Raw genomic sequence first — 57,046 nt, 5'->3', positions numbered from 1 at the left:
TTCTCCAGTGCCTTGGCGATGACCTGAACCGCAGCCGCGAATTCGTCCGGTTTGCGTGCCAGTGCCAGACGTATGTAACGCTGGCCTTTTTCGGGCTGGCTCCAGTAGAAATATTTGCCCGGCAGCACGTACACGTCCCATTGCAGCAGATAAGCCTGCAACTCATCGGCGTTAATGCCTGGAGGCAGGATCTCGAACCACGCCACGCTGGTGTCGATCATCGGTTCCACATACTGCAAAACCCTGCCCTCAAGACCCGCCCGGGCCATGCGGCGGTTGACGTCCAGCACCGAACGCACTGAGTTGAAGTCATCGTCGTTGCTGTCCTCGATGTAGCGGGTAACCACATTGAGGATGAATGGCGAGACGTTCAAAAGGACGCTGGTGACGATGCTATAGATATCGGCGTTGATATCCTGGCTGGCCATGAGGGTGGCGCATTTGGTGTCTTGTAGCGGCCAGGTCTTGCCAGTGTCTTCCATGACCAGGTATTGCGTGCCGATGTCGTCGAGAATCGCGTAGGCGTCCACGCGTTCCCGACCGGCCGCCTTGAAGAACGAGGCGAAACAGAAATCGAGTATCAGCAGTTTGTTGTAATCGCGGCAGTATCTGGCCACTTCGACGAACGTATCCGGTCCGTCGGCAAACAGGCTGGAACCGGTCGGGTTATTGGGGTCGACCAGAAAGATCGCATCCAGCCCGATGGCCGCTTTCTGCAAGTTTGCGTACACCTCGGTCGATGAGGTGAACAGGCTTTCATCGAGTGCCGACATGGGCACTTCCATGTGTTTCAAGAGATCGTGCAAGTTGTCGAAGCAAGGCTCGATCAGCCCGACACTCATGTTCTGTTTGCGCAGGTAGGTCGCGGTAATATGCATGGCGATGGACGCTGCGTAGACGAGATAGATTTCGTCGTGGCGTTTCAGCGCATGGTGCTGGCCATGGAAGGTGAAAAAGGCATGAATGAAAGCCTGCTCACTCTGGTATTGGGTCTGGTTCTGCGCCTGATACCACAGCTCGGGCAGGCTGGCGACGATCATGCGCTGAGTGTCGCTCTGATCCTGATGAGTGTGCGCATCTGCCAGGTTGAAACGGGTTTTGAGGGCAGAGATTTCGTGTTGGGTAATATCGTCCAGAACAGGAACCGCGTTCAAGGTGTCGATACCGGCATATAGACTGTTCATACCATTATCCCTATGGAGTCATTATTGTTTGGGGCGCAGCCGTCCTGGCTATCCAGAACGCCGAAGCAGATTTCCTTATTTTTGGCTGAAATAACACTGTACCTAAGTGCAAATAACAGAATGTTATATTTCAAGGTGTTGACCTGTTCTTAGGTACAGTAGATTTACCGTTTGAAATACGCGATGCTTCACACTGGTTGTGCAAGGTGGAGTTTATATGTCGAGCGGGTTTGAGTTTCAGTTAGCCAGTTACACGACGATGCCCGTTACGTTGCTGGAAACGCTATATTCCATGCGCAAGAAGATTTTTTCAGATCGGCTTGAGTGGAAAGTTCGTGTGAGTCATGCATTTGAATTTGATGAATACGACAATGCCGCTACCACTTACCTTGTCGGAAGCTGGAACGGGGTTCCGCTGGCCGGACTAAGGCTGATCAACACCTGTGATCCCTACATGCTGGAAGGCCCATTCCGCAGTTTTTTTGACTGCCCTGCGCCCAAAAATGCTGCCATGGCGGAGTCGAGCCGGTTCTTTGTCGACACGGCTCGGGCACGCTCGTTGGGTATTCTGCACGCACCACTGACCGAAATGCTGCTGTTCTCCATGCACAACCATGCTGCGTTGTCCGGTTTGCAATCGATCATCACGGTGGTCAGCAAGGCAATGGCGCGGATCGTGCGCAAGTCCGGATGGGAGCACCATGTGCTGTCGACCGGTGAAGCATCGCCAGGCGAGACAGTGCTGCTGCTGGAGATGCCGGTGACGGCCGACAACCATCAGCGGCTGCTCGGGAATATTGCCCTCAGACAGCCTGTCACGGATGACCTGCTGCGTTGGCCGATAGCGCTTGGCGTATCAGGCTCCGCACCGCAAGCCTGCATGCACAGCGCTGCCTGAATCAGACCATGCCCATGTTGATGGCTTTGTAGACCGCCTGCTTGGCAGTGCGCACTTTGAGCTTGCTGGAGACATTGGACATGTGAAACTTCACAGTGCGTTCCGAGATGGAAAATATTTCAGCGATTTCGCTGTACGACTTGCCCATCGCCACCCATTTCAACACACCTGTTTCGCGGGTGGACAACTTGCACTGGGCGGGCTGCGGAAAGAGTTCATGGGGCGCTCGGGTCTTGATCAAACGGTCATGGAAGCGGATGAGGCTCATCTGGATATCGGCGGCTTTTTCGCGGATTCGCTGATCGAAATCGTTCTGCTGCCGGGCATTGCAAAGACTCAGTGCGGCAAAAAGCCCACTGGCATCGTGCAGGGTGAAAGTGGCCCCCGAGGACAGCTGATATTTGGCTGACCGCTTCAGGAAATCGTCGGTTTCGACGCCCTGAACAGCATTGCGGGCCTCTCTCCAGAAAAATGGCGTAATGCTATGCCAGGCATGTTTGATGATGGGATCAATGAGGTGATAGTTTGAGGCTACATAAGATTTCAGCCAGGAGTCTGGGTAATTGGACAAAATGACGGGTTTGACATTGCGCGTCTTGGGCGTGGAAAAGTAGGCGTAGGTAAAATCGCCAATGTGGTGCAGATCGTTTTCAAAGTCTTCGATCAGTTGACGGAGAGGGGCAGGGGCCCCGTTTATCTTCAACGGTGGGCAGTCAAGTTGGGCTTTCACGGTACGAACCTCCATGTAATACCTTGTTTATTGTTTTGTTCTCGGCCTGGCTGTACTCATTATCCGCATGTGTAATTTAAGTAGTACATGAAAACATGGACTACCTGTGTCTTTTGATTTTGAACACCGGTCAAGGCTGTAAAAAAGTGCGCTCGTCGAAGCATTTGCATACGAGCGCACGCGTGTTTGGGCGTTGGGCCCTGCACTGCGATCACGCACACCGGATGGGATTTTGTTGCGATTGCAATCATATTCTTCGTTCCATTAAGGTGCAAGGACGCTTGTCCGACAGCAAGGAGTAGTGATGAACAGCGCAAATGGCCACCAGTTGGCGCCGCAAACCCGGGTTGCAGCGCTGGCTTGCATGGAAAAGATTCAAGCGGCTGCGGGGCTTGCGCTGCGCGGGTGCTGTTCACCCCTGTTTGCGATGGCCGACATCGTCGAGCGTCTGACCCGAGACCCGTCTACCTCGCGGCGTATATCCGTGGTGCGAGCCAGCAAGCACATGGCCTGCGAACAGGAGGGCGTGCTCGCCAGCGCCTGGCCTTTGCGATTTGCTGCACAGGCCGGCAAGGTCGAATTGCCTCTGATCTACATGATCAGCAGCGAAACCTCGGCCGAACTGAGCGCGCTGGCATCGGAGTCATCCCAACGTGGAATTTTCTGCAACGACATCGAGACGCTGCCATCTCGCTGGCCCAAGGGCGCTCATCCGTGGCTGCCGTTGTGGCTCCTTTCAAACCGCAAGTGTCAGCCTTACGACCCTGCGGATGCCGCGGAGGCGCGGGCGATCACGCTGCACGCCTTGCACAGCCTGTATGTTGAGGGCCGGGCCGGTTTCTATTACATGGCGTTGCATGACGAATCCAATGATCAGGTCAGTGCGTTGAGCGAGACGCAGGCTGCGGCGGCTGCGCAAGGTATGTATCGGGTTGGCGATGCCGTTTCCGGCAATGACGGCCGTCGTGTGCGCCTGCTGGGCGCGGGCCTGGCCCTGCGTTCGGTGCGTCAGGCGGCCAGCCTGCTCAAGGAGCACTGGAATGTCGATTGCGAAATCTGGAGCTGCCCCAGCTATACCCGACTGGCGCGCGATGCCGGCTCGGGCCGACGCTGGAATCGCTTCCATCCCTTGAAGACCCCTCGGTCCTGGCACTTGCGTGATTGCCTCGGCGAAGGGCACGACGCCGTGGTGGCGGTCACCGGTTATCCGCAGGCCGTGGCCGAGCAACTGCGTGAACATGTCCCCGGACGGTTTGTTGCCTTGGGAGCCGATTCCGCTGCGCCGCAAGGTAAGCCTGCAATCAGCCCCGAGTGGATTGTCGTTCAGGCCCTGACCGCGCTTGCGGAGGGCGGGCAACTGAGCTACGAGCCGCTGAAACTCGCCCTGCAACGCTATCGGCTGGTCTGATGTCAGCTTTTACTGCCACTTTGTCGGGCTGCCAGTGCGGCACGCTCCAGCGCATCAGCAAACACGCGGCGCTGTGGGGCGTCGAATTGCGCCAGAAACAGCTCGTCGACCGCCGTTTCGTAGATCTGCCACATCTGTTTGCGCAGTGTCCGGCCCTTGTCGGTGATCGCTGCCACCGCGCCCCGGCCGTCGCTGTCGGATCTGTGACGTTCCACCAGCCCTTCGCTTTCAAGGCGGTCGATGAGGCGGGTCAGGTTGTAGCGTTCGATGGCCATGACATCGGCCAGCTCATGCATGCGGCGCATGCCCTGAGGCCCGCTTTCCACACCCCAGAGCGCGTCATACCAAGCGTATGGGGGCAGCTCGGCCGCCGCCAGACGTCGTTCGATTTCGCGAATAAGACAGCGGTGCGCCCTGACGAATCTGAACCACGTATCCGGTTCGGCTGACGACATGAATCACCTTTGTCTGAAATTCTTGAGGGTTGCAATAGTAACCGAGCACGGGATAAATTCCGGCATGTGATTGCAATTGCAATCAGATTTTTCAAGGCAGACGCCTGTCCGGCGTCCACTGCCGCATCACAGTAGGAGACGACGATGGCACAGCAACCCCGGTTTCTTGACGAGGATCCGCAAGAAACCCGCGAATGGCTCGAATCGATTGAGTCGGTACTCAACAGTGAAGGGCGCCCGCGCGCGCACTACCTGATCGATCAGTTGCTGGACTTCGATGTCGCTCAACACGGCGATTTCTATGGTCGGGTCACGACGCCCTACGTCAACACCATTCCCAGCGACCGTCAGCAGCCTTATCCGGGTGACCTCCAGGTTGAAAAGCGTATCAACGCGTTCATCCGCTGGAACGCCCTGGCGATGGTACTGCGTGCCGGCAAGCATTCCGGTGTGGGCGGCCACATTGCCTCCTATGCGTCTGCCGCCGTGCTCTATGACGTGGGGTTCGATCACTTCTTCCGGGGTCGTACCGAGCAGTTCGCCGGCGATCTGGTCTACATCCAGGGCCATTCTTCGCCGGGCATTTACGGCAGGGCGTACCTGGAAGGTCGCCTGAGCGAAGAGCAACTGGACAACTTCCGTCGTGAAACGGACCGTGATGGCATCTCGTCCTATCCGCACCCGCGCCTGATGCCGGACTTCTGGCAGTTCCCTACTGTTTCAATGGGGCTTGGGCCAATCACGGCGGCGTATCAGGCGCGTTTCATGCGTTACCTGGAAAATCGCGGGCTCAAGGAGCATCAGGGGCGCAAGGTCTGGGCCTTTCTCGGCGATGGCGAAATGGACCAGCCCGAGTCTCAGGCGGCCATTGCGCTGGCCGGGCGCGAAAAGCTCGACAACATCATCTTCGTGGTCAACTGCAACCTGCAGCGTCTCGACGGCCCGGTGCGTGGCAACAGCAAGGTCATTCAGGAATTCGAAAGCCTGTATCGCGCCGCTGGCTGGAACGTAATCAAGGTCATCTGGGGCAGTGGCTGGGATGCTCTGCTGGAGAAGGACAAGAGCGGGCTGCTGCGTCAGCGCATGATGGAGTGCGTGGACGGCGAGTACCAGAACTACAAATCCCAGAACGGCGCCTACGTGCGTGAGCATTTCTTCGGCAAGTACCCGGAGTTGCTGGAGCTGGTCAGCGACATGAGCGACGACGATATCTGGAAGCTCTCGCGGGGCGGGCACGATCCGGAAAAAGTCTACAACGCCTACGCTGCCGCAATGCGTCACAAGGGCGGGCCGACCGTGATTCTGGCCAAGACGGTCAAAGGTTTCGGCATGGGCGAGGCGGGCGAGGGGCAGAACATCAACCACCAGTTGAAGAAACTCGGGGCAGAGGCAATCAAGGCCTTCCGCGACCGTTTCTCTCTGGACATCACCGATGATCAACTGGGCGACATGCCTTATCTGAAACCCGCCGAGGGCAGTACCGAAGCGCTGTACCTCAAGGCCCGCCGGGCTCAGTTGGGCGGTTACATTCCGGCGCGTTTCAGCGACGCGGCCACCTTGCAGGTTCCGCCGCTTTCGGTGCTGGATACCCAGCTGAAAAGCACCGGTGATCGCGGTATATCGACGACCATGGCCTTTGTGCGCATCCTCTCGACGCTGCTCAAGGACCCGAACATCGGCAAGTTGATCGTGCCGATTGTGCCGGACGAGTCGCGAACCTTTGGTATGGAGAACCTGTTCCGCCAGATTGGTATCCATTCCCATGTCGGTCAGTTGTACACGCCACAGGATGCAGGGCAACTGAGCTACTACAAGGAAAGCACCGACGGGCAGATCATGCAGGAAGGGCTGAACGAGTCCGGCGCCATTTCCTCATGGATTGCAGCCAGTACGTCCTACGCCAACCATGGCGTGATGACCGTGCCGTTCTATATCTTCTATTCGATGTTCGGTTTCCAGCGTGTGGGCGATCTGGCCTGGGCGGCGGGTGATGCCCGGGCCAGGGGCTTTCTGCTGGGGGCCACCTCAGGCCGGACCACGCTGATGGGCGAAGGCCTGCAGCATGATGACGGGCACAGCCACGTGATGTCGTCGACGATACCGTGCTGTGTGTCTTACGACCCGACGTTCGCCTTTGAACTGGCGGTGATCATTCAGGACGGCATGCGCCGCATGTTTGCCGAAAATGAGGACATTTATTACTACATCACCTTGCTCAACGAGAACTACCCGCACCCTGATCTGCCTTCGGGCGCCGAAGCCGGCATTATCAAAGGGATGTACCCATTGCAGGCCAGTGCGTCGGTCAACTCCGGCAAACACGTGCAATTGATGGGCTGCGGGTCGATCCTTCTCGAAGTCATTGCGGCCGCCAGATTGCTGGAGGACGACTTTGGTGTGAGCAGTGAAATCTGGAGTGTTACCAGCCTCACCGAGCTGCGCCGTGAAGGCCAGGACGTCGAGCGCTGGAACCTGCTGCACCCTGAGCAGGAGCCGCGCCTGAGCTACGTTGAAAGCTGTCTCGCCGACAGGGAAGGGCCGGTCGTCGTGGCAACGGATTACATGAAGATTTTCGCTGACCAGATCCGTCCATTCGTACCCCTGCGTCGTTTCGTGGCGCTGGGTACGGATGGTTTTGGTCAGTCCGATACCCGTGAATCGCTGCGTCATTTCTTCGAGGTAGACCGTTACTTCGTGGCAGTGGCTGCGCTCAAGGCGCTGGCCGATGACGGCAAGGTCGAGCGTAAAGTCGTTGCTCAGGCCATCGAACGCTACAAGATCGACCCAGGCAAGCAGAACCCTGTGCTGGTCTGAGTCGCGCCCGTCTCTCTGTCACCAAGCCGTGGTCAGGAAACCGTGCACTTCAAGCGAAGTGCACGGTTTTTTGATTACCTGCGTGAGAATATCTGCCGGCTTTAGCCTGTCACGCCGTCAGACGATCTTCCCGGAAATCACGTAACGCCTGGTCAATCTCTTCGCGGGTGTTCATCACGAACGGCCCGTACTGCACGATCGGCTCGCGCAAGGGCTTGCCGGCAATCAACAAGACGCGTGCACCCTTGGTGCTGCTGATCTGCAAATCACCGGTGTCAGACAGGCGCGCAAGATGGCGCTTGCTCACTGGCTGTGCGCTGCCTTCTATTTCGATACTGCCTTCGTAAACGTACAGCAATGCAAGATGCCCGTCGGGCATGCGCGGGCTGATACGACTGCCGGCAGGCATGTCGAAGTCAAAGTACAAGGGCTCGGTATCCGGGCGCTGTACCGCGCCGGCCTGTTGAGCCTGGCCATCGTCGAAATGCCCGGCCAATACCACCACCTGCACACCGGCTTCAGTGGTCAGGCGAGGAACGTTTTCCGGCTGGATGTCCTGATAACTGGCGTCGTTCAGCTTGTTCTTGCCCGGCAGGTTCAGCCATAGCTGAAAACCTCGCATGGTGCCTTCTTCCTGTTCAGGCATTTCGCTGTGAATGATCCCGCGTGCGGCGGTCATCCACTGTACGCCGCCGCCCTGCAGCAGGCCTACATTGCCCATATGGTCTTCGTGACGCATACGGCCTTCAAGCATGTAGGTCACCGTTTCGAAGCCACGGTGCGGATGAGGTGGAAAGCCCGCAATATAGTCATCAGGCACGTCCGACCCGAACTCGTCCAGCATCAGGAATGGATCGAATTGTTCCACGCCCCGTCCGCCGAAAACGCGTGTCAGTTTGACTCCCGCGCCGTCAGAGGCAGGTTGGCCTGCCTGAATCGACAGGACTTTACGAAATTGAGTCATGGAAAGAGAGCACTCCTTATCAGGTGGCCTTTTCAGGCGCAAGGGAGTGTCATGGTATGCCTGTCTATTCGATTAACTGATTCGAATCCCGGAACGGAATGATCGTATTTATCGATGTGTTGCCTGCTGATACGCATTGGCGTGAGTAACAGGCAACCTGCCCGGAACAGACTCCGGGCCAGGCGTTACAACGAGAGGTGATCAGTGTTTGCTGCCCTGTGTCGACATGGCCAGCAGCTGCTTTTCCTGGTTCCAGTCAAATGGTTCATCGTTCTGCTCGGCTTCGTAACGGCGCTCTTCCAGCGCCTGATACAGCTCGATTTCATCATCCGGCATGAAATGCAGGCAGTCACCGGCAAAAAACCACAGCAGGTCGCGAGGCACCAGGTGGGCGATTTGCGGGTAGCGCTGGATGACCTGACACAGGATGTCCTGGCCCAGGTACTGGCTTTCTATCGGGTCCTGTGGCAGTTGCTCGACCAGTTCGTCGAAGCGCTCCATGAACAGCGCGTGGCTTTCTTCCGGAACCTGCTCGGCCTCGCCCAGCGCGACCAGAATGCTGCGCAGGTGTGCCAGCAGGCCAAGTTGGTGATCGAGAGTGGCGTCGGCCATCGGGTAATCCTCAAATGCAAAAACAGGCGCGAGAGTATAAAGCTCTACGCGCCTGCTGTGTGGTGTGACCTTGAACGTCAGCGAATCTTGCCCGCTGCCAGGGTCAGTTCTTCCTTGTCGAAATCATCCACGTCGATCACCTTGCGACGGGCGGCTTCGGCTGTACGCAGTGTCTGTGCCTCTTCTGCCTGCAATACACCGATGCGCAACGCAGCGTCGATGGCATGCTCGCCTGCGGCCGGTTTGATCTGACCACTCTTGAGCGCCGTTTGCAGCTTCTTGTGCAACGGATATGCAGTAGTCAGCAAGTCGATGGCATGTTGCAGCGCGCCGACCGGATCTTCTGCCGATTGCGGGCGATAGCAGCCTGCGAGCAACTCTTCCAGCGTCGGATCGCCCTTGGCGCGGCCCAGCACCTGTGCAACTTCGGCGTCCAGCTTGTCCGAAGGGCCCTTGTGGCGACGACCGAACGGGAACACCACTGCACGCAACAGCCCACCCAGCACACGGTTAGGGAAGTTGCCGAGGATTTCGTCCATGGCACGTTCCGAATGGCCCAGACTTTCTTCCATGGCCCAGCGAAACAGCGGGCTCATGTGATCTGGCGAGCCAAGATCGTGGTAGCGCTTGAGTGCCGCCGAAGCCAGATACATATGACTGAGCACATCCCCCAGACGCGCCGACAGGCGTTCGCGGCGTTTCAACTCGCCGCCCAGCAGCATCATGCTCAAGTCCGCCAACATCGCGAAAGCTGCTGCCTGACGGTTCAACGCGCGGAAGTAGCCTTGGCTCAGGCTGTTGCCCGGTGCTCTTTCAAAATGGCCAAAGCCCAGATTAAGAATCAGGGTGCTGGCGGCGTTGCTCACCGCAAAACCGATGTGCTTGAGCAGGAGCGCGTCAAACTCGAGCAGCGCCTGCTGCTTGTCTTCGCGACCGGCCAAGGCCATTTCCTTGAGCACGAATGGATGGCAGCGAATGGCACCCTGGCCGAAGATCATCAGGTTACGTGAAAGGATATTCGCCCCTTCAACGGTGATGAAAATCGGCGCGCCTTGCCAGTTGCGGCCCAGGTAGTTGTTTGGGCCCATGATGATGCCCTTGCCGCCATGCACATCCATGGCGTGACCGATACATTCGCGGCCACGCTCGGTCAGGTGGTATTTGAGGATCGCGGAGAGCACCGAGGGTTTTTCTCCCAGATCGACCGCATTGGCGGTCAGCATGCGCGCGCTGTCCATCAACCAGGCGTTGCCGCCGATGCGCGCCAGCGCTTCCTGAATACCTTCGAACGCCGACAGCGGCACATTGAATTGCTCGCGTACCTTGGCGTACTGGCCGGTGACCAGGCTGGTGTACTTGGCAGCGCCGGTGCCGACCGCGGGCAGCGAAATCGAACGTCCCACCGACAGGCAGTTCATCAGCATCATCCAGCCTTTGCCGAGCATTGGCTGGCCGCCGATCAGGTAGCTCAGCGGAACAAAGACGTCCTTGCCTGAATTCGGGCCGTTCATGAACGCTGCGCCCAGCGGCAAGTGGCGACGGCCGATTTCAACGCCTGGCGTGTCGGTCGGAATCAATGCAAGGCTGATGCCGAGATCTTCCTCTTCGCCGAGCAAGTGCTCAGGGTCGTAAGCCTTGAAAGCCAAGCCGAGCAGGGTGGCGACCGGGCCAAGGGTGATGTAGCGCTTTTCCCAGGTCAGGCGCAGGCCGATGACTTCCTCGCCTTGCCACTGACCTTTGCAGATAACCCCGGTGTCGGGCATCGCGCCGGCATCGGAACCTGCCAATGGACCCGTCAGCGCGAAGCAGGGGATATCTTCGCCACGTGCCAGACGTGGCAGGTAATGGTTGCGCTGTTCGTCGGTGCCGTAATGCAGCAGCAATTCAGCAGGGCCGAGGGAGTTGGGCACCATCACGGTGGAGGCCAGGTCGCCGCTGCGGGTGGCCAGTTTCATGGCCACCTGAGAGTGGGCGTAGGCCGAGAAGCCCTTGCCACCGAATTCTTTCGGAATGATCAGGGCAAAGAACCCGTGCTCTTTCATGTGCGCCCAGGCTTCAGGCGGCAGGTCCATGGCCTGACCGATTTCCCAGTCGCTGACCATCGCGCAGAGTTCTTCGGTCGGCCCGTCGATAAAGGCCTGTTCTTCTTCGGTGAGCTGGACTTTTGGATAGGCCAGCAGCTTGTCCCAGTCCGGGCGACCGCTGAACAGCTCGCCATCCCACCAGACCGTACCGGCGTCAATCGCATCGCGCTCGGTTTCCGACATGGGCGGCAGCACTTTCTGAAACCAGCTGAACATGGGCGCAGTGAAGTGCTTGCGGCGCAGGTCGGGCAGCACAACAGGTACGAACACTGCCAGCCACAGCACCCAGAAAACAGTCAGCAGCCATCCTGGCGCGTGGCTGAAAATGCCCATGGCCAGCAGGTAGACGGCTACCACGCCAAGCGCCGGGAGCGGGGCGGTACGCCGATGGGCCAGCCAGGCAATGCCGACGACCAGCACTACAATCCACAACAACAGCATAGGTATTCCTCCGTGATGACCGCCGCCGTGGCAGCGATCAAGAACTGGTCGCCGGGCAGTGGTGAGGCGACATCGATAGTGACCCCTGGTTGACGAGGAAGTTGCCGCCGCTTCGGGGTAGACTGTGAGCCTTTATTTATCAGCGACTGCGAGGGGAACGCAATGCTCAAGATATGGGGACGGAAGAATTCCAGCAATGTGCGCAAGGCACTCTGGATTGCCGAAGAAGTGGGCGTGCCCTACGAGACGCAGGACGCCGGTGGGGCATTCGGGCTGGTCAATGAAGCAGCTTACCGCGCGAAAAACCCCAATGGCCGGATTCCCATGATTGAAGACGGCGACTTCGTGCTTTGGGAGTCGAACGCGATCGTACGCTATCTGGCCGCCCGCCATGCCCCGGACTCGGACTTATACCCCACTGACCTTCAGGCTCGCGCCAACGCAGACAAGTGGATGGACTGGACCTCCTCGACCATCGCGGCCCCGTTCAGCCCGGTATTCTGGGGCGTGGTACGCACCCCGCCCGAGAAACAGGACTGGCCGTCCATCGAGCAAGGCATCAAGACCCTGCACAGTCTGCTGCTGGTCGCCGATGAGGCCCTGTCTCGCCAGCCTTACCTGTCCGGCGAAGCTTTTGGCATGGGCGACATTCCCTTGGGGTGCTTCGCTTACGGCTGGTTCGAAATGCCGATTGAACGTCCGCCGCTGCCCCACCTCCAAGCCTGGTATGAACGCCTCAAGACGCGTCCGGCGTATCGCAAGGCCGTCATGAGTCCGCTGACCTGAGCATGCAGTCTGAGCATTTAAAACAGTTGATCGGGCTCATGTCCGGCTCTTGATATTTACTATTAACAGATGTGTCTGTACTTGAATGACCCAGCCGAGCACCATTGCACGCCTGGGTCGTCATGACAGGCGTGTGTTCCCGGTCAGCTTCATTCCTTTTTCCTGATGAGTACTCTTTCCGATATGTCTTCCGCTCTGTCCATTCGGCAGCTAACCAAAACCTACGGCAACGGTTTCCAGGCCTTGAGTGGCATTGATCTGGACGTGGCCGAGGGTGATTTCTTCGCTTTGCTTGGCCCTAATGGTGCAGGCAAGTCCACCACCATCGGTATCATCTCGACGCTGGTCAACAAGACCAGCGGAACGGTGAACATCTTCGGTCACGATCTGGATCGCGAGCCCGCTGCGCTCAAGCGTTCCATTGGCGTGGTGCCGCAGGAGTTCAACTTCAACCAGTTCGAGAAGACCTTCGACATCGTCGTCACCCAGGCGGGTTACTACGGCATCCCGGCAAAGATCGCCAAGGAGCGCGCCGAGCAGTACCTGACTCAACTGGGCCTTTGGGACAAGCGCGACGTGCCTTCACGGTCGCTGTCAGGTGGTATGAAACGGCGCTTGATGATCGCCCGTGCGCTGATTCATGAGCCGCGTCTGCTGATCCTCGATGAGCCCACTGCTGGTGTGGACATCGAGTTGCGCCGTTCGATGTGGACGTTCCTGACCGAACTGAATCAAAAAGGCATCACCATCATCCTCACCACGCACTACCTGGAAGAGGCCGAGCAGCTGTGCCGCAACATCGGCATTATCGACCACGGGGTGATCGTGCAGAACACCGGCATGAAGCAATTGCTCAGCACCCTGACTGTCGAAACCTTCGTGCTGGATCTGAAGGCGTCCTGGCAGACCGCGCCGCAGCTGCCCGGTTTCCCTTGTCGTTTGCTCGACAGCCACACCCTGGAAGTTCAGGTCGACAAGAATGTCGGCATCACCGCGCTCTTTAGCCAGCTCGCTTTCCAGAACATCGAAGTCTTGAGCCTGCGCAATAAATCCAATCGCCTTGAGGAGTTGTTTGTGTCCCTGGTGGAAAAAAACCTTGCGAAGGTGGCGCTATGACCGTGCAGAGCGGCGAGTTGCGCCCCAACCTGATTGCCCTGAAGACCATCGTTTACCGCGAGGTCCATCGCTTCATGCGGATCTGGCCGCAGACCCTGCTGCCGCCTGCGATCACCATGGTTCTGTACTTCGTGATCTTCGGTAACCTGATCGGTCGTCAGATCGGCGACATGGGCGGCTTTACCTACATGCAGTACATCGTGCCGGGGCTGATCATGATGTCGGTGATCACCAACTCCTACGGCAACGTGGTCTCGAGCTTCTTCGGTGCCAAGTTTCAGCACTCCATCGAAGAACTGATGGTCTCGCCGGTCTCGCCGCACACCATTCTGGTCGGTTACACCCTGGGCGGTGTGTTGCGTGGTCTGATGGTCGGTTTCATCGTCACCATGCTGTCGATGTTTTTCACCGACCTGCAAGTGCATCACTTGGGTGTAACCATCCTAGTGGTGGTGTTGACCGCCACCATCTTCTCGCTGCTGGGCTTCATCAACGCAGTGTTCGCGCGCAACTTCGATGACATCTCGATCATCCCGACCTTCGTCCTGACCCCGCTGACCTATCTGGGTGGCGTGTTCTACTCGATCAACCTGTTGCCGCCGTTCTGGCAGACCGTGTCGCTGGCCAACCCGGTCCTGCACATGGTCAATGCCTTCCGCTACGGCATTCTGGGCGTCTCCGACATCAAGATCAGCATCGCCCTGGCGTTCATGATCGTGGCAACGTTTGTGCTGTACTTCGGCTGCGCACGGTTGCTGGTGAGCGGGCGCGGTATGCGTCAGTAACACATGCTTTGCGACCCGCCAGCCTGGCGGGTCGCCTGTCTGCCGAGACCGGCTGTTCAGGTTTTGCAACACACCATCACTTCCGACATTTCCATATTGCGCTGATCCTTGAAGCTTTCCGCTTCAAGGAATCACCATGCGCACAGGGATGATCGCGCTCGCGTCGGGGCTTGTGGCCTTACGCTTTCTGCCTGCTTTGCCGCCGACCTGGCTGTTGCTGCTGATGCCGATACTGGCGTTGATGCTGCTACCGTTTCGTACCTATCCACTGGCGCTGTTCCTGCTCGGTTTTACCTGGGCGTGTGTTTCTGCGCAGTGGGCGTTGAATGACCGTCTGGTTCATCGTCTGGACGGTCAGACGCTGTGGCTGCAAGGCAAGGTGGTCGGTTTGCCCAGTGTCGCCGAGGGCGTGGTGCGTTTCGAACTGGAGGGGGCAAGGTCGCGCAGGGCGATATTGCCTGCACGCATCCGGGTGGCGTGGTACGGCGGTCCGCAGGTCAACAGCGGTGAGCGCTGGCGCATGGCGGTCAAACTCAAGCGGCCGGCCGGGCTGGTCAATCCTGATGCTTTTGATTACGAAGCCTGGCTGTTGGCGCAGCGCATCGGTGCCACCGGTACGGTGGTGGATGGTCAACTGCTGACACCTGCGCGCGGGGCGTGGCGCGACCTTATTCGTCAGCGCTTGCTGGCGGTCGATGCGCAGGGCAGAGAGGGCGGCTTGGCGGCGCTGGTGCTGGGCGATGGCTCCGGATTGTCGAGCACCGATTGGCAGGTGCTGCAGGACACCGGCACGGTGCATCTGCTGGTGATTTCCGGCCAGCATATCGGTTTGCTGGCCGGGGTGATTTACGCGCTGGTCGCAGGCCTTGCACGCTGGGGGCTGTGGCCACGGGCTTTACCCTGGCTGCCTTGTGCCTGTGCGCTGGCGTTCATCGCTGCGCTGGGTTACGGGCTGCTGGCCGGTTTCGAGGTGCCGGTACGGCGTGCCTGTGTGATGGTCGCGATGGTGCTGCTGTGGCGTTTGCGCTTTCGGCACCTGGGCGTTGTCTGGCCGTTGTTACTGTCATTCAACGCGGTGCTGATTTTCGAGCCGCTGGTGACACTGCAGCCGGGGTTCTGGCTGTCTTTCGCGGCGGTTGGCATTCTGGTGCTGATTTTCAGTGGACGTCTCGGTGCCTGGAATTGGTGGCAAAGCTGGACGCGTGCGCAGTGGCTGATCGCAATTGGCTTGCTGCCTATTCTGCTGGCGCTGAACCTGCCGATCAGCCTCAGCGGTCCGTTTGCCAATTTGCTGGCTGTGCCTTGGGTCAGCTTGATCGTCCTGCCGCCTGCGTTGCTTGGAACACTGCTGCTGCCGGTGCCTGTTGTGGGCGAAGGCTTGCTCTGGCTGGCCGGAGGAGCGCTGGAGTGGCTGTTTATGTTTCTCGGCTGGGTTGCCGCAGTCTTGCCCGCCTGGTTGCCCAGTGCAATGCCGGGCTGGGCGTGGCTGCTTAGTCTGCTCGGGGCCTTCATTTTATTACTGCCCAAAGGCGTGCCGATGCGTCCGCTGGGTTGGCCATTGCTGTTGTTGTGCGTTTTTCCGCCGCTCGACTCAGTGCCTGCAGGCCAGGTAGAAGTATTGCAGCTGGACGTGGGGCAGGGCCTGGCCATTCTCCTGCGCACTCGAAATCACACGCTCTTGTACGACGCAGGTCCACGTTTCGGTGAGTTCGATATCGGTCAGCGTGTGGTCGTGCCCGCCATGCGCAAGGCCGGTGTGCGTCATCTGGACCTGATGTTGATCAGTCACGCCGACTCCGATCATGCCGGGGGCGCAGCGGCGGTTCATCAGGCATTTCCGGTTGACCGTGTACTGGGCGGTGAGCTGGCCAGGCTCGCGCCGCAACTCGACGCGCGCTTGTGTGAGAGCGATGCGCGCTGGGAGTGGGATGGGGTGGTGTTCTCCACCTGGCGCTGGGAGCAGGGGCCTGATGGCAATCCCGCATCCTGCATGTTGAGTGTCGACGCCGGGGGCGAGCGTCTGCTGCTGACGGGTGATATCGACGTCGACGCGGAACGTGCGGCAATCGCCAGCGGTTTCGACCTTCGCGCCCATTGGTTGCAGTCCCCGCATCACGGCAGCCGGACCTCGTCATCCAAAGTATTTCTTCAGGCCGTCGGAGCGGTTGGCGTGCTGATCTCCCGTGGCCGTAACAATGCCTTCGGCCACCCGCATCCGTTGGTTATGGCGCGTTATCGATGGCTGGGTATGGCCAGTTATGACAGCGCTGAGCTGGGCGCTGTCAGTCTGCGGCTGGGTACGTTCGGCACGCCGCAGGCAGAGCGCGCGCAACGGCGTTTCTGGCGTGACTGAGTGAAGGGATATCGATCTCGGCGTTCGGCACTTGGCGACCCTATGATAGAGTGGCGCCAATTTTTCGAGGGAGTGATCACTGTGTGGGAACTGGTCAAATCTGGCGGCTGGATGATGCTGCCGATTATTTTGAGCTCCATCGCCGCTGCCGGCATTATCATCGAGCGTCTGTGGACGCTGCGTGCCAGCCGTATCACGCCGCCGCATCTGCTCGGACAGGTCTGGCAGTGGATTCAGGAAAAGAAGCTCGACGGCGAAAAGCTCAAGCAACTGCGTGCCGACTCGCCTCTGGGTGAAATTCTCGCCGCAGGTCTGGCCAATTCCAGGCACGGTCGCGAGATCATGAAGGAATGCATCGAAGAAGCCGCCGCCCGGGTTATCCATGAACTGGAGCGCTACCTGAGCGCGCTGGGTTCGATTGCCGCCATGGCACCGCTGCTTGGCTTGCTGGGTACGGTGCTGGGCATGATCGATATTTTCGGCTCGTTCAACAGTTCGGGGGCCACGGCCAATGCCGGTGTACTCGCCGGTGGTATCTCCAAGGCGCTGATCTGTACCGCGTCGGGCCTTATCGTGGCTATTCCGGCAATCTTCTTTCATCGCTTTCTGCAAAGTCGCGTCGATGAGCTGGTGGTCGGCATGGAGCAGCAGGCCATTCGTCTGGTTGAAGTGGTGCAGGGCGACCGCGATGTCGATCTGATCGACGCCAAAATCGATCTCAAGTCGCTGGCCAGAGCGGGCGGGGGCAAGAAGAAGTGAAATTTCGCCGTCGCAGACCCCGGGAAAACATCGACATCAATCTGGTCTCTCTGATTGATGTGGTGTTCATCCTGCTGCTGTTTTTCATCGTGACGACCACGTTCACCCGTGAAACCCAGTTGCGGGTGGATCTGCCACAGGCGGTCACCGGTACGCCGGAGGTGGACGCCAGCGCTAAGCATCTGGACATCGCCATCAACGCCGACGGGATCTTCTCGCTGAACAACCAACTGTTGCCCAAGAACGATCTGGCAACCCTGATCGAAGCGCTGCAACGCGAGTCGGCGGGCGATACCAGCCTGCCGTTGTCGATCAGTGCCGACGGCAAGACCCCGCACCAATCGGTGATTACGGCCATGGATGCGGCGGGTAAACTGGGTTTCAGCCATTTGCGCATGACCACTGTCGAGGCCACACCGGCTAACTGATGGCATTTACCGACCGTTTGCTTGATGCCTGGTACAAGGGCCACCCTGCGCTGGCGCTTTTGCGTCCGCTCGAAGGCCTTTATCGGCGCGTCGTAGAGGGCAAGCGCGCGCGTTTTCTGGCGGGTGAGGGCACTATCTACCGCGCTCCGGTGCCGGTTATTGTGGTGGGTAATATCACCATCGGCGGCACTGGCAAGACGCCACTGATCCTATGGATGATCGAGCACTGCCGTCGTCGTGGCCTGCGTGTCGGTGTCGTCAGTCGCGGTTATGGTGCCAAGCCTCCCAGCCTGCCGTGGCGCGTCAAGGCCGACCAGAGTGCCAGCGAGGCGGGCGATGAGCCTTTGCTCATCGTCAAACGCAGTGGCGTGCCGCTGATGATCGATCCGGATCGCAGTCGCGCCGTGCAGGCCCTGCTCGCTGCCGAGCCTCTGGATCTGATTCTTTCCGACGATGGCCTGCAACATTATCGTCTGGCCCGCGATCTGGAGCTGGTGCTGATCGATGCCGCCCGCGGGCTGGGCAACCGTCGTTGTCTGCCTGCCGGGCCATTGCGCGAGCCGGTTGAGCGCCTAGGCAGTGTCGACGCCTTGCTTTACAACGGCGCAACGGCTGATCGCGACGATGGCTACGCCTTTATGCTCAAACCGTCAGCCCTGATCAATCTGCGCAGTGACGAACGTCAGCCGGTGGATTATTTCCCGGCCGGGCAGGCGCTGCATGCGGTCGCCGGAATCGGCAATCCTCAACGTTTCTTCAATACCCTCGAAGGATTACACTGGCGGCCGGTGGCTCACGCGTTCGCCGACCATGCGGTCTACAGTGCCCAGGCGCTGACATTCACACCGGCATTGCCCTTGGTCATGACCGAGAAGGATGCGGTGAAATGTCGTGCCTTTGCAGCCGATGACTGGTGGTATCTGGCAGTGGATGCAGTACCGTCCGATGCTTTTGTCGACTGGTTCGATGAGCAACTGCTACGTCTCTCTCCATGATTGCTTCAGGATCTCCTATGGACACCAAACTACTCGATATCCTCGCTTGCCCTGTGTGCAAGGGACCATTGAAGCTCAGCGCCGACAAGACCGAGCTGATCAGCAAAGGGGCAGGCCTTGCCTACCCGGTACGCGACGGCATCCCGGTGATGCTCGAAAGCGAAGCGCGCACCTTGAGCACCGATGAGCGACTGGAAAAATGACAGCAGCGTTCACCGTTGTCATTCCTGCGCGTTATGGCTCCAGCCGCTTCCCCGGCAAGCCACTGAAAACCATTGCTGGCAAGCCCATGGTCCAGCTTGTCTGGGAGCAGGCGTGCAAAAGCAGCGCCGAGCGTGTGGTGATTGCCACCGACGATGCGCGCATCGTCGAGGCTTGTCAGGCTTTTGGTGCAGAAGTGCTGCTGACCCGCGAGGATCACAATTCCGGCACCGATCGTCTGGCCGAGGTGGCTGCGCAACTGGGGCTGGCTGCTGATGCGATTGTGGTCAATGTGCAAGGCGACGAGCCGATGATCCCGCCTGCGGTGATCGATCAGGTGGCGTCCAACCTGGCGGCTCACCCCGAAGCCGGCATGTCTACGCTGGCCGAGCCTATCGACGATGTGGCCGCGTTGTTCAACCCGAACATCGTCAAGGTCGCAACAGACATCAACGGCCTGGCGCTGACGTTCAGCCGTGCCCCGTTGCCTTGGGCGCGTGACGCGCTGGCCGCAAACAGGGACGAGTTGCCCGCTGGCGTGCCTTATCGTCGTCATATCGGTATTTACGCCTATCGTGCGGGCTTTCTTCATGACTTCGTTAGCTGGGGTCCGTGCTGGCTGGAAAACACCGAAAGCCTGGAGCAACTGCGTGCGTTGTGGAATGGCGTGCGAATTCACGTTGCCGACGCGCTTGAAGCGCCACCCGGTGGCGTCGATACGCCTGAAGACCTGGAGCGCGTAAGGCGCTTGCTGGAGGGTTGATGCGCTTCGTCCAGTGGTTCGGGAAGGCGAGAGTATGACCTTGCAGGTGCAGTCCGCGATTTCCCTCAAACCTTTCAACACCTTTGGCGTGGATGTTCAGGCCCGCTTGTTTGCCGAAGCGCATAGCGATGACGATGTTCGCGAGGCGCTGGCGTATTCGGTCGAGTACGATGTACCGCTGCTGGTTATTGGCGGTGGCAGTAACCTGCTGCTCAGCGGTGACGTGCAGTCATTGGTGCTGCGCATGGCCAGTCGCGGCATTCGCATCGTGCATGAGGACTGTCTCGAGTCGATTGTCGAGGCAGAGGCTGGCGAGCCCTGGCATCCGTTCGTGCAGTCCTGTCTGGAACTGGGGCTGGCGGGGCTGGAAAACCTCAGTCTCATTCCAGGCACCGTTGGGGCGGCACCCATGCAGAACATCGGTGCTTATGGCGTCGAGATCAAGGATATATTCCATAGCCTGACTGCGCTGGACCGTGAAACGGGTGAATTGCGCGAGTTTTCCCTGGAGGACTGTGCGTTCGGCTACCGCGACAGCGTGTTCAAGCATCAGGTCGCGCGCTGGTTGATCCTGCGGGTGCGCTTCAAGCTTAGCCGCATAGCCAATCTGCACCTTGAATATGGTCCGGTTCGGCAGCGTCTCGACGAGTTGGGTATCGATAAACCGACGCCTTTCGATGTCAGCCGGGCAATCTGCGCCATTCGCAGTGAAAAGCTGCCTGACCCGGCGGTGCTGGGCAATGCCGGCAGTTTCTTCAAAAACCCGATTATCCCTGCCCAACTGTACGCGACGATCAAACAGCAGCACCCTGGTGTCGTCGGCTACCCGCAGGACGATGGCCGGGTAAAGCTGGCAGCGGGGTGGTTGATCGAGCAGGCTGGCTGGAAGGGTTATCGTGACGGCGACGCTGGCGTGCATAAGCTCCAGTCGCTGGTACTGGTCAATTACGGGCAGGCCAGTGGCTTGCAGCTATTGAACCTTGCGCGCCGCATCCAAAGCGACATCGTCGAGCGTTTTGGTGTAGAGCTGGAAATGGAGCCGAACCTCTACTGAGGTCTGACTGCCACCCTAATAGTGAAACCGGGCGACGCTTTGCTCGTCCGCGATCTTTGGAAATGTAGGAGCGGACTCGTCCGCGATGGGCTGCGAAGCGGACCCAAAACCGGCCATCTTGCTTGTATCTGGTGCACCGAGGCAGCTGGTTTTGCTGCCGGTTCCCGGCAGTTCGCGGACAAGCGAAGCGTCGCCCGGTCCGCTCCTGCAGTCGATGTATTTCCCTGAGTCACAGACGTAAAAAAGCCCCGCCTGTTTGCACAGGCGGGGCTTTTTCATGGGCCAGAGTTAGACGAGTGGCTTAGGCTCGTTTTCTTTCTCGGCTTCATGTTGCGGTTTGACTGCTGGTTGCTCAGTCGCCGCTTCTTCAGTCTTTTCCTCGATAGCCTGAGAAGGCTGGACCGATTCTGCTTCAGCGGCAACAGGTGCTGCTTCGGCGATGACTGGAGTGCTGGCCGCAGCGGCTTCCTGCTGACGGCGTGCTTCTTCTTCACGCTTGCGACGACGAACTTCACGAGGATCGTTCGGTGCACGGCCGGTGCTGCTGACCGGTGCGACCGGTGTTTCCACGATCACAGGTTGTTGCTCTGCAGGTGCAGGCGCTGCTTCTTCGACGGCCTTGGGCGCGACGTAAGGAGCAGGCTCCTCCTTCACGACAACAGGCTCGGCAGCAGTAGCAGCAGGCGTTGGCAGTTCGGAAGATTCAGTGGCTGGCACTTCTTCATGAGCCGCTGCTTCGACAGGCGCTTGTGGCGCTGGCTCTGGCGTTGGTGTGAACGGCACGACGCGCTCGGCATGCGGCGCTTCGAACAGCTCAGTCTGCGCAGCAATGGCAGGTGCTTCGACCGCAGCAGGCTGAACCTCCACTTCCGGAGCCGGTTTGGCGACTGGCGCATCGTCTGCAACCGGCGCTTCAACAGCAGGCACTTCAACGACCGGTTCTGCTGCTGCCGGAGTTTCTGGAGTGGATGCTTCAATTGCCGGTGCGTCAGCTTCCGGTGCCTTGGCAGTATTGGCTTCGGCAACAGGCGCTTGCTGCGCAGACTCTACGGCTGGAGCGTCTACAGCAGTGCTGTTGGCTCGCTCGGCCTGCTGGTGTGCATCGGCTTCTGCTGTGGCGCTGATCACGCCGCCAGCCGCAGCTGCTGCGGTGAATCCCAGACCAGCCGACAGATCGGTGGCGCTGCTGCCTTGTTCAGCATTTTCTGCCGAGCCGTTTTCTTCGGAACCGTTTTCTTCAGAGCCTTCGATCACGTTGCCATTGGCATCACGTTGACGCTCACGACGGTTGCTGCGACGACGCTGACCGCGGGAGCGGCGGCGAGGGCGGTCGCCTTCGCTACCGTCGTTGCCGTCCTGGTTCTCGTCGTTCACCTGCTCTTCGTTAAGCAGCACTTCCTCTTCGCTCACGGCAGCCGCGGCCTGTTCGGCGCGTGGTTGACGTTCTTCGCGAGGCGCGCGCGGCTGGCGTTCTTCGCGTGGTGCGCGTTCAGGACGTTCTTCACGAGCAAGGTTTACGGCAGGGGCTGCATCCAGAGGCTCGCGCAGTTCGCGGACCGGACGATCTTCGCGTGCTTCACGTGGCTTGCGCTCGCGGGAAGTACGGGCTGGACGCTCTTCACGTGGTGCTGAATCCTCGCGGGCTTCACGCGGTTCGCGAACGGTACGCTCTTCACGAGGTGCACGTTCTTCACGAGGTGCACGCTCCTCACGTGGGGCGCGCTCTTCGCGCGGCGCGCGTTCGGCACGTTCTTCACGGGGGGCGCGTTCTTCACGAGGCTTACGCTCTTCGTCACGACGGTTGTTACGGCCACGGCTCTGTTGGCGACCGTTGCGGCGTTCCTCGTTACGGGCCGGACGCTGTTCGGCAGCAGGTTTTTCAACCACTACCGGAGCGGCAGGCTCTTCCTTGGTCGCGAACAGGCTGACCAGGGATTTCACTAGGCCCTTGAACAGGCTTGGCTCGTGAGCGACCGGTGCAGGCGTTGGGGCAGGCGCAACGGCTTCAACCGGAACCGGCGCATTGGCACGAGCAGGTGCAGTCTTGACGGCTGCTTCCTGGCGAACAAGAGTGCGGGTTGCGGCAGCCAGCGGGGCGATTTCTTCCACTTCGGCTGCAGCCGCGGCGATTTCGTAGCTGGTCTGGCTGTTGTGTGCTTCCGGGCTGTCATCACGCAGACGCTGAACTTCGAAGTGCGGGGTTTCCAGCTGGTCGTTCGGCAGGATGATGATGCGCGCACGGGTGCGCAGTTCGATCTTGGTGATCGAGTTGCGTTTCTCGTTGAGCAGGAACGCAGCGACCGGGATCGGCACCTGAGCGCGCACTTCTGCAGTGCGGTCTTTCAGGGCTTCTTCTTCGATCAGGCGCAGAATGGCCAGAGAAAGCGATTCGACGTCACGGATGATGCCGGTGCCATTGCAACGAGGGCAGACGATGCCGCTGCTTTCGCCCAACGATGGGCGCAGACGCTGGCGGGACATTTCCAGTAGGCCGAAGCGTGAAATGCGACCGATCTGAACGCGGGCGCGGTCGGCTTCCAGGCTTTCGCGGACTTTTTCTTCCACGGCGCGCTGGTTCTTGGCCGGTGTCATGTCGATGAAGTCGATGACGATCAGGCCGCCGATGTCGCGCAGACGCAATTGACGGGCGATTTCCTCAGCCGCTTCAAGGTTGGTCTGCAGGGCGGTTTCTTCGATGTCGCTGCCTTTGGTGGCGCGCGCCGAGTTGATGTCGATGGACACCAGGGCTTCGGTCGGATCGATGACGATGGAGCCGCCGGAAGGCAGTTCGACCACGCGCTGGAAGGCGGTTTCGATCTGGCTTTCGATCTGGAAGCGGTTGAACAGTGGAACGCTGTCTTCGTACAGTTTGATCTTGCTGGCGTACTGCGGCATCACCTGACGGATGAAGGTCAGGGCTTCTTCCTGGGCTTCGACGCTGTCGATCAGGACTTCGCCGATATCCTGACGCAGGTAGTCACGGATGGCGCGGATGATGACGTTGCTTTCCTGATAGATCAGGAAAGGGGCCGAACGGTCCAGGGACGCTTCCTTGATGGCGGTCCACAGTTGCAGCAGGTAATCGAGGTCCCACTGCATTTCCTCGCTGCTGCGGCCCAGGCCGGCAGTACGAACGATCAGACCCATGTCGGCTGGAGCGATCAGGCCGTTGAGGGCTTCACGCAGTTCGTTGCGCTCTTCGCCTTCGATACGGCGCGAGATGCCACCGGCGCGAGGGTTGTTCGGCATCAGGACCAGATAACGGCCTGCAAGGCTGATGAAGGTGGTCAGGGCTGCGCCCTTGTTGCCACGCTCTTCTTTCTCGACCTGAACGATGACTTCCTGGCCTTCGCTCAGGACGTCCTTGATGTTGACGCGGCCTTCAGGGGCTTTCTTGAAGTACTCGCGGGAGATTTCCTTGAGGGGCAGAAAGCCGTGGCGCTCAGAGCCGAAATCGACAAAGGCAGCCTCAAGGCTGGGTTCGATGCGAGTGATTCGGCCTTTATAGATGTTGGCCTTCTTCTGCTCGCGTGCACCTGACTCGATGTCCAGGTCGTAGAGGCGCTGGCCGTCTACCAGTGCAACACGCAACTCTTCGGGTTGAGTTGCGTTAATCAGCATTCTTTTCATGTAGTACCGTCGGTTTCCGGGCTGCCGGAAACGGCGTTCGGCACACACGACTTCTCACGGTCGGTGTCAGGGCACGTCAGGAGTGGTTGGACACTCCAGTGTCTAGCGAGGTCCTCGCCCAGAGGGGGCGGAGGGTCGCGACGACGTTTCCTGCTTGCTGTGGTGGCATAAGACACCCTTTTCAGCAAAAGCTTTGTCAGGAGGAGGAATCGACCATCGGTAGCGGACGAGATGAAGCGTCTAGAACAAGCCTTGTGCTACACAGTCCGATGGTTGTGCGTCTCCACCCTACACGTATCCCTGATAATTCGGGTGCTGCCGCGCGCAGAATCCGCAGCGGGTTGGCATTTACCGCGATCTTCGATAGGGAAGGTCGCGCATCATGGCTTGAGGCGTTGTTCCCGAAGCATTCGCTCGTAGCGTCTGAAAGCGACTGCACTTTGTGAACTGGCCATGAACTGTCCGCACCGTCAGCGAGCTGTCTGCTCTGCTGTCAGGCGTGTTTCCGGCCTCATGTCACCTGCGCTCGTTACGTTTTCAGCGTGCTCCGTTGTCACCGAACACTGCGTAGGACGGCCTCCCGTCCTTGTGAATTGCGTTGGTCAGGGCCGGTTGTCAACCGTTGGTCCGCTGTCCGGCCGCTTTTGGCGGCGTTCGCGACTATAGCAGCAATCATTAAGTGCTTCAAATCCATAAAAAATTGTTATCATTTGCGGCATGACGAATATTGCCCCTCCAACCCCCGGCGTCCAGCTGGTTGAGGTTGCCCCGGAACTTGCCGGTCAACGCATCGATAATTTTCTGATCACTTATCTCAAGGGTGTGCCCAAAACCTTGATTTACCGCATTTTGCGCAAAGGCGAAGTGCGTGTGAACAAGGGGCGGATCAAGCCGGAGTATAAGTTGCAGGCAGGCGATATCGTGCGCATTCCTCCTGTACGCGTGCCTGAGCGCGACGAGCCGGTGCCGGTTGCGCAGGCTCTGCTGCAGCGCCTCGAGGCTGCGATTGTCTACGAAGACAAGGCGCTGATCGTGCTCAACAAGCCTGCGGGTATCGCTGTGCATGGCGGCAGCGGCCTGAGTTTCGGGGTAATCGAAGCATTTCGTCAGTTGCGTCCGGATGCCAAGGAGCTCGAACTGGTGCACCGTCTCGATCGCGACACGTCCGGTCTGCTGATGATTGCCAAGAAACGCAGCATGCTGCGTCATCTGCACGAAGCCCTGCGCGGCGACGGCGTCGACAAGCGCTACATGGCGCTCGTCCGCGGTAACTGGGCAACGGCTCAGAAACAGGTGCGTGCGCCGCTGATGAAAAGCAATCTGCGCTCCGGCGAGCGCATGGTCGAAGTGAATGAAGAGGGCAAGGAGGCTCTGACGATCTTCAAGGTACTGCGTCGTTTCGGTGACTTTGCCACCATGGTCGAAGCCAAGCCGGTGACCGGGCGCACGCACCAGATCCGCGTGCACACGCTGCATGCGGGGCACGCCATTGCAGGCGATACCAAATACGGTGACGAGAATTTCAGTCGCGAGATTCGTGATCTGGGCGGCAAGCGTCTGTTCCTGCACGCCTATATGCTGACGGTACCGATGCCCGACGGCAGCAAACTGAATGTGCAGGCGCCTGTGGACGAAATGTGGGCCAAGACAGTGGAGCGTTTGAGTGCGCCGTAATTACGACCTGTTGATTTTCGATTGGGACGGCACGCTGGCCGACTCTGTGGGGCGAATTGTTCTGGCCATGCGTACCGCGGCTATCGAGACTGATCTTGAAGTTCGTGACGATCCGGCGATCAAGGGCATTATCGGTCTGGGTCTGCCCGAGGCGATTCGAACCCTTTATCCGCAGATCAGTGACAATCAGGTGGTCGACTTTCGGCAGCGCTATGCTGACAGCTATATGGCAATGGATAACGTGCCTTCGCCGCTGTTCGAGGGCGTTCTGGAGTCGATGCAAGCGTTTCGCGAGGACGGCTATCGTCTGGCGGTCGCTACCGGCAAGGCGCGCCGTGGGCTGGATCGGGTGCTACAAGCCAATGGCTGGGGCGATTACTTCGATGCCACCCGGGCTGCCGACGAAACCGCCAGCAAGCCGGACCCGCTGATGTTAAACGAGATCATGGCGCATTGTGATGTTGCGCCGCAGCGTTCGTTGATGATCGGCGATGCGTCATTCGATCTGCTGATGGCCCGCAACGCAGGTATGGATTCGGTTGCGGTGGGTTATGGCGCTCAGTCGCTGGAGTCGTTGCGCCAGTTTCAGCCACGATTGGCTATTGAGCATTTTTCCGAGCTGCGCACCTGGTTGAATGGGCGCGGCGTCTAGTTTTAGGGTTGGAGTGATTGGAACATGTCTGACGAATGGAAGGCACCCGTCTCGCAAAGCGCGGACGAGGGCATCAATGGCAAGGAAGAAGCAAAAAGCTGGAAACTTCTGGAAAAGACGCTGCTGGCCAGTGTTCAGGAGCAGCGTCGTGCGCGTCGCTGGGGAATTTTCTTCAAGCTGCTGACGTTCGCGTTTCTGTTTGTCGCAGTGGTCGTTCCGATGCTGGACTTTGAAGGCGGTACATCGCGCCGCTCCAGCCACACAGCGTTGATTGATGTGCAGGGTGTGATTGCCGACAAGGAGTCGGCCAGTGCCGAGAATATCGTCACGGCGCTGCAGAAGGCGTTCGAGGATGAAAAGACCAAGGGCGTTATTCTGCGTATCAACAGTCCGGGCGGCAGTCCTGTGCAGTCGGGCTATGTCTATGACGAAATCCGTCGTCTGCGTGCTGCAAAACCGGATATCAAGGTGTATGCGGTCATTACCGATCTGGGTGCTTCGGGGGCTTATTACATTGCCAGTGCTGCCGACCAGATCTACGCCGACAAGGCCAGTCTGGTGGGGTCGATAGGTGTGACGGCGGCGGGGTTCGGGTTTGTCGGTGCCATGGACAAGCTCGGCGTTGATCGTCGTACCTACACATCGGGCGAGCACAAAGCTTTCCTTGATCCGTTCCAGCCGCAGAAGGCCGATGAGACGCAGTTCTGGCAGGGGGTGCTGGACACAACGCATCGTCAGTTCATCGCCAGCGTCAAGCAGGGTCGTGGCGATCGTCTGAAGGTCAAGGATCATCCCGAACTGTTTTCGGGGCTGATCTGGACCGGTGAGCAGGCCGTTGCGCTCGGTCTGGTGGACGGCCTGGGCAGTGCCAGTTATGTCGCGCGGGATGTGATCAAGGAAAAGGATATCGTCGAATATACCGTCGAAGAGTCGCCTTTCGACCGCTTTTCGAAAAAGCTGGGCACCAGTATCGCTGAGCGCATTGCCATGCTGGTCGGCTTCAACGGTCCAAGCCTGCGCTGACGGCTTGATGCAGAAATGAAGAACCCGGCCAATGGCCGGGTTCTTTGTCTGAGCGTCAGGGTACGCTGACCCCTTCCTTTATTAGCATGTCCACAAGGCGTATCAGTGGCAGGCCGATCAGGCTGGTCGCGTCGCTGCCTTCGGTGCTGCGAAACAGGCTGACCCCCAACCCTTCAGCCTTGAAGCTGCCGGCGCAGTCATAAGGTTGCTCTGCATGCAGATAGCGTTCGATGCTGGCTTGATCGAGTTCGCGCATGTGCACGGTAAAGGGTACGCAATCGACCTGGTACTTGCCTGTCGAGCTATTAAGCAGGGCCAGTCCGGTCAGGAAGGTTACGCTGGCGCCACTGGCAGCCGTCAGTTGCTCAAGTGCGCGCTCGAAGGTATGTGGCTTGCCGAGTATCTGCCCGTCCAGGACGGCAACCTGATCGGAGCCAATGATCAGGTGATGCGGATATTCGCCCGCCAGCGCCCTGGCTTTCTCTAAGGCAAGGCGTCGAACGAGGTCGTGTGCGGTTTCGTCCGGTCGGTGACTTTCATCAATGTCCGGGGACTTGCAGGTGAATGGCAGGCGCAGGCGAGTGAGCAGTTCGCGCCGGTATGAAGAGCTGGAGGCAAGGAGCAGGGATGGCATGCGGTTCTCCGTAGGCTGAGCGTCGATTCTAAAGAGTGGCCGGAGTGACGAACAGGCCTGAATTTCCTTTGACATGCCAAGGGGGCATCCCTAGAATGCTGCGCCTATGTTGAATGACCCGATTCCATCTCACGTTGACCCGCGCAAATTGTCTGATCGCGGCACTACCCTTCAGGGTGAAGTGCTGCTGGGCGATTTGAAGAGACTCTGCGACCCGCTTGCCGACACTGTCGGTACGGTGCAGGCGAAATTCGTTTTTGAGCGTGACGAACGCCGTTCTGTGGTTATCCACAGTTCGATAGACGTCCCGGTCAAGATGGTTTGCCAGCGTTGTCTTGAGCTGGTGACCCTGCCGATCCACAGCGAATGCAGTTACGCCGTGGTGAAGGAGGGTGCGAATACCCAGTCGTTACCGAAAGGTTATGACGTGCTGGAACTGGGCGAAGATCCTTTGGATCTGCTGGCATTGATCGAGGAGGAGCTATTGCTCGCCTTGCCCATTGTGCCTGCTCATCATCCTGAAGAATGCCAGCAACCGGCGGGTCTCGATGAGCCCGAACCGAGCGTGGACGAGGTAACGCGGTCCAACCCGTTCAGTGTATTGGCGCAGTTAAAGCGTGACCCAAACGTTTAGGAGTTAATCAATTATGGCTGTTCAGCAGAACAAAAAATCCCGCTCTGCCCGTGACATGCGTCGTTCGCACGACGCTCTTGAGGCAAGCACTCTGTCGGTAGAAAAGACCACTGGTGAAATTCACCTGCGTCACCACGTATCGCCAGAAGGCGTATACCGTGGTCGTAAAGTGATCGACAAGGGCGCTGACGAGTAATTTCTTGTCCGCTCCGATCATCGCGATCGACGCAATGGGCGGGGACTTCGGTCCCCGCAACATTGTTCAGGCAAGCCTCGCGTGCCTGACAGCTACGCCCTCGCTTCATCTGGTCCTCGTCGGCCAAGCCTCCCTGATTGAAGAACTCATTGCCCGTCATGGTGCTGTGGATCGCTCGCGCCTGCGTGTCGTAAACGCCAATGAAGCCATTGCAATGGACGAGCGTCCGTCCCAGGCTCTGCGTGGCAAGCCTGACTCGTCCATGCGTGTTGCGCTTGAGCTTGTTGCAAGCGGGCAGGCCCAGGCATGTGTCAGCGCTGGTAATACCGGTGCGCTGATGGCGCTTTCGCGGTTTGTGCTCAAGACGCTGCCCGGTATCGATCGTCCCGCGATGATCGCAGCCATTCCCACTCGGTCTGGCCATTGTCAGCTGCTCGACCTGGGTGCGAATGTCGATTGCAGCGCCGAGGCGCTCTATCAGTTTGCGGTAATGGGCTCTGTTCTTGCCGAGACCCTGGGCGTCGCAAAACCCAGGGTTGCCTTGCTTAACGTGGGCACGGAAGACATCAAGGGCAATCAGCAGGTCAAGCTTGCCGCCGGTCTTCTGCAGGCAGCCCTGGGGCTCAACTACATTGGCTACATCGAAGGCGACGGTTTGTACCGGGGTGAGGCTGACGTTGTGGTGTGTGATGGCTTTGTCGGCAATGTACTGCTCAAGTCGAGCGAGGGGCTGGCGACCATGATTGCCGCCAGAATCGATACACTGTTCAACCGCAATTTGCTAAGCAGGGCTGTCGGAGCATTGGCGTTGCCGTTGCTCAAGCGACTGCAGACTGATCTGGCGCCTGCTCGTCATAATGGCGCGAGCTTGCTCGGGTTGCAGGGGGTTGTGGTGAAAAGCCATGGTTCGGCCAGTGTTTCAGGGTTCCAGAGTGCGATTCAGCGAGCGATCGTCGAATCCCGTGAGAACCTGCCGCAGCGCCTGAAGGGGCGGCTTGAATTGCTGCTTGAGAACGGCCGAAGCTGAAAATGTGACGCATCAGACTGGTCAGTCATCCAACCGATCAGTCATGTAAATTTGAATACCCGCGTTCGGCCTGTCCGGACGCCCATTTTGGCGACAATAATTCAGAGGCTTGTCAAATGTCTGCATCCCTCGCATTCGTCTTTCCGGGTCAAGGATCGCAATCGCTCGGCATGCTCGCCGAGCAAGGCGCGCAACATCCGTTGATTCTCGATACTTTCGAGCAGGCTTCCGAAGCCCTTGGCTATGACCTGTGGGCGTTGACCCAGAGCGGTCCTGTCGAGTTGCTCAATCAGACCGACAAGACCCAGCCTGCCATTCTGACTGCTTCCATAGCCTTGTGGCATGTGTGGCTGGCCGAGGGCGGCGCCGTTCCTGCGTTCGTCGCAGGTCACAGTCTGGGTGAATACAGTGCGCTGGTAGCTGCGCAAAGCCTGAGCCTGGCTGATGCGGTAAAGCTCGTCGAGCGTCGTGGCCAGTTGATGCAGGAAGCGGTGCCGGCCGGTCAAGGCGGCATGGCTGCTATTCTGGGTCTTGATGACGCCGACGTTATCGCTGCCTGTGCCGAAGCAGCGCAGGGCGAAGTTGTCAGTGCGGTGAATTTCAACTCGCCGGGCCAGGTGGTGATCGCCGGTTCCGCCGAGGCCGTCAAGCGCGCCATGGAGCTGTGCAAGGCGCGGGGTGCCAAGCGTGCATTGCCGTTGCCGGTCAGCGTGCCTTCGCACTGCGAACTGATGCGCCCGGCCGCAGAGCGTTTCGCCGAGGCTGTTGAAGCCATTGAATGGCAGGCACCTGAAATAGCATTGGTACAGAACGTCAGCGCCAGCGCGGTCAGTGATCTGGCGACGCTCAAGCGTGACTTGCTGGAACAGTTGTACAAGCCGGTTCGCTGGGTTGAATCCATTCAATGCCTGGCCAACCGTGGTGCTACCCAGCTTGTGGAATGTGGGCCGGGCAAAGTCCTGGCCGGTCTGAACAAGCGTTGCGCCGAAGGCGTGATTACTTACAACCTTGATACCCCGGACGCCTTTGCCGCCGCGCGCGCGGCACTGGCCTGATTAGGAGAAGCCTGTATGAGCCTTCAAGGTAAAGTTGCACTGGTCACCGGTGCGAGTCGCGGTATTGGTCAAGCCATCGCCCTGGAATTGGGGCGCAATGGTGCTGTCGTTGTGGGCACCGCGACCTCTGAGTCCGGCGCCGAGCGTATCAGTGCAACGTTCAAGGAAAACGGCATCGAAGGCTTTGGCCTGATGCTCGATGTCTGCGATGCCGAGTCTGTGAATTCGGTCCTGTCGACCATTCAGGAGCGTGTCGGTGCACCGTTGATTCTGGTCAATAATGCCGGCATCACCCGTGATAATCTGATGATGCGCATGAAAGATGACGAATGGTATGACGTCGTCAACACCAACCTGAACAGCCTTTTCCGTCTTTCCAAGGGTGTTTTGCGCGGCATGACCAAAGCGCGTTGGGGCCGTATTATCAGCATTGGTTCGGTTGTGGGTGCCATGGGCAACGCCGGTCAAGTAAACTATGCTTCCGCGAAGGCCGGGCTGGAAGGTTTCAGCAGGGCTCTGGCCCGTGAAGTGGGCTCGCGGGCAGTAACCGTTAATTCGGTTGCGCCCGGTTTCATCGACACCGATATGACGCGTGAGCTGCCTGAGGCTCAGCGTGAGTCACTGATTACCCAGATACCCCTGGGCCGTCTGGGGCAGGCTGAAGAGATTGCGCATGTAGTCGCTTTTCTTGCCTCCGAAGGCGCAGGGTACGTTACCGGGGCCACAATCCCTGTTAACGGCGGCATGTACATGAGCTAATGTGACCATCTGTTTCAAAAAAATGTCATACGAGCTGTCTAAAATCCGTTATAAAGCTGCAATCTATGCATGGGCAAAGGTACGGTTGGGCATAAGGGGAGAGCGTTAAGCTTGAAATTCGCAAAACCTCTTCTATACACTTACCCACTGGCCAGATGCCTGAACATTTCCACTAGGAGTTAAAACTAGGTATGAGCACCATCGAAGAGCGCGTCAAGAAAATCGTTGCAGAGCAACTTGGCGTCAAATCAGAAGAGGTTGTCAACACTGCTTCTTTCGTTGAAGACCTGGGCGCTGACTCCCTGGACACTGTCGAGCTGGTAATGGCTCTGGAAGAGGAATTCGAGACCGAAATCCCTGACGAAGAAGCGGAAAAGATCACTACCGTTCAAGCAGCAATCGACTACGTCACTAGCCATCAGGCTTAAGATTTGTAATCGCTGACTGCTGTCACGGGAAAACCGCACTGCTTTAACCGGCGTGCGGTTTTTTCTTTAGAAAACGCTGTGATTGTTCGTAAATGATTGTTCCGTAAACAAGAGAGAAGGAGAGTCCTGTGTCGCGTAGACGCGTCGTGGTCACCGGGATGGGCATGCTTTCGCCACTGGGCAATGACGTGCCCAGCAGTTGGCAGGGCATTCTGGCGGGCCGCAGTGGCATTGGCCTTATCGAGCACACGGACTTGTCGGCCTTCACCACCCGTTTCGGCGGTTCGGTCAAGGGTTTCAACGTCGAAGAATACCTCGCGCCCAAAGAAGCGCGCCGGCTCGATCTCTTCATTCAGTATGGTCTCGCGGCCAGCTTTCAGGCGGTGCGTAATGCAGGCCTCGAAGTCACTGATGCAAACCGTGAACGCATCGGCGTCGCGATGGGTTCGGGTATCGGTGGTCTGACCAATATCGAAAACAGCAGTCGTCTGCTGCACGAGCAAGGGCCAGGACGGATTTCTCCGTTTTTCGTGCCGGGCTCGATCATCAACATGATTTCCGGTTTCCTGTCTATCCATCTGGGTGCACAGGGGCCTAATTACTCCATCGCCACGGCTTGCACCACGGCGACCCACTGCATCGGCATGGCGGCTCGCAACATCGCCTATGACGAAGCGGACGTGATGATTGCCGGTGGCGCTGAAATGGCTGCCTGTGGCCTGGGGCTGGGTGGTTTCGGTGCCGCGCGTGCGCTGTCGACCCGCAACGACGACCCGACCCGTGCCAGTCGTCCCTGGGACAAAGGCCGTGATGGTTTCGTCCTGTCCGACGGTGCAGGTGCGATGGTGCTTGAAGAACTTGAGCACGCCAAGGCGCGTGGTGCGACCATCTACGCTGAACTGGTCGGGTTCGGCATGAGCGGCGATGCCTATCACATGACCTCGCCACCTGATGACGGTGCCGGTGCTGCACGCTGCATCGTCAATGCGTTGCGTGACGCCAAGGTCAATGCCGATCAGGTGCAGTACATCAACGCACACGGTACGTCGACGCCTGCTGGCGATCTGGCCGAGGCTTCTGCGATCAAGTCGGTATTTGGCGATCATGCCTACAAGCTGGCTGTCAGTTCGACCAAGTCGATGACCGGCCACCTGCTGGGCGCTGCTGGTGCTGTCGAGGCGATCTTCAGCGTGCTGGCGATGGTTGATCAGGTGGCTCCGCCGACCATCAACCTGGATGAGCCAAGCGAAGGCTGCGATCTGGATTTCGTGCCTCACGAAGCGCGCCGCATGCCGATCGACGTCGTTCTGTCGAACTCCTTCGGCTTCGGTGGCACCAACGGCTCGCTGGTGTTCCGTCGGTTCGCCGAGTAATGCCCGCCTGGGTCGATGGCTGCCCCGCAGACGCCTTGTCCCTCAAGGACCGGGGTCTGGCCTACGGCGATGGACTGTTTGAAACCATCGTCGTCAAGGCCGGGCAGCCATTGCTCCTGGAGCGCCATCTGCAGCGTCTCGAAAACGGATGCGCGCGCTTGTCGATCGCAACCGATCATGCGCTTATCCGTGCAGAAATGACCCGCTTCGCTGCAGAGCTTGGCGATGGGGTCATGAAGCTGATCCTTACCCGCGGCGACAGCCAGCGCGGTTACGCTCCAGCCCCCAATGCCCAATCGCGTCGAATCCTGCAGGGCGGCCCTGCGCCAGCCTATCCGGGTGTGCATGCCGAGCAGGGCGTGCGCCTGTTTGCCTGCCAGACGCGTCTGGCGGAACAGCCGCTTCTGGCTGGACTCAAGCACCTGAATCGCCTGGAACAGGTGCTGGCCCGCTCGGAATGGAGCGATAGCGAGCATGCCGAAGGCTTGATGCGCGATACCTCCGGGCGATTGATCGAGGGTGTCTACAGCAATCTGTTTCTGGTCAGCCAGGGCCGCCTGCTGACTGCCGATCTGAGCCGCTGCGGGGTAGCGGGGGTGATGCGTGCCGAGTTGCTGGATCAGGCACGAAACCTGGGACTGGTTGTCGATATCCGTGATTTGCACCTGTCCGACCTTGAATCGGCGGACGAAGTGTTTCTATGCAATAGCGTCTACGGCGTCTGGCCGGTTCGCGGCTTTACAGTCTTGAGCTGGCCGGTCGGGCCGCTCACCCGTAAACTGCAAGGTATTGCTCGCACCCTTCTGGATATCTGATTTGTGATCCGAAAAATATTGGTGTTGCTGGAAACAGCTGTCGTTCTGGCAGGCCTTCTGCTCGGCTTTGCGTTCTGGCAGCAACATCAGGCGCTGAACCAGCCGCTCGAAGTCGCTCAGGAGCAACTGCTGGATGTCCCGGCCGGCTCAACGCCGACCGGTGTGCTTAATCGACTGCAGGCCGATGGCGTGATCAAGGACGCCTTCTGGTTGCGCCTCTACTGGCGTTTCAACCTCTCCGGACAGGCACTGCACAGCGGCGAATACCGCATGGTGCCGGGCATGAACGTCAAGGGGCTGTTCGACGTCTGGAAGCGCAAGGAGGTTGTGCAATACAGCCTGACGCTGGTCGAGGGCTGGAATTTCCGTCAGGTGCGGGCTGCGCTGGCCAAACAGGCCAAGCTCGATCAGACGCTGGCTGGCTTGTCCGACGGCGAGCTGATGGCAAAAATCGGCCATCCCGATGTATTCCCTGAAGGACGTTTCTTTCCTGACACCTATCGCTATGTGCGCGGCATGACCGATGCCGAATTGCTCAGGCAGGCTTACAGTCGTCTGGAAGAAGTGCTGGATGAAGAATGGAACGCCAGGTCGTCTGAGGCTCCGTATTCCAATCCTTATCAGGCCCTGATCATGGCGTCGCTGGTCGAGAAGGAAACCGGTGTGCCTCAGGAGCGCGGCCAGATTGCGGGTGTATTCGTGCGTCGCTTGAAGCTGGGCATGCAGTTGCAGACTGATCCGACCGTGATCTATGGCATGGGCGAGCGCTACAACGGCAAGTTGACCCGGGCCAATCTCAAGGAACCCACGCCGTACAATACCTACGTGATAGCCGGTATGCCGCCGACACCGATTTCACTGGTGGGGCGCGAGGCGATTCATGCCGCGCTCAACCCGGTAGCGGGCAGCAGCCTGTATTTCGTGGCCAAGGGGGACGGCAGCCATGTGTTCTCGGACGATCTGGATGCCCATAACTCAGCGGTGCGTGACTATCAGCTCAAGCGCCGCGCAGATTATCGCTCCAGCCCGGCACCTGCTGCGCCTGCTGCACCGGCACCATCAACTGATTCTCCCTCTTCAGAGCCCGAGCCTGCGACTGCAACGGATGCCCCGCAGCCCGAGCCGAATGCGCAATGATGGAAACAATTAAGGATTACCTGTGACTGGCTTGTTTATCACCCTTGAAGGTCCGGAAGGTGCTGGCAAAAGTACCAATCGCGAATACCTGGCGGCACAGCTGCGCGCGCAGGGCGTTCAGGTATTGCTGACCCGCGAGCCGGGCGGCACTCCGCTGGCCGAGCGTATTCGCGAACTGCTGCTGGCTCCCAGTGATGAAGCCATGAGTGCCGACACCGAACTGCTGCTGGTGTTTGCCGCGCGCGCACAACACCTGGCCGAGGTCATTCGCCCGGCTCTGGCCCGTGGCGAGGTGGTGCTTTGTGATCGGTTTACCGATGCAACCTACGCGTATCAAGGTGGTGGCCGCGGCCTGTCTCAGCAGCGTATTGCTGTGTTGGAAGAGTTTGTTCAAGGCGATCTGCGGCCTGATCTGACGCTGGTATTTGACCTGCCGGTGGAAATCGGTCTGTCACGTGCCGCAGCACGTGGCCGACTCGATCGCTTCGAGCAGGAAGGCCGGGCTTTCTTCGACGCGGTGCGCTCGACTTATCTGCAGCGGGCGAAGGCTGATCCTGCGCGGTATCGTCTGGTGGACGCGGCCCAGCCGCTGGCCGACGTTCAGGCTTCCCTTGATACATTGCTGCCGCAGTTGCTGGAGCTGCGACGTGGCTGAAGCCTACCCCTGGCAGGCATCACTCTGGCAGCAGATGGCCGGTCGTGCTCAACACGCTCATGCCTATCTGCTGCACGGTCCGGCCGGTATCGGCAAGCGGGCACTGGCCGAGCGCCTGATGGCCAGCCTGCTGTGCAAGGCTCCCGAAGCGCTTGAGGCCTGCGGGCATTGCAAATCCTGCCTGCTGCTGGCGGCTGGCAGTCATCCGGACAACTATGTGCTGGAGCCGGAAGAAGCAGACAAGCCGATAAAGGTTGATCAGGTCCGTGACCTGGTGAGCTTTGTGGTGCAGACCGCCCAGATGGGCGGTCGCAAGGTGGTGCTCGTCGAGCCGGTGGAAGCGATGAACATCAACGCTGCCAATGCCTTGTTGAAGAGTCTTGAGGAGCCGTCGGGCAATACCGTTCTATTGCTGGTCAGCCATCAGCCGAGCCGCTTGCTGCCAACGGTCAAAAGTCGCTGTGTGCAGCAGGCCTGCCCATTGCCCAGTGAACAGATGAGTCTGGACTGGCTGGGCAATGCCCTGCCTGATTGCACGCAGGAAGAACGGTTCGAATTGCTGACGCTGGCAGCGGGTTCGCCGCTGGCTGCCGTGGCACTTTACACGCAAGGCGTTCGCGAACAACGCGCGCTGGTGGTGGATGGCGTCAAGAAGCTGCTCAAGCAACAGCAATCGGCTACCCAACTGGCCGAAGGCTGGAAGGACATCCCGTTGTTATTGTTGTTCGACTGGTTCTGTGACTGGTCGCACCTGATCCTGCGCTATCAGATGACGCAGGACGAGGAAGGCCTTGGTCTGAGCGACATGCGCAAGGTCGTTCAATACCTGGCGCAGAAGTCTTCTCGCGCAAAAGTGCTGGAGATTCAGGACTGGATTCTGGCACAGAGGCAAAAAGTCATGTCCAAGGCCAATCTAAACCGGGTCTTGCTGCTTGAAGCATTGCTGGTGCAGTGGGCAGGCCTGCCAGGACAGGCGTAAACTCTGCGTTATCCGGAACCGTTGAGGTGTTGTCATGAGTCTGCCGCTGAACACAGGTCCACGTAATGGCATTCTGTCCCTGACCATCAAGGACAAATCCGTGCTTTACGCTGCCTACATGCCATTCATCAGAAATGGCGGGCTGTTCATCCCCACCAGCAAAAGCTACAAGCTGGGTGACGAAGTGTTCATGCTGCTCAATCTGATGGACGAACCGGAGAAGGTTCCGGTGGCTGGCCGCGTCGCCTGGATCACGCCAAAAGGTGCGCAGGGCAACCGGACTGCGGGTGTCGGCGTGCAATTCAATGATGGCGACAATACCGCGCGCAATCTGATCGAAACTCATCTGGTCGGTGCTCTGAAGTCCGATCGTCCAACCCATACGATGTAGTTGTGTTTTAACCCATGCTTGTAGATTCCCATTGTCACCTCGATCGCCTTGACCTTGCCCAGCACGACGGTTCGCTGGATGCAGCCCTTGAAGCCGCCCGGGGCAGAGGGGTCGGGCATTTTCTCTGTATCGGTGTCAGCGCCGACAATGCAGGCGCGGTCAAGGCGCTCGCCGAGCGCTACGCCGATGTCGACTGCTCGGTAGGCATTCATCCGCTGGACGTGAAGCCCGGTGAGATGCCGCCTCTGGACTGGTTGCTCAAGGAGCTGGATCACCCGCGAGTGGTGGCGATAGGTGAAACCGGTCTGGACTATCACTACGAACCCGAAGCTGCCGAGCTGCAGCAGGCTTCTTTTCGGTTGCACCTGGAGGCAGCCAGTGTCACTGGCAAGCCGGTGATCATCCATACCCGTGGCGCGCGCGACGATACATTGAGCCTTCTGCGTGATGCGGCGCTGCCTCAAGCGGGCGTTCTGCATTGCTTTACCGAAGACTGGGAGATGGCCAGGGCGGCGCTGGATATGGGTTACTACATCTCGCTGTCCGGCATCGTGACCTTTCGCAACGCCGACGCCCTGCGGGATGTCGCAAGGCAAGTCCCCGCTGACCGCCTGCTGGTCGAGACCGATTCGCCGTACCTTGCGCCTATCCCTTATCGGGGCAAACCGAATCTGCCGCAGTACGTACGCGAAGTTGCCGAGTTTCTGGCGATGCTACGGGGCGAGTCCTACGAGCATTTCGCCGAGCAGACCACCGCTAACTTCGCTCGCCTGTTCCCGCTGGCGCATGTTCAACGCTGAGTGGCGTACACGTTGACTGACGGCAAATCGCGGGCAAAAAAAACCCGGATTCTGGGGGGGTGAAGCCGGGTTAAGACCATTAGGAGTAAAACAAAGGCACGCTAGTCCTTAGGCACCTTTACTGGCGAGTCATTTGGGGAATGATGACCCGTCAGTGGCTTAAGTATTGCCCAGCATGGCGTACCGTCCAGTGCCTTGTGATCGTTTTTTAAACAGTTTTGGAATACTAAAGCGATTCTTGAGTCCTTGATGAGCACTTTTGCCGAACGGGATACAAGGCCATCGCATCAAATTTGCCCGTGTACGCCAGCAGGTCAGGCATGCCGAGGTTTTTTCAGTGCCTGGTCGGAGTGTTCGAGTGGAGTTTTCCAACGGTTTTCTACTGAGTCTGTCGTTATGCCTGGATATTGGCCTGGCAAACATAGCCATGATCACGCTGTCCATGCAGCGCGGCTTTTCCAAGGGGCTGTGGCTTGGGTTGGGAACCTGTGTCGGCGATCTGGCCTATGCGGTCCTGGCCATGCTCGGCATGGCGGTGCTGCTGCAATATGAAGCCGTACGCTACGTGCTCTGGCTCGGCGGTACGGCGGTGTTGGCCTGGTTCTGCTTCAGGATGGTCATGAGTGCCACCGCAGTCAGCGCCGGCCTCGATAATCAGGATGTTCAATCGGAAAAATCCAGCCTGGCGTTGTTCCTGCGCGGAATTTTTCTGGCGATGTCATCACCCAGCGCCATTCTCTGGTTTGCTGCAGTCGGCGGTGCGCTGATTGCTCGACAGGGTTCTGATCTTGCCAGTGCCTCGACCTTTCTTGCCGGGTTCGTCGCGGCGGGCGTGGTCTGGTCGATCTCGCTGTGCGCGCTGGCACATCAGGGAGGGCGCTTCATGGGGGAGCGGATGTTGCGCTGGTCGTACATTGCCTCGGCGCTGATTTTTGCCTATTTCACCTTGTATGTAGTGATCACGGGTTACCTGGAGTTTGTCGCTGCATCTCCGGTACTGCCTGCGTCGTAGCATGCCGTCGTGTATCCGGTTTGCGAAGCGGACGCCAGACTTCGAATTTTTCGCCGGTTTCGTTCATAAAGGTCGACAAGTAAGGATGATCCGTGCAATTTAGCGCCGATTGGGCATAATACCCGGCTTCGATTTCGATCCTGACAGACCTCTCTATGCAGAAAGAACCTCGTAAGGTCCGTGAATTTCGCCGCCGTGAGCAGGAAATTCTCGACACCGCGCTAAAGCTGTTCCTGGAGCAGGGCGAAGACAGCGTCACTGTCGAGATGATCGCGGACGCCGTCGGCATTGGTAAAGGCACCATCTACAAGCACTTCAAGTCCAAGGCAGAAATCTATCTGCGCCTGATGCTCGACTATGAGCGGGACCTGAACGAGCTGCTGCACTCCGCTGATGTCGACAAGGACAAGGAGGCGCTCTCACGTGCCTACTTTGAATTCCGTATGCGTGATCCGCAGCGCTATCGCCTGTTCGATCGCCTGGAGGAAAAAGTGGTCAAGGGCAATCAGGTGCCCGAGCTGGTCGAAGAGCTCCACAAGATCCGCGCCTCCAACTTCGAACACCTGACCCTGCTGATCAAAGGCCGCATCACCGAAGGCAAGCTCGAAGATGTCCCGCCTTACTACCACTACTGTGCCGCCTGGGCGCTGGTGCATGGCGCCGTTGCGCTGTACCACTCGCCGTTCTGGAGCAATGTGCTGGAAGATCAGGAAGGCTTCTTCCACTTCCTCATGGACATCGGCGTGCGTATGGGCAACAAGCGCAAGCGCGATGCCGACGTCATCGCCGAGCCCAAACCCGACCCTGCTACGGAATAACGCCCCGGCCCGGTCTTGAGCATATGCTTCAAGGCTTTGGTGCCTGCTGTGCCAGAGATGGCGCGGAAGCTGCATCCGACGACCATTCGCCGGTTTTCCGTCACCGGTATTTGGGAGGGGATGATGCGTAGCCTGGTTATGCTGCTCGCGCTTTTGGCGTTGAGTGGCTGCATGAAAGTCAGTGACATGGGCGAGGGGGTTCGCGAGCAATTCAGCGATGCGGGTCTGCTCGATCACAGCGACACTCGCCGTACTGCCAACTGGCGTGTGCAGCCCGACTCGTTCATTTACATCGCGCAAGGTGCCTTCGTGCCGCCAGGCAATGCCTATCCGCGGCCCAATGTGGTGGCTGAAGAGGCCTTCAAGGGGTTCATCGAGTACTTCCCGATGGTCCGCCGTGCCCGTGGGCCAATGGGCCTGGATGAGGCCATGATCGAGGCGCGCAGTGCAGGCGCACATTATTTGCTCTACACCCGTTTTGCCAAGGCCGATGATCGCATCGGCACCGGCGATCAGTGGGCCGACCAGGAAGCCGTGGACCGTCTGGGTGTCGACAGCGGTGTCATTCAACTGATGCTGATCGAAACCAGCACCCGTTATCTTATCGACAGCGCGCGCATTCGCAGCCGTGGCGGATTGCTGACGCTTTACGACAAAAGCCCCGAAGATTTGCTGGGTCCGCCTCTTGAGGACTACGCTCGTACCTTATTGGGCGTCGAACGTTAAGCCAGCGTCAGGAGAGTGGAGTGACCGATTCAAACAAGGCGGGTGATCTGTTTGCGCAGATCCCCAAAACCAAGGGGTTGCCGCCTGTTCATTTGTGGAATCCGGATTTCTGTGGCGATATCGACATGCGTATCGCCCGAGACGGGACATGGTATTACCTGGGCACGCCGATCGGCCGCAAACCAATGGTCAGGTTGTTCTCGACGATCATGCGTCGCGACGGCGATGAATATTTTCTGATTACCCCTGTCGAGAAAGTCGGCATCAAGGTCGATGACGCGCCTTTTGTCGCCGTAACCCTTGAGGTGCTGGGAGAGGGTGAGGGTCAGGTGCTGCGCTTCCTGACCAATGTCGAGGATCAGGCTGAAGCGGGGCCGGAGCACCCTTTGCGGGTTGTGACAAACCCTGATACTCAGGAGCCAGCGCCGTATATCCATGTGCGGAGCAATCTTGAGGCGCTGATTCACCGCAATGTCTTTTATCAACTGGTCGAGCTGGCGGTCTCCCGCGAGATCAACGGGCAGCGCTGGCTGGGTGTCTGGAGTCATGGCGTGTTTTTTCCGGTGGGTCTTGAACCTTGAAAAACACGGCTATTTGCCGGCTTGAATTGCCTGTCGCCAGTGCGACGGTTAAAGTGCCGCTCCCTGATTTCCCTGAGGTTTTTGCATGAGCCAGTCCTTTGATATCGCCGTAATCGGCGCAACCGGTACTGTCGGCGAAACCGTTGTCCAGGTGCTGGAGGAGCGCAACTTCCCGGTCGGCAATCTGCACCTGCTGGCAAGTATCGAGTCTGCGGGTCACTCGGTGCCGTTTCGGGGCAAGAATGTACGCGTACGGGAAGTCGATGAGTTCGACTTCAGCAAGGTGCGCCTGGCATTCTTCGCCGCTGGCCCGGCGGTAAGCCGCAGTTACGCCGAAAAGGCCGTGGCGGCGGGGTGCTCGGTCGTCGACTTGTCCGGTGCATTTCCCGCCGTGCAGGCACCTAATATCGTGCCGGAAATAAATGCTACGCTTTTGCATAGCGGCGCGGCCGCCTCGCTGGTGGCCAGCCCGAGCGCCTCTGCCACTGCGGTCGCACTGGCTTTGGCACCGTTGCGCGGGTTGATCGATATCCAGTCTGTGACAGTAACGGCCTGTCTGGCGGTCTCCGCACTCGGGCGCGAAGGCGTCAGTGAGCTGGCGCGTCAGACTACCGAGCTATTGAATGTCCGCCCGCTGGAAACCCGCTTTTTTGATCGTCAGATGGCGTTCAACGTACTGGCCCAGGTGGGGACGCCTGACGAGTCGGGGCATTTGCCGCTGGAAAGGCGTCTGGTCGATGAATTACGCGAACTGCTGACGCTGCCATCGCTCAAAGTGTCTGCCACCTGCATTCAAGTGCCGGTGTTCTTTGGCGACAGCTTTACCGTAACGCTGCGCACCGCAGGTTCGGTCGATGTTGCGGCGATCAATGCGGCACTCGAGTCTGCCGCCGGAATCGAACTGGTCGATGAGGGGGATTACCCTACGCCGGTGGGTGATGCCGTGGGGCAGGACGTGGTTTATGTGGGGCGCGTTCGGGCGGGAATCGACGATCCCGAGCAGCTGAATCTGTGGCTGACGTCAGATAATGTAAGAAAAGGCGCTGCGCTGAATGCTGTGCAGGTTGGCGAATTGTTGATAAAAGACTATGTGTAAAAGATACTTGGCAACAATTTGAATAATTGTTTTAGCGGCGATACGCCTTACACCCAAATGCAGGACTACCTCCCCGGATCTCGGGGAATCTTTAAACAAGGGATGGGCTATGGTTCAGGTTCGTAAACTGGTATTAGCAATCGCTGCGGCTTCAGCGCTGTCATCGGGTATGGCGCAGGCGCTGGGGCTCGGGGAATTGTCGGTCAAGTCGACCCTGAATCAGCCCTTGGTAGCGGAAATAGAGTTGACTGAGGCGCAGGGGCTTAACGCAACGCAAGTTGTGCCGAGCCTGGCGACCACTGCCGACTTCGCTCAGGCGGGCGTTACCCGTCAGGCATTTCTCAACGATCTCACGTTTACCCCGGTTATCAACGCCAGCGGTAAAAGTGTCCTGCGCATTACTTCCAGCAAGCCGGTGCGCGAGCCTTACGTGAAGTTCCTGGTTCAGGTGCTCTGGCCAAATGGCCGGTTGCTGCGTGAATACAGTCTTCTGCTCGATCCACCGAAGTTTTCTCCAGAGGCCGCCGCTGCGGCCGCCGCCCCGGCACCAGCTGCTGCTCCTGCCGCACCCGCGCAACTGGCGACAGTCGCGCCGTCGACAGAGGCTGCGGCACCCGAGGCTCCAGCACCTGCCGCCAGTGCGCCGGTATTGCCGCCGCCAGCCGCGGACAAACAGGCACAATATGTCACCGCCAATAACGATACCTTGTGGGAAATTGCCGCGAAGGTACGTACTGGCGGCACTGTCCAGCAAACCATGCTGGCCATTCAGGCGTTGAACCCGGAAGCGTTCATCGGCGGCAACATCAACCGCTTGAAGAAGGGGCAGGTGCTGCGCCTTCCGACTCCGCAGCAAACCACCGCGTTGCCACAACCGCAGGCAGTTGCAGAAGTTTCCCGGCAGTACAGCGCCTGGCGTGAAGGCCGTCGCCTGCCTGCCGGCACGCGCCAGGTCGATGCCACCCGCCGTGATCGCGCTGGCGCTGCTCCTTCAAAGGTCGATACCTCCGACAACCTGAGCCTGGTTTCGGCAAGCGGCAAGCCTGCGGCAAAAGGTGCAGCGGGTGACAGTGATCTTGGCAACAAGCTGGCGGTGGCTCAGGAAGCTCTGGACACCACGCGCCGTGACAATGCCGAGCTGAAAAGCCGCATGAACGACCTGCAAAGCCAGCTCGACAAGCTACAGCGACTGATTGAGCTGAAAAACGGTCAGTTGGCCAAAATGCAGGCCGCCGGTGCAGCTGTGCCTCCGGCTGCTGCCACCCCGGAAGCCACCACGCCTGCCAATGCGGCAGTGCCTGCTTCGCTGGTCGATGCCAATGGAGCTCCGGTCAAACCGGCTGGGGAGATTGCTCCTGAGGATGCATTGCCGGCAGGTGCCGCCGAGGTTGCGACTCCTGCAGCCGATCAGCCGCTGGCTGTGGAGCCGGTGGCTGCAGCCGAAGATGAAGACGTGCTGCAGAAAATCCTCAACAACCCGGTACTGCTTGGCCTGATCGGCGGTGCCGTATTGTTGATTCTGGCCTTGTTGCTGTTGTTCCTGGCGCGTCGTCGCGCTGCGAAGGCCGAAGCCGAGAAGCACAAGCGTATGGCGCGTGCTCTGGCTGAGGAGTCGGATTTTGTTTCAGACATGGACATGAATGCACCGCCAGCCAGCTTCGATGGCCTGGACGTGCCACCACCGAATGTTCGCATGGGGGCCGCTGGTGCCGCCGCCGCTGCCACCGCGGCTCGCGAGCGTCCTGCCGATCCGTTGCTTCAGGCCGAGATCCATATTGCTTACGGGCGCATGAATCAGGCTGTCGAACTGCTTGAAGAAGCAGTGAAGGAAGATCCGAAGCGCGATGATATTCGCCTCAAGCTGATGGAAATCTACGCCGAGCAGGGTAATAACAAAGCTTACGCCGCCCACGAACGCAAACTGGTGGCAGCGGGAAAGCATGAAGCTGAGGTCGAGCAGCAGGAAGAACTTAACTCGACCCTGAAGCCGGTAGCGCCTGTTGCTGCGCCAGCGGTTTCTGAATCTGCTACTGCGTCGGCTGCTCCGGCAGTGGCCGCGGCAGCTGCCAGTGCTGCTGCGCTGGTTGCAGAGCTTGACGCCAAGTATGTTGAAGAGCTGTTGGCCGATGATTCGGCAGAGCAAGAGGTTGAACCTGAGCCTGAAGTCGCTGTAATAGCAGATCCCGAGCCCGCACCTGAAATGGTTACGCCGCTGGCCGCTGAACCTGCTGAAGAAGCGGACCCGTTCGATCACGATTTTGACTTGAGCCTGGATGAGTTCGAAGAAGCGCCCACGTCTGAAGTCACCACTGTGAACGAGCTTGACGATCTGATGCTGGATGAGCCGAAGGTGTCTGCAGCAGCGGATGACGAGGAGCTGAGCTTCGAGTCGATCATGCAGCAACAGGAAGAGGCCCGTGCGGCGACTACGCCGGAAGACCTTGCCGACTTCGATCTGGACCTGTCCGAAGAAGATCCGGCGCTCAAGAACGAGGATGACTTCCTGCTCGGCCTTGGCAATGATCCACTTGATCTGGGTGAAACGCAGTCTGTGCCGCCTGTCAGTGATGACCTTGAGCTTCCGGAAGACTTTGATCTGTCGCTGGCGGACGAGATTGAAACCGATCAGGCCAGCCAGGCATTCGCGACCGAAATCGACGACGTCAATGCCGAGCTGGACCGCCTTTCACAGAATCTCGAGCATCCGCCGCTCGATGAACCAAGGTTCACGGCCGAAGATGCTGCGGCACTGGAAGACGAGCCGGACTTCGACTTCATGGCCGGCACTGACGAAGCCGCGACCAAGCTTGATCTGGCGCGCGCCTATATCGACATGGGCGATGCAGACGGTGCCCGGGATATTCTTGACGAAGTGGTCACCGAGGGCGATGACGGACAGAAAAGCGAAGCGCGGGAGATGCTTTCGCGGCTGGCCTGATCCCCCTAAGGCAACAACCTGCAAACGGCCGCTTATGCGGCCGTTTGCATTTCAATTGTCCGGCTTGGTAGCGTGTTTTTCTTGCGGCCGTATAATGACCGACTTTTTGCGAACCGACAGGCTGTACCACTTTGGCGAACATAGACAACCCGGCAGCCGAAATGGCTGCCGAGGGTTTTTCCCGAATCGCGCTGGGCGTTGAATACAAGGGCTCGCGCTATTGCGGCTGGCAACGTCAGGCATCCGGTGTGCTGACCGTGCAGGAAACTCTTGAAGACGCTTTGTCAAAAGTGGCTGCATCACCGGTATCACTGATGTGTGCCGGCCGCACAGATGCTGGCGTGCATGCCTGCGGGCAGGTGGTGCATTTCGATACGCAGGCCGAGCGCACCATGAAGGCCTGGGTCATGGGCGCAAATATCAATCTGCCCCATGACGTCAGCGTAACCTGGGCCCGGGTCATGCCCGCTACGTTTCATGCCCGCTTCAAGGCCATTGCCCGTCGTTATCGCTATGTGATCTACAACGATCAGATTCGCCCGGCGCACCTGAATCAGGAAATTACCTGGAATCATCGCCCACTGGATGTAGAGCGGATGGCACTGGCAGCCGAGTATCTGGTCGGTACTCACGACTTCAGCGCTTTCCGCGCCGGCCAGTGTCAGGCCAAGTCGCCAGTCAAGCAGTTGCACCACCTGCGCGTGACGCGTCACGGCAAGATGATCGTGATCGACGTGCGCGCCAATGCCTTCCTGCACCATATGGTGCGCAACATCGCCGGTGTTTTGATGACCATCGGCACTGGCGAACGTCCGGTCGAATGGGCGCGAGACGTGCTGGAAAGCCGGGTTCGGCGTACCGGTGGTGTGACGGCCCATCCTTATGGTCTGTACCTTGTTCAGGTCGAGTACCGTGATGAATTTCCGCTGCCCGAGCGTTTTGTAGGTCCGCATTTTCTTACGGGCTTTGCAGAACTGGACGGCTGACGACCCGAGCAGCATTTGCTAACATCCGGGACTTTCCGAAAGGTCTGAGGTTGCTCACTATATGTCAGCCGTTCGCAGCAAGATCTGCGGGATTACCCGCATAGAGGATGCTCTGGCTGCAGCCGAGGCAGGAGCCGATGCAATTGGCCTGGTGTTCTACCCGAAAAGTCCGCGTGCAGTAACAGTGCTGCAGGCTCGCGCTATCATTGCCGCGTTGCCGCCGTTCATTACCACTGTCGGCCTGTTCGTCAACGCCAGCCGCTGCGAACTCAACGAGACGCTGGATGCGGTTGCGCTGGACATGCTGCAGTTTCATGGCGATGAAACACCGGATGAATGCGATGGTTATCATCGCCCCTACATCAAGGCTTTGCGGGTCAAGGCGGGTGATGACATCGCTCAGGTTTGCCGTACCTATCGCAATGCGCGAGGCGTGCTGCTCGACACCTATGTAGAGGGTGTTCCTGGCGGCACCGGAGAAACCTTCGATTGGGCGCTGATTCCGGACGATCTGGATAAACCGGTCATTCTGGCGGGCGGGCTGACGTCGGCGAATGTGGCGCAGGCCATTGCCCAGGTTCGGCCCTACGCCGTGGATGTCAGCGGCGGTGTCGAAAAGAGCAAGGGCATCAAGGATCGGGAAAAGATCCTTGCGTTCATGAGTGCAGTGCATGGCACCTGATGTGACGGTTGCCGGTCGGCCGCCGTCCATAAGCCTGTCCCTGCCACAAGGCATGCGGGTCGAATCAAGTAAGCGGTGGTGCCAGAGTGCAACGCCGTCGTTGTAAAAAATCGGGGTGAGGGATGTGCAGGTCTGGCTTGGGTCGATCGCTATCCTTCATCATCGTCCATACACGAATTTATCCGAGGGCATGCGACTGGCGCGTGATCGCCAGCCGTTCGAGCCACACCGGTACTGGAGATATAAAGCATGAGCAACTGGTTGGTAGACAAACTGATCCCATCGATCATGCGTTCCGAGGTCAAAAAGAGCTCGGTTCCCGAAGGCCTCTGGCACAAATGCCCGTCCTGCGAGGCGGTTCTGTATCGCCCGGAGCTGGAAAAGACCCTGGACGTCTGCCCCAAGTGCAACCACCACATGCGTATCGGTGCGCGCGCACGCCTGAACATTTTTCTGGATGTTGAAGGCCGCGAAGAGCTGGGTGCCGATCTTGAGCCGGTCGACCGTCTGAAATTTCGTGACGGCAAGAAATACAAGGACCGCCTGACCGCTGCGCAGAAGCAGACCGGTGAAATGGATGCGCTGATTTCCATGAGCGGCACCCTGCTGGGCATGCCGGTGGTGGCGTCAGCATTCGAGTTCTCGTTCATGGGCGGTTCTATGGGCGCCATCGTCGGCGAGCGTTTCGTGCGCGCCGCCAACTACGCCCTGGAAAATCGTTGCCCGATGATCTGCTTCGCCGCTTCCGGCGGTGCGCGCATGCAGGAAGCACTGATCTCGCTGATGCAGATGGCCAAGACATCGGCCGTTCTGGCACGTCTTCGCGAAGAAGGCCTGCCCTTTATCTCGGTGTTGACCGACCCGGTCTACGGCGGCGTTTCCGCCAGTCTGGCCATGCTGGGCGATGTCATCGTTGCCGAGCCCAAGGCGCTGATCGGTTTCGCCGGTCCTCGCGTGATCGAGCAAACCGTTCGCGAGAAGCTGCCAGAGGGCTTCCAGCGTAGCGAGTTCCTGCTGGATCATGGTGCTATCGACATGATCATCTCGCGTAGCGAGCTTCGTCCGCGTCTGGGTAACCTGCTGGCGCAGATGATGAACCTGCCGACGCCTCGTTTTGTAGCGCCGGTCATCGAGCCTATCGTCGTTCCACCGGCACCGGCCACGATATGACCTCTACATCCCTGAGCGACTGGCTCGCTTACCTGGAGCAACTGCATCCATCCGCCATCGACATGGGGCTGGATCGTTCTCGGCGGGTAGCGCAGCAGTTGGGGCTGACGCGTCCGGCTCCCAGGGTGATTACGGTAACGGGCACCAACGGCAAGGGGTCAACCTGTGCCTTTGTCGCTGCCTTGTTGCAGGCTCAGGGCTTGAAAGTCGGTGTCTACAGCTCCCCACATTTGATTCGCTATAACGAGCGGGTGAAAGTGCAGGGTGTCGAGGCAACCGACCTGGAGTTATGCGATGCGTTCGCGGCGGTTGAAGCGGCGCGTGGTGATGTAACCCTGACTTATTTCGAAATGGGCACGCTGGCGGCATTCTGGCTGTTCGAACAGGCCCGGCTGGATGCGGTCGTTCTGGAGGTCGGTCTGGGTGGTCGCCTGGATGCGGTAAATCTTGTTGATGCGGATTTCGCGCTGGTCACCAGTATCGGTGTTGATCACGCCGAGTATCTGGGTAACACCCGTGAGTCGGTCGCCTTCGAAAAGGCCGGAATCTTTCGTGCCGGTTGCCCAGCGTTGTGCGGCGATCCGGAACCACCCGAGCCGCTGCTGGCCAAGGCTCGTGAGTTGGGTTGCCCGCTGCTGATGCGTGGTCGTGATTTCGATCTCTCGATAGGCAAGGACAGTTGGGACTGGCGTGGTGTTGCTCACGGCGAACAGGTCGAACTGCGCGGTCTGCCACTGCTGGACCTGCCTATGCAGAACGCAGCGTTGGCACTTCAGGCGTTTGCCTTGCTGGGGTACCCGCTGCAAACGGATGCAGTAGGGCAGGTTCTGGCGCAGACCCGGCTCGCCGGTCGTCTTGATCGCAGAACTGTCAGCTGGCAAGGCAAGCGGCTCAATCTGCTTTTCGATGTGGGTCACAACCCCCATGCGGCGCAATTTCTGGAGCAATGCCTTGCGCGCCAGCCGGTTGTCGGCAAGCGTCGCGCCGTATTTGGCCTGTTGAACGACAAGGACCTCGAGGGTGTGGTCGCGCATCTGGTGTCGGTCATCGATGAGTGGGCCGTTGCGCCGCTTCCTACCTCGCGCAGCCGACCGGCAGAAGAGTTGCATTCGGCCTTGCAGAACCTTGGCGCCTGCGTGACGTCCTATCAGAGTGTTGCGTTGGCGCTGGAAGCTCAGTGCGCGCACGCCACGCCCGATGACGAGATTCTGCTGTTCGGATCATTTTACTGTGTTGCCGAGGCCCTGGAATGGGTGGCCCGGTACACCGATGAGGACGCTGCAAATGGCTTTGCTGGATAACGTATTCAAGCAGCGCATGGTTGGAGCACTGGTGCTGATCGCTGTGGCGGTCATCTTCTTGCCCATGCTCTTCACGCGGGAAGATGAAACGCGTCAGGTGCAGGTCGATGCACCGTCCGCGCCCCAGGCACCTGCGGCTTCGCAGATCCGGGTCGACCCGGTGCCTGTTCCGGAGCCTCAGGCCCTGCCTCAGGAGCCTGTTCCCAGCGACGATGACATGAGCAGCAGCCAGCCGCCTTCCATGCCGATCGCACCTGCCCCAACCACACCGGCCACACCTCCGGTTGCCAGCGCCCCGGCCCCGAAGCCTGCTGCCAAGCCGGCACTTGCGCCTGCTCCGGCCCCGGCAGCCCCGGCAGCCCCTGCGGCACCCGCCAAGCCAGCAGCACCTGCTGGCGTCGATGCCAACGGGCTGTCGATCAGCTGGTCGGTTCAACTGGCAAGCATGTCCAACCGTGCCAACGCCGACAACCTGCAAAAGACTCTGCGAACTCAAGGCTACAATGCTTACATTCGCACTGCCGATGGCGTTAATCGGGTATTTGTCGGCCCGCTTATCGAGCGTGCCGAAGCTGATCGTCTGCGCGATCAGCTCGACAAACAGCAAAAGCTCAAAGGTATTGTGGTGCGCTTTCAGCCTGAGCGGGGCTGACCGTTCGGCACCTCGTGCCCTTGCGTTAAAGGAAAATGCCTCGCGCCGGTAATCGCTGCTTACCGGCAGGCGGGCGCTCTGCTAAAATGCGCCGCCTTATCCGTCTGCAGGCTGCAACGTGCCATTTACTCCGGTTGACTGGGCAATTCTGGGAATTGTCGCCATCTCCGCCCTGATCAGTCTGAAGCGCGGCTTCGTAAAAGAAGCACTGTCGTTGACGACGTGGATCATTGCAGGCGTTGTGGCCTGGATGTTTGGCGCGGGGCTGTCGCAGTATCTGGTCAATTACATAGAAACACCTTCGGCCCGCGTGATTGCGAGCTGCACCATTCTTTTTGTCGCCACCTTGCTGGTAGGCGCCATGGTCAACTTTCTGATAGGCGAGCTGATTCGCGTCACCGGGCTTTCCGGGACCGATCGTTTTCTCGGCATGGTCTTCGGCGCAGCGCGCGGAGGCCTGCTTGTCGTTGTAGCGGTAGGGCTGTTGAGCCTGGGGCCGGTGCAGCAGGATCAATGGTGGCAGCAGTCCAGGCTGGTGCCGCAATTTCTCATGGTCGCTGACTGGTCGAAAAACCTGATTCTAGGGATGTCCAGCAAGTGGCTCGCCAGCGGCATCAGCGTACCCGCTGATCTGCCGTTCAAGGAACAGATCCTGCCGTCTACAATGCCGCAGGATGTGCTCGGTAAATCCAGTTCCACTAAGTAGGGGTTGTGTCGCATGTGTGGCATCGTCGGTATCGTCGGCAAGTCGAACGTCAATCAGGCGCTGTATGACGCGCTTACCGTCCTCCAGCACCGCGGCCAGGACGCTGCTGGTATCGTAACCAGCCACGATGGCCGGTTATTCCTGCGCAAGGACAACGGATTGGTGCGTGATGTGTTTCATCAACGCCATATGCAGCGCTTGGTCGGGCATATGGGCATCGGTCATGTGCGCTATCCAACGGCGGGCAGCTCGACGTCTGCAGAGGCCCAGCCGTTCTACGTCAACTCGCCTTATGGCATCACGTTGGCGCACAACGGCAACCTCACCAACGTCGAACAACTGGCCAAGGAGATTTACGAATCCGACCTGCGCCATGTGAACACCAATTCCGATTCGGAAGTGCTGCTCAACGTTTTCGCCCATGAGCTGGCCGTGCGTGGCAAGTTGCAGCCGACCGAAGAGGATATCTTCGCCGCAGTGACCGACGTGCATAATCGCTGCCGTGGCGGCTATGCGGTCGTGGCAATGATCACCGGCTACGGCATTGTCGGCTTCCGTGACCCGGACGCCATTCGTCCTATCGTGTTTGGCCAGCGTCATACCGACGAAGGCGTCGAATACATGATCGCGTCGGAAAGCGTGTCGCTGGACGTGCTCGGCTTTACCCTGATTCGCGACCTGGCACCGGGCGAAGCGGTCTACATCACTGAAGATGGCAAGCTGCATACCCGTCAGTGTGCGGCCAACCCCAAATATGCACCGTGCATCTTCGAACACGTTTATCTGGCACGTCCTGACTCGATCATCGACGGCATTTCGGTCTACAAGGCGCGTTTGCGCATGGGCGAGAAGCTGGCCGACAAGATCCTGCGCGAGCGTCCGGATCACGATATCGATGTGGTCATCCCGATTCCGGACACCAGCCGTACCGCTGCGCTGGAGCTGGCCAATCATCTGGGCGTCAAGTTCCGCGAAGGTTTCGTCAAGAACCGCTACATCGGCCGGACCTTCATCATGCCGGGCCAGGCAGCACGCAAGAAATCCGTGCGTCAGAAGCTCAACGCAATCGAGCTGGAGTTCCGCGGCAAGAACGTGATGCTGGTGGATGACTCCATCGTGCGCGGCACGACCTGCAAGCAGATCATCCAGATGGCCCGTGAAGCCGGTGCCAAGAATGTCTACTTCTGTTCGGCGGCCCCGGCCGTGCGCTACCCCAACGTCTACGGCATCGACATGCCGAGTGCTCACGAGCTGATCGCCCACAACCGTTCCACTCAGGACGTTGCCGACCTTATCGGTGCCGACTGGCTGGTTTATCAGGATCTGAATGACCTGATCGAAGCGGTCAGTGGCAGCAAGAAGATCAAGATCGACAACTTCGACTGCTCGGTTTTCGATGGCAAGTACGTGACCGGTGACATCGACGAGCATTATCTGAACAGGATCGAGAGCGCGCGTAACGACGCCTCCAAGATCAAGACTCAGGCCGTGAGCGCGATCATCGATCTGTACAACAACTAAATTGGACAAGGAGTGGGCGGCATGACTCAGGAGTGGGATGCAGGTCGGCTGGACAGCGACCTTGAAGGTGTGGGTTTCGATACCCTTGCCGTACGTGCCGGGCAACACCGCACCCCGGAAGGTGAGCATGGCGATCCCATGTTCTTCACCTCCAGCTATGTCTTTCGCACGGCTGCCGATGCGGCCGCGCGTTTTGCTGGCGAGGTGCCCGGCAACGTCTACTCGCGTTATACCAACCCGACCGTGCGCTCTTTTGAAGAGCGCATCGCCGCGCTGGAAGGCGCCGAACAGGCCGTTGCTACGGCCACCGGCATGGCGGCGACCCTGGCGGTCGTGATGAGCCTGTGCAGTGCCGGGGATCATGTGCTGGTGTCGCGCAGCGTCTTTGGCTCGACCATCAGCCTGTTCGACAAGTACTTCAAACGCTTTGGCATTGAGGTGGATTACGTTCCGCTTGCAGAGCTGAGCGGCTGGGACGCGGCGATCAAGCCCAACACCAAAATGCTGTTTGTCGAGTCGCCGTCCAATCCATTGGCCGAGCTGGTGGATATCGCTGCACTGGCTGAAATCGCTCACGCCAAAGGTACGATGCTGATCGTCGACAACTGTTTCTGCACGCCGGCCTTGCAGCAGCCGCTGTTGCTGGGTGCTGATATTGTCGTGCATTCGGCTACCAAGTTCATCGACGGCCAGGGTCGTTGCATGGGCGGTGTGGTTGCCGGCCGCAGCGAGCAGATGAAAGAAGTGGTCGGTTTCCTGCGCACGGCCGGGCCGACGCTCAGCCCGTTCAATGCGTGGATCTTCCTCAAGGGTCTCGAAACCCTGAACCTGCGCATGCGCGCTCACTGTGCCAATGCCCAGGCACTGGCACAGTGGCTCGAGCAGCAGGATGGCATCGAAAAAGTCCATTACGCGGGGCTGAAGAGCCACCCGCAGCACGAGTTGGCCCAGCGTCAGCAAAAGGGTTTCGGTGCGGTGGTGAGCTTCGAGGTCAAGGGTGGCAAGGACGGCGCATGGCGCTTCATCGATGCCACGCGACTGATTTCGATCACCGCCAACCTGGGCGACAGCAAAACCACGATCACTCACCCGAGCACCACCTCTCACGGCCGTCTGGCACCTCAGGAACGTGAGGCCGCAGGTATTCGCGACAGCCTGATTCGGGTTGCAGTGGGGCTGGAAGACGTGGCTGATCTGCAGGCTGATCTGGCCCGTGGTCTGGCGGCGTTGTGAGTAGCGAGACCAGCAAAACGGCCAGTGGCAAGCCGGGTGAGGCGTGGGCGTTGAAATTTTCCAGCGTCCACAATGGTCGTGTCGCCCTGGTGACCGGTGCCGCTCGCGGGATCGGGCTCGGCATTGCAGCGTGGCTGATTGCCGAAGGCTGGCAAGTCGTGTTGACCGATCTGGATCGTGCGCGTGGTTCGAAAGTGGCCGGTGCACTGGGTGAAAATGCCCTGTTCATTGCCATGGACGTTGCCAGTGAAGAGCAGGTCGCAACGGGCGTGGCCGAGGTGCTTCGGCAGTTCGGTCGTCTCGATGCGCTGGTGTGCAACGCTGCGATTGCCGATCCGCACAACACTACGCTGGAAAGCCTTGAGCTGTCGCACTGGAACCGTGTACTGGCAGTCAACCTCGGCGGTCCGATGCTGCTCGCAAAGCATTGCGCGCCTTACCTGCGTGCGCACTGTGGCAGCATCGTCAACCTTACCTCTACTCGCTCCCGCCAGTCCGAGGCCGATACCGAAGCTTATGCGGCCAGCAAGGGCGGCCTGATGGCGCTGACGCACGCGCTGGCAATCAGTCTGGGGCCGGAGATACGTGTAAACGCCGTCAGTCCCGGCTGGATTGATGCGCGCGACCCCTCGTTGCGCAAGGCCGAGCCGTTGTCCGAGACCGATCACGCCCAGCATCCTGCCGGCAGGGTAGGGACGGTAGAAGATGTGGCCGCGATGGTTGCGTGGTTGTTGTCCAGAAACGCCGGTTTTGTGACCGGGCAGGAATTTGTGGTCGACGGCGGCATGACGCGCAAGATGGTCTACGCCGAATAGTTTCGTGCAGTCTGCCAACATTGACTCTTTGTTGTGCTTTTGATGTGTGGTAGCGGTTTTGCGATTGAGCCTGTTTTTTAAAAAACTTCAATCAGGCTATTGACTTAGGTTCGTTAGGTGCGTAAATTTCGCGGCCTCAACGAAGCAAAGGGTGATTAGCTCAGCTGGGAGAGCAGCTGCCTTACAAGCAGCGGGTCGGCGGTTCGATCCCGTCATCACCCACCATCGTTGAGTTTGAAAGCTGAAGTACGAGGGCTTTCAAAGTATCAAAAGGACGCAAGTCCACAATGCGCAGCGGTAGTTCAGTCGGTTAGAATACCGGCCTGTCACGCCGGGGGTCGCGGGTTCGAGTCCCGTCCGCTGCGCCATATTTGTACAGATCGGGTTCGCCGGGTCTGCGATTGAAAAGCCCAAGGGTCTTTCAGTCACCAGTACAGGAAGCAAACTACCGAAGGTTTGTTTCAAACAGGTTTACAGCGATACGCAGCGGTAGTTCAGTCGGTTAGAATACCGGCCTGTCACGCCGGGGGTCGCGGGTTCGAGTCCCGTCCGCTGCGCCATACACCGCTTCAAGGCCCTTGAACTCCTTGAAGCAAACACGAAAGCGACCCTCGGGTCGCTTTTTTGTTGTCTGCGTTTTGTCCGTAGGCGAGTAGGGTGGTTGGCCTGAACACGTGTTGTATCCAAATCCTTTTGATCTGTACGTTGATCCAGCGTCGGCCTTGTTGCAGACTTACCGCCATTTCCCAGTTCGCAGTCTTGCTGGCAGTCTTTTCCTTCCTCAGGATTTTCGATGTTTAAGCTACTGAACGTTCGTACCGCATTCTGGATCTCTGCCGTGTTGATGGCAGCTGGTTGTTCATCGCCGAAGCAGGCGGTTTATGACCACGAACATTTCGATGACGCCGGGACCTTCTCCCGCAGTTATCCTGCAACCGACCTGGCTTATTGCGAAGCGGGGCGGCGTGCCTTGTTGAGCCAGGGCTATATCATCACCAGCAGCGACCCGAAGATGATTGCCGGTCGCAAGAGCTTTCAACAGACCGGCGATGCGCATATTGAAATCAGCTTTAATCTGGTGTGCGCCGCTGATGCGAAGGATGGCAGTTCGACCATGTTCGCAAACGCTCTGCAGGATCGCTATGCGCTGAAGAAGACCAACAACTCGGCCAGCCTCGGGGTTGGAGTGCTGGGCTCTGTCTCGATGCCGATAGGCTCCACTGACGACTCGATGGTCAAGGTGGCCAGTGAAACCGTGTCATCGGCGAAGTTCTACGAGCGCTTTTTCGGTCTGGTGGAAAACTTCCTGCCACCGGAAGTGAAAAAGGCTGCGCATATTGTCGAGAAGCCCAAAGCAGATCTGGGTGTTCCTGATGTAGCCCCTGCCGCAGCCGAGCCGGCCAAGGCGGCCGAACCCGCCAAACTGGCTCCAGCAGCAACGGAGTCGCCCGCCAAGGCCGAACCCGCTGCCGAATCAGCCACGCCGCCCGCGGCAAGCGAACCACTGCCAGCGCCAGCCGAGCCTGCATCGTTCAAGGCGGAAACGGTCGACACACCGGCAGCCGAGCCAACAGACAGTACCAAGCCAACCGAGGCTGAGCCCGCTCAATAACGGCTGTCGTGATCATGCACGGCGGACGCAGAGCGTCCAGAACTGCATCCCCACGCAGAGCGTGGGGACGATAATCAAGGTGTCCAGAGAACCTCTATCGTGCCCATGCTCCGCGTGGGTATGCCGGTCCGCATGAGGAACGAGAGGTATCCACGTCCTCAGCCCAGAAACAACCGATACGCCGGGTTCTCGCTCTCGTCCCAATACGGGTAACCAATCTCGTCCAGCGCTGCGCCCACCAGATGCCGCTCTTCCTCCGGCACTATCAGGCCAGCGACCACCCGGCCGTCTGCTGCGCCGTGGTTGCGGTAGTGGAACATCGAGATGGTCCAGCGTCCGCCCAGGCGGTTGAGGAAGTTGAACAGCGCGCCGGGGCGCTCCGGGAATTCGAAACGCAGTACCACTTCGTCGTCGACGCGCTCGGCATGCCCGCCGACCATGTGGCGGATGTGCAGTTTGGCCAGTTCGTTGTCGGTCAGGTCCAGCACCGGAAAACCCTGCCCGG

Annotated in this window: 53 protein-coding genes, 3 tRNA genes and 1 pseudogene (1 of these 57 cut by a window edge); 48 read left to right on the top strand and 9 right to left on the bottom strand. The window is 59.0% G+C overall.

The features are described 5' to 3' along the window. Positions 1–1,184, bottom strand: the 5' portion of a protein-coding gene (locus tag RYA97_RS18390; protein WP_044294484.1) for an aminotransferase class I/II-fold pyridoxal phosphate-dependent enzyme. The gene continues 13 nt to the left of window position 1, outside the view; the window shows 1,184 of its 1,197 coding nt (coding positions 1–1,184); it begins with the start codon at positions 1,182–1,184; its stop codon lies off the left edge, out of view. Between the two features lie 217 nt (positions 1,185–1,401). Between RYA97_RS18390 and RYA97_RS18385 the strand changes: the two genes are divergently transcribed. Next, positions 1,402–2,082 carry an acyl-homoserine-lactone synthase gene (locus tag RYA97_RS18385; RefSeq protein ID WP_005782177.1) on the top strand — a complete coding sequence of 227 codons (681 nt, stop codon included), beginning with the start codon at positions 1,402–1,404 and terminating at the stop codon, positions 2,080–2,082. A 1-nt stretch (position 2,083) separates the two neighbouring features. Here the strand turns inward: RYA97_RS18385 and RYA97_RS18380 are convergent, their stop codons facing one another. Then, the gene (locus RYA97_RS18380; RefSeq protein WP_005782179.1) at positions 2,084–2,827 is read right to left on the bottom strand and encodes a helix-turn-helix transcriptional regulator; all 744 of its coding nucleotides are present in this window, start codon (positions 2,825–2,827) and stop codon (positions 2,084–2,086) included. A gap of 289 nt (positions 2,828–3,116) precedes the next feature. Here RYA97_RS18380 and RYA97_RS18375 point away from each other — a divergent pair, with 289 nt between their 5' ends. After that, entirely contained in the window at positions 3,117–4,220 is a 1,104-nt protein-coding gene (locus RYA97_RS18375) for a transketolase-like TK C-terminal-containing protein (RefSeq protein WP_117140502.1), read from the top strand. A gap of 2 nt (positions 4,221–4,222) precedes the next feature. Here the strand turns inward: RYA97_RS18375 and RYA97_RS18370 are convergent, their stop codons facing one another. Next, complete coding sequence (locus tag RYA97_RS18370; RefSeq protein WP_004657820.1) at positions 4,223–4,675, bottom strand: MarR family winged helix-turn-helix transcriptional regulator; 453 nt, start codon at positions 4,673–4,675, stop codon at positions 4,223–4,225. Between the two features lie 144 nt (positions 4,676–4,819). On the opposite strand from RYA97_RS18370, the gene aceE reads away from it, so the two are divergent. Beyond that, positions 4,820–7,489 (top strand): pyruvate dehydrogenase (acetyl-transferring), homodimeric type, encoded by a 2,670-nt coding sequence (gene aceE, locus RYA97_RS18365; protein ID WP_117140501.1) that lies wholly within the window; start codon positions 4,820–4,822, stop codon positions 7,487–7,489. A gap of 109 nt (positions 7,490–7,598) precedes the next feature. Here the strand turns inward: aceE and RYA97_RS18360 are convergent, their stop codons facing one another. The 3 genes from RYA97_RS18360 to RYA97_RS18350 all read right to left on the bottom strand — a co-directional run bounded on the left by RYA97_RS18360 (position 7,599) and on the right by RYA97_RS18350 (position 11,590). After that, positions 7,599–8,453 (bottom strand): pirin family protein, encoded by an 855-nt coding sequence (locus RYA97_RS18360; RefSeq protein ID WP_057412458.1) that lies wholly within the window; start codon positions 8,451–8,453, stop codon positions 7,599–7,601. Between the two features lie 201 nt (positions 8,454–8,654). Next, the gene (locus tag RYA97_RS18355) at positions 8,655–9,065 is read right to left on the bottom strand and encodes a PA2817 family protein (RefSeq protein WP_004657828.1); all 411 of its coding nucleotides are present in this window, start codon (positions 9,063–9,065) and stop codon (positions 8,655–8,657) included. Positions 9,066–9,142: 77 nt separating this feature from the next. Beyond that, entirely contained in the window at positions 9,143–11,590 is a 2,448-nt protein-coding gene (locus tag RYA97_RS18350; RefSeq protein WP_011168129.1) for an acyl-CoA dehydrogenase, read from the bottom strand. 162 nt (positions 11,591–11,752) lie between these two features. Between RYA97_RS18350 and RYA97_RS18345 the strand changes: the two genes are divergently transcribed. The 10 genes from RYA97_RS18345 (at position 11,753) to murB (ending at position 20,830) form a co-directional block, all read left to right on the top strand. Then, positions 11,753–12,376 carry a glutathione S-transferase gene (locus RYA97_RS18345; protein WP_010202220.1) on the top strand — a complete coding sequence of 208 codons (624 nt, stop codon included), beginning with the start codon at positions 11,753–11,755 and terminating at the stop codon, positions 12,374–12,376. Positions 12,377–12,559: 183 nt separating this feature from the next. Next, entirely contained in the window at positions 12,560–13,492 is a 933-nt protein-coding gene (locus RYA97_RS18340; protein ID WP_002552672.1) for an ABC transporter ATP-binding protein, read from the top strand. Continuing rightward, the gene (locus tag RYA97_RS18335) at positions 13,489–14,277 is read left to right on the top strand and encodes an ABC transporter permease (protein WP_058401669.1); all 789 of its coding nucleotides are present in this window, start codon (positions 13,489–13,491) and stop codon (positions 14,275–14,277) included. The genes RYA97_RS18340 and RYA97_RS18335 overlap by 4 nt, the downstream gene beginning before the upstream one ends. Before the next feature lie 136 nt (positions 14,278–14,413). Continuing rightward, the gene (locus RYA97_RS18330; protein WP_117140500.1) at positions 14,414–16,630 is read left to right on the top strand and encodes a DNA internalization-related competence protein ComEC/Rec2; all 2,217 of its coding nucleotides are present in this window, start codon (positions 14,414–14,416) and stop codon (positions 16,628–16,630) included. 81 nt (positions 16,631–16,711) lie between these two features. Then, a complete protein-coding gene (locus tag RYA97_RS18325; protein ID WP_002552676.1) occupies positions 16,712–17,389 on the top strand; it encodes a MotA/TolQ/ExbB proton channel family protein in 678 nt (225 codons plus the stop codon). Continuing rightward, positions 17,386–17,817 (top strand): ExbD/TolR family protein, encoded by a 432-nt coding sequence (locus RYA97_RS18320; RefSeq protein WP_002552677.1) that lies wholly within the window; start codon positions 17,386–17,388, stop codon positions 17,815–17,817. Before RYA97_RS18325 ends, RYA97_RS18320 begins: the two co-directional genes overlap by 4 nt. After that, positions 17,817–18,812, top strand: a complete 996-nt coding sequence (lpxK, locus tag RYA97_RS18315) for a tetraacyldisaccharide 4'-kinase (protein WP_117140499.1) — start codon at positions 17,817–17,819, stop codon at positions 18,810–18,812. The genes RYA97_RS18320 and lpxK overlap by 1 nt, the downstream gene beginning before the upstream one ends. 17 nt (positions 18,813–18,829) lie before the next feature. Next, positions 18,830–19,015: a Trm112 family protein gene (locus RYA97_RS18310; protein ID WP_002552679.1), complete on the top strand. Its 186-nt coding sequence runs from the start codon at positions 18,830–18,832 to the stop codon at positions 19,013–19,015. After that, entirely contained in the window at positions 19,012–19,776 is a 765-nt protein-coding gene (gene kdsB / locus RYA97_RS18305; protein WP_004657844.1) for a 3-deoxy-manno-octulosonate cytidylyltransferase, read from the top strand. The genes RYA97_RS18310 and kdsB overlap by 4 nt, the downstream gene beginning before the upstream one ends. Positions 19,777–19,810: 34 nt before the next feature. After that, positions 19,811–20,830 carry a UDP-N-acetylmuramate dehydrogenase gene (murB, locus tag RYA97_RS18300; RefSeq protein ID WP_117140498.1) on the top strand — a complete coding sequence of 340 codons (1,020 nt, stop codon included), beginning with the start codon at positions 19,811–19,813 and terminating at the stop codon, positions 20,828–20,830. A gap of 288 nt (positions 20,831–21,118) precedes the next feature. On the opposite strand, the gene rne is transcribed toward murB, so the two are convergent. Then, complete coding sequence (gene rne / locus RYA97_RS18295) at positions 21,119–24,451, bottom strand: ribonuclease E (protein WP_162882956.1); 3,333 nt, start codon at positions 24,449–24,451, stop codon at positions 21,119–21,121. A 726-nt stretch (positions 24,452–25,177) separates the two neighbouring features. On the opposite strand from rne, the gene rluC reads away from it, so the two are divergent. From rluC to sppA, 3 genes are read left to right on the top strand one after another with little or no spacing between them, the layout of a single operon-like run. Continuing rightward, positions 25,178–26,134 (top strand): 23S rRNA pseudouridine(955/2504/2580) synthase RluC, encoded by a 957-nt coding sequence (gene rluC, locus RYA97_RS18290; protein WP_002552683.1) that lies wholly within the window; start codon positions 25,178–25,180, stop codon positions 26,132–26,134. After that, entirely contained in the window at positions 26,124–26,786 is a 663-nt protein-coding gene (locus RYA97_RS18285; protein ID WP_016981656.1) for an HAD-IA family hydrolase, read from the top strand. Before rluC ends, RYA97_RS18285 begins: the two co-directional genes overlap by 11 nt. A gap of 24 nt (positions 26,787–26,810) precedes the next feature. Next, positions 26,811–27,809: a signal peptide peptidase SppA gene (gene sppA, locus RYA97_RS18280; protein ID WP_117140496.1), complete on the top strand. Its 999-nt coding sequence runs from the start codon at positions 26,811–26,813 to the stop codon at positions 27,807–27,809. 55 nt (positions 27,810–27,864) lie between these two features. On the opposite strand, the gene RYA97_RS18275 is transcribed toward sppA, so the two are convergent. Beyond that, a complete protein-coding gene (locus RYA97_RS18275) occupies positions 27,865–28,443 on the bottom strand; it encodes a Maf family protein (protein ID WP_016981657.1) in 579 nt (192 codons plus the stop codon). Between the two features lie 106 nt (positions 28,444–28,549). On the opposite strand from RYA97_RS18275, the gene RYA97_RS18270 reads away from it, so the two are divergent. The 32 genes from RYA97_RS18270 to RYA97_RS18115 all read left to right on the top strand — a co-directional run bounded on the left by RYA97_RS18270 (position 28,550) and on the right by RYA97_RS18115 (position 56,541). Then, positions 28,550–29,077, top strand: a complete 528-nt coding sequence (locus tag RYA97_RS18270) for a YceD family protein (RefSeq protein WP_002552687.1) — start codon at positions 28,550–28,552, stop codon at positions 29,075–29,077. A 13-nt stretch (positions 29,078–29,090) separates the two neighbouring features. Next, the gene (rpmF, locus tag RYA97_RS18265) at positions 29,091–29,273 is read left to right on the top strand and encodes a 50S ribosomal protein L32 (RefSeq protein WP_002552688.1); all 183 of its coding nucleotides are present in this window, start codon (positions 29,091–29,093) and stop codon (positions 29,271–29,273) included. Between the two features lie 4 nt (positions 29,274–29,277). Further along, positions 29,278–30,300 (top strand): phosphate acyltransferase PlsX, encoded by a 1,023-nt coding sequence (gene plsX / locus RYA97_RS18260; RefSeq protein ID WP_117140495.1) that lies wholly within the window; start codon positions 29,278–29,280, stop codon positions 30,298–30,300. 116 nt (positions 30,301–30,416) lie between these two features. Further along, positions 30,417–31,355 (top strand): ACP S-malonyltransferase, encoded by a 939-nt coding sequence (gene fabD, locus RYA97_RS18255; RefSeq protein WP_117140494.1) that lies wholly within the window; start codon positions 30,417–30,419, stop codon positions 31,353–31,355. Positions 31,356–31,370: 15 nt separating this feature from the next. Further along, positions 31,371–32,114, top strand: a complete 744-nt coding sequence (fabG, locus tag RYA97_RS18250) for a 3-oxoacyl-ACP reductase FabG (protein ID WP_003318510.1) — start codon at positions 31,371–31,373, stop codon at positions 32,112–32,114. A 191-nt stretch (positions 32,115–32,305) separates the two neighbouring features. Continuing rightward, complete coding sequence (gene acpP, locus RYA97_RS18245; RefSeq protein WP_002552692.1) at positions 32,306–32,542, top strand: acyl carrier protein; 237 nt, start codon at positions 32,306–32,308, stop codon at positions 32,540–32,542. Positions 32,543–32,670: 128 nt separating this feature from the next. Next, on the top strand, positions 32,671–33,915 hold the full coding sequence (gene fabF, locus RYA97_RS18240; RefSeq protein WP_002552693.1) for a beta-ketoacyl-ACP synthase II: 1,245 nt from the start codon (positions 32,671–32,673) through the stop codon (positions 33,913–33,915). Then, entirely contained in the window at positions 33,915–34,730 is an 816-nt protein-coding gene (gene pabC, locus RYA97_RS18235) for an aminodeoxychorismate lyase (RefSeq protein WP_005743854.1), read from the top strand. The genes fabF and pabC overlap by 1 nt, the downstream gene beginning before the upstream one ends. 3 nt (positions 34,731–34,733) lie before the next feature. Next, positions 34,734–35,867, top strand: coding sequence for an endolytic transglycosylase MltG (gene mltG, locus RYA97_RS18230; protein WP_044321235.1), 1,134 nt, complete (start codon positions 34,734–34,736; stop codon positions 35,865–35,867). A 22-nt stretch (positions 35,868–35,889) separates the two neighbouring features. Next, on the top strand, positions 35,890–36,522 hold the full coding sequence (tmk, locus tag RYA97_RS18225) for a dTMP kinase (protein ID WP_004667786.1): 633 nt from the start codon (positions 35,890–35,892) through the stop codon (positions 36,520–36,522). Then, on the top strand, positions 36,515–37,501 hold the full coding sequence (locus tag RYA97_RS18220; RefSeq protein WP_117140493.1) for a DNA polymerase III subunit delta': 987 nt from the start codon (positions 36,515–36,517) through the stop codon (positions 37,499–37,501). Before tmk ends, RYA97_RS18220 begins: the two co-directional genes overlap by 8 nt. Before the next feature lie 34 nt (positions 37,502–37,535). Beyond that, a complete protein-coding gene (locus RYA97_RS18215) occupies positions 37,536–37,892 on the top strand; it encodes a PilZ domain-containing protein (protein WP_002552698.1) in 357 nt (118 codons plus the stop codon). Positions 37,893–37,906: 14 nt separating this feature from the next. Then, positions 37,907–38,692 carry a TatD family hydrolase gene (locus tag RYA97_RS18210; protein WP_117140492.1) on the top strand — a complete coding sequence of 262 codons (786 nt, stop codon included), beginning with the start codon at positions 37,907–37,909 and terminating at the stop codon, positions 38,690–38,692. A 358-nt stretch (positions 38,693–39,050) separates the two neighbouring features. Then, positions 39,051–39,704 (top strand): LysE family translocator, encoded by a 654-nt coding sequence (locus RYA97_RS18205; protein ID WP_004664328.1) that lies wholly within the window; start codon positions 39,051–39,053, stop codon positions 39,702–39,704. A gap of 155 nt (positions 39,705–39,859) precedes the next feature. Further along, complete coding sequence (locus RYA97_RS18200; protein WP_004657874.1) at positions 39,860–40,522, top strand: TetR/AcrR family transcriptional regulator; 663 nt, start codon at positions 39,860–39,862, stop codon at positions 40,520–40,522. A gap of 123 nt (positions 40,523–40,645) precedes the next feature. Then, a complete protein-coding gene (locus tag RYA97_RS18195) occupies positions 40,646–41,248 on the top strand; it encodes a DUF4823 domain-containing protein (RefSeq protein WP_002552702.1) in 603 nt (200 codons plus the stop codon). A gap of 20 nt (positions 41,249–41,268) precedes the next feature. Further along, entirely contained in the window at positions 41,269–41,829 is a 561-nt protein-coding gene (locus RYA97_RS18190) for a DUF1285 domain-containing protein (protein WP_117140491.1), read from the top strand. A gap of 85 nt (positions 41,830–41,914) precedes the next feature. Further along, on the top strand, positions 41,915–42,925 hold the full coding sequence (locus tag RYA97_RS18185) for an aspartate-semialdehyde dehydrogenase (protein ID WP_005743861.1): 1,011 nt from the start codon (positions 41,915–41,917) through the stop codon (positions 42,923–42,925). A gap of 109 nt (positions 42,926–43,034) precedes the next feature. Next, the gene (locus tag RYA97_RS18180; RefSeq protein WP_117140490.1) at positions 43,035–45,863 is read left to right on the top strand and encodes a FimV/HubP family polar landmark protein; all 2,829 of its coding nucleotides are present in this window, start codon (positions 43,035–43,037) and stop codon (positions 45,861–45,863) included. Positions 45,864–46,024: 161 nt separating this feature from the next. Further along, positions 46,025–46,849, top strand: a complete 825-nt coding sequence (gene truA / locus RYA97_RS18175; RefSeq protein ID WP_011168144.1) for a tRNA pseudouridine(38-40) synthase TruA — start codon at positions 46,025–46,027, stop codon at positions 46,847–46,849. 61 nt (positions 46,850–46,910) lie between these two features. After that, positions 46,911–47,531 carry a phosphoribosylanthranilate isomerase gene (locus tag RYA97_RS18170; RefSeq protein ID WP_004664334.1) on the top strand — a complete coding sequence of 207 codons (621 nt, stop codon included), beginning with the start codon at positions 46,911–46,913 and terminating at the stop codon, positions 47,529–47,531. Positions 47,532–47,780: 249 nt separating this feature from the next. Next, entirely contained in the window at positions 47,781–48,701 is a 921-nt protein-coding gene (gene accD, locus RYA97_RS18165) for an acetyl-CoA carboxylase, carboxyltransferase subunit beta (protein WP_002552709.1), read from the top strand. Then, positions 48,698–50,002 (top strand): bifunctional tetrahydrofolate synthase/dihydrofolate synthase, encoded by a 1,305-nt coding sequence (gene folC / locus RYA97_RS18160; RefSeq protein WP_117140489.1) that lies wholly within the window; start codon positions 48,698–48,700, stop codon positions 50,000–50,002. The genes accD and folC overlap by 4 nt, the downstream gene beginning before the upstream one ends. Continuing rightward, positions 49,986–50,654: an SPOR domain-containing protein gene (locus tag RYA97_RS18155; protein ID WP_005743864.1), complete on the top strand. Its 669-nt coding sequence runs from the start codon at positions 49,986–49,988 to the stop codon at positions 50,652–50,654. The genes folC and RYA97_RS18155 overlap by 17 nt, the downstream gene beginning before the upstream one ends. Before the next feature lie 118 nt (positions 50,655–50,772). Further along, the gene (locus RYA97_RS18150) at positions 50,773–51,360 is read left to right on the top strand and encodes a CvpA family protein (protein ID WP_002552712.1); all 588 of its coding nucleotides are present in this window, start codon (positions 50,773–50,775) and stop codon (positions 51,358–51,360) included. Between the two features lie 12 nt (positions 51,361–51,372). Next, entirely contained in the window at positions 51,373–52,881 is a 1,509-nt protein-coding gene (gene purF, locus RYA97_RS18145; protein WP_004657889.1) for an amidophosphoribosyltransferase, read from the top strand. 21 nt (positions 52,882–52,902) lie between these two features. After that, positions 52,903–54,114, top strand: coding sequence for an O-succinylhomoserine sulfhydrylase (locus RYA97_RS18140; RefSeq protein ID WP_005743867.1), 1,212 nt, complete (start codon positions 52,903–52,905; stop codon positions 54,112–54,114). Between the two features lie 50 nt (positions 54,115–54,164). Continuing rightward, complete coding sequence (locus tag RYA97_RS18135; RefSeq protein ID WP_316892837.1) at positions 54,165–54,929, top strand: SDR family oxidoreductase; 765 nt, start codon at positions 54,165–54,167, stop codon at positions 54,927–54,929. Positions 54,930–55,078: 149 nt separating this feature from the next. Continuing rightward, positions 55,079–55,154: transfer RNA gene (locus tag RYA97_RS18130), tRNA-Val, on the top strand. Between the two features lie 66 nt (positions 55,155–55,220). Beyond that, positions 55,221–55,297 (top strand) — tRNA-Asp (locus tag RYA97_RS18125). Between the two features lie 115 nt (positions 55,298–55,412). Further along, positions 55,413–55,489 (top strand) — tRNA-Asp (locus tag RYA97_RS18120). 233 nt (positions 55,490–55,722) lie between these two features. After that, the gene (locus tag RYA97_RS18115; RefSeq protein WP_005730413.1) at positions 55,723–56,541 is read left to right on the top strand and encodes a DUF2242 domain-containing protein; all 819 of its coding nucleotides are present in this window, start codon (positions 55,723–55,725) and stop codon (positions 56,539–56,541) included. A gap of 158 nt (positions 56,542–56,699) precedes the next feature. Here the strand turns inward: RYA97_RS18115 and RYA97_RS18110 are convergent. Further along, a pseudogene (locus RYA97_RS18110) lies at positions 56,700–57,046 on the bottom strand (threonine dehydratase); the annotation flags it as partial.

Source organism: Pseudomonas syringae group sp. 26L6 (genome assembly GCF_032587815.1).
In the GTDB taxonomy this organism is placed as follows: domain Bacteria; phylum Pseudomonadota; class Gammaproteobacteria; order Pseudomonadales; family Pseudomonadaceae; genus Aquipseudomonas; species Aquipseudomonas amygdali.
This window is presented reverse-complemented; position numbering and strand designations above follow the sequence as displayed.

Bases quoted from the DNA above. Each gene is read 5' to 3' on its own strand.
- RYA97_RS18385 (WP_005782177.1), top strand. From the start codon at position 1,402: ATGTCGAGCGGGTTTGAGTTTCAGTTAGCCAGTTACACGACGATGCCC.
- RYA97_RS18380 (WP_005782179.1), bottom strand. From the start codon at position 2,827: ATGGAGGTTCGTACCGTGAAAGCCCAACTTGACTGCCCACCGTTGAAG.
- RYA97_RS18375 (WP_117140502.1), top strand. From the start codon at position 3,117: ATGAACAGCGCAAATGGCCACCAGTTGGCGCCGCAAACCCGGGTTGCA.
- RYA97_RS18370 (WP_004657820.1), bottom strand. From the start codon at position 4,675: ATGTCGTCAGCCGAACCGGATACGTGGTTCAGATTCGTCAGGGCGCAC.
- aceE (WP_117140501.1), top strand. From the start codon at position 4,820: ATGGCACAGCAACCCCGGTTTCTTGACGAGGATCCGCAAGAAACCCGC.
- RYA97_RS18360 (WP_057412458.1), bottom strand. From the start codon at position 8,453: ATGACTCAATTTCGTAAAGTCCTGTCGATTCAGGCAGGCCAACCTGCC.
- RYA97_RS18355 (WP_004657828.1), bottom strand. From the start codon at position 9,065: ATGGCCGACGCCACTCTCGATCACCAACTTGGCCTGCTGGCACACCTG.
- RYA97_RS18350 (WP_011168129.1), bottom strand. From the start codon at position 11,590: ATGCTGTTGTTGTGGATTGTAGTGCTGGTCGTCGGCATTGCCTGGCTG.
- RYA97_RS18345 (WP_010202220.1), top strand. From the start codon at position 11,753: ATGCTCAAGATATGGGGACGGAAGAATTCCAGCAATGTGCGCAAGGCA.
- RYA97_RS18340 (WP_002552672.1), top strand. From the start codon at position 12,560: ATGTCTTCCGCTCTGTCCATTCGGCAGCTAACCAAAACCTACGGCAAC.
- RYA97_RS18335 (WP_058401669.1), top strand. From the start codon at position 13,489: ATGACCGTGCAGAGCGGCGAGTTGCGCCCCAACCTGATTGCCCTGAAG.
- RYA97_RS18330 (WP_117140500.1), top strand. From the start codon at position 14,414: ATGCGCACAGGGATGATCGCGCTCGCGTCGGGGCTTGTGGCCTTACGC.
- lpxK (WP_117140499.1), top strand. From the start codon at position 17,817: ATGGCATTTACCGACCGTTTGCTTGATGCCTGGTACAAGGGCCACCCT.
- RYA97_RS18310 (WP_002552679.1), top strand. From the start codon at position 18,830: ATGGACACCAAACTACTCGATATCCTCGCTTGCCCTGTGTGCAAGGGA.
- kdsB (WP_004657844.1), top strand. From the start codon at position 19,012: ATGACAGCAGCGTTCACCGTTGTCATTCCTGCGCGTTATGGCTCCAGC.
- murB (WP_117140498.1), top strand. From the start codon at position 19,811: ATGACCTTGCAGGTGCAGTCCGCGATTTCCCTCAAACCTTTCAACACC.
- rne (WP_162882956.1), bottom strand. From the start codon at position 24,451: ATGCTGATTAACGCAACTCAACCCGAAGAGTTGCGTGTTGCACTGGTA.
- rluC (WP_002552683.1), top strand. From the start codon at position 25,178: ATGACGAATATTGCCCCTCCAACCCCCGGCGTCCAGCTGGTTGAGGTT.
- sppA (WP_117140496.1), top strand. From the start codon at position 26,811: ATGTCTGACGAATGGAAGGCACCCGTCTCGCAAAGCGCGGACGAGGGC.
- RYA97_RS18275 (WP_016981657.1), bottom strand. From the start codon at position 28,443: ATGCCATCCCTGCTCCTTGCCTCCAGCTCTTCATACCGGCGCGAACTG.
- RYA97_RS18270 (WP_002552687.1), top strand. From the start codon at position 28,550: ATGTTGAATGACCCGATTCCATCTCACGTTGACCCGCGCAAATTGTCT.
- rpmF (WP_002552688.1), top strand. From the start codon at position 29,091: ATGGCTGTTCAGCAGAACAAAAAATCCCGCTCTGCCCGTGACATGCGT.
- fabD (WP_117140494.1), top strand. From the start codon at position 30,417: ATGTCTGCATCCCTCGCATTCGTCTTTCCGGGTCAAGGATCGCAATCG.
- fabG (WP_003318510.1), top strand. From the start codon at position 31,371: ATGAGCCTTCAAGGTAAAGTTGCACTGGTCACCGGTGCGAGTCGCGGT.
- acpP (WP_002552692.1), top strand. From the start codon at position 32,306: ATGAGCACCATCGAAGAGCGCGTCAAGAAAATCGTTGCAGAGCAACTT.
- pabC (WP_005743854.1), top strand. From the start codon at position 33,915: ATGCCCGCCTGGGTCGATGGCTGCCCCGCAGACGCCTTGTCCCTCAAG.
- RYA97_RS18215 (WP_002552698.1), top strand. From the start codon at position 37,536: ATGAGTCTGCCGCTGAACACAGGTCCACGTAATGGCATTCTGTCCCTG.
- RYA97_RS18210 (WP_117140492.1), top strand. From the start codon at position 37,907: ATGCTTGTAGATTCCCATTGTCACCTCGATCGCCTTGACCTTGCCCAG.
- RYA97_RS18200 (WP_004657874.1), top strand. From the start codon at position 39,860: ATGCAGAAAGAACCTCGTAAGGTCCGTGAATTTCGCCGCCGTGAGCAG.
- RYA97_RS18195 (WP_002552702.1), top strand. From the start codon at position 40,646: ATGCGTAGCCTGGTTATGCTGCTCGCGCTTTTGGCGTTGAGTGGCTGC.
- RYA97_RS18185 (WP_005743861.1), top strand. From the start codon at position 41,915: ATGAGCCAGTCCTTTGATATCGCCGTAATCGGCGCAACCGGTACTGTC.
- RYA97_RS18180 (WP_117140490.1), top strand. From the start codon at position 43,035: ATGGTTCAGGTTCGTAAACTGGTATTAGCAATCGCTGCGGCTTCAGCG.
- truA (WP_011168144.1), top strand. From the start codon at position 46,025: ATGGCTGCCGAGGGTTTTTCCCGAATCGCGCTGGGCGTTGAATACAAG.
- RYA97_RS18170 (WP_004664334.1), top strand. From the start codon at position 46,911: ATGTCAGCCGTTCGCAGCAAGATCTGCGGGATTACCCGCATAGAGGAT.
- accD (WP_002552709.1), top strand. From the start codon at position 47,781: ATGAGCAACTGGTTGGTAGACAAACTGATCCCATCGATCATGCGTTCC.
- folC (WP_117140489.1), top strand. From the start codon at position 48,698: ATGACCTCTACATCCCTGAGCGACTGGCTCGCTTACCTGGAGCAACTG.
- RYA97_RS18155 (WP_005743864.1), top strand. From the start codon at position 49,986: ATGGCTTTGCTGGATAACGTATTCAAGCAGCGCATGGTTGGAGCACTG.
- purF (WP_004657889.1), top strand. From the start codon at position 51,373: ATGTGTGGCATCGTCGGTATCGTCGGCAAGTCGAACGTCAATCAGGCG.
- RYA97_RS18140 (WP_005743867.1), top strand. From the start codon at position 52,903: ATGACTCAGGAGTGGGATGCAGGTCGGCTGGACAGCGACCTTGAAGGT.
- RYA97_RS18115 (WP_005730413.1), top strand. From the start codon at position 55,723: ATGTTTAAGCTACTGAACGTTCGTACCGCATTCTGGATCTCTGCCGTG.